Below are 51,777 nucleotides of genomic sequence, written 5' to 3' on the forward strand. Positions count from 1 at the left end.
ACGCCGACCTGGGTCGCCGGGTTTGGGATGTCGCGATAGGGGACGCCACTGATCGTCGCCGAACCCGACGTCGGAGGGGTGAGGCCAGCGATAATGCGCATGGTGGTCGACTTGCCTGCGCCGTTCGGTCCCAAGAAGCCGGTGACACGACCGGGCTTGCAGACAAACGAAACATCATCGACGGCAACGAAGTCGCCGTATCTCTTGCTCAGGTGTTCGACGGTGATCATGGAGCCATTGTTACCGCTAGAACAGATCGGTGCATGTTGAGGCGTGAGGCGTGTCGTTCAAGGCGAGTAGGGTTGGCGTTTATGAAGATCGGCGATACCGCACCGGATTTCGAGTTGTACGACCAAACCGGCAACACCCAGCGACTGTCGGAACTGCTGGCCAACGGGCCCGTCGCACTGTTCTTCTATCCGGCCGCGTTTACCCCCGGCTGCACCAAAGAGGCGTGCCATTTCCGCGACCTCGCCACCGAGTTCGATCAAGCCGGTGTGCAGCGCGTCGGCATCAGCGCCGACGACGTCGGCAAGCAGAAAGACTGGACTGACAAGCACGGTCTCGACTACCCGTTGCTCTCCGATGTTGATGGCTCGGTCGCCAAGGCTTACGGAGTGCGCCGGGGATCCGTTCTCGTCAAGGTCGGTATGCCGACCAAGCGCGTCACGTTTGCGATCGGCACCGACGGCATCGTGGCCGATGTGATCGCGTCCGAAACAAACATGAATGTCCACGCCGACCGGGTGCTGTCGGCCCTGAAGTAGCCGCGCTGCGAGATGGTTTGGCCGACAATGGGGGCATGACTTCTGTGCCTGCGTTGTCCGCAGCCGTCGTCGACGGCGTCGGCGTGCTTACCCTTGACGATTCCGCACGTCGAAACCCGTTGTCGCTGAGCACAATGCGAGCGGCGACTCGTGAGTTGCTGGCATTCGGGGCTGACTCGGATGTGCGAGTCATCGTGATCAAGGCGCACGGGCCAGCGTTCTCTGCTGGACATGACCTTTCCGAAATCGTCGATCGGACCGTCGACGATGAACGGGAAATTTTCGCCGCCTGCACCGAGCTCATGGCGACCGTTCACGCGGTTCGGCAACCGGTCATCGCCCAGGTTCAGGGCATGGCATTGGCTGCGGGATGCCAGCTTGTGGCCACTTGTGATCTCGCGATTGCCGCCGACAATGCTCGATTCTCGACCCCGGGTGTTCGGATCGGACTGTTCTGCTCCACGCCGATGGTGGCGCTGAGCCGTGCGATCGGCCGCAAGCGCGCCATGTCGATGCTGCTGACGGGCGACATGATCGACGCCGCGACCGCAGTCGATTGGGGTCTCATCAACAGTGCCGTGCCTGCAGAAGCGCTCGACGACACCGTCGCGGAACTTGCGGGCCGGATCGGGCAGTTCAGCGGCGACACGCTCGCGGTAGGCAAGCGCGCCTTCTACGACCAGATCGATCGCACCGAACCCGACGCCTACGCCGCCATGACCGAAGTTATGGCTACCAACGCCGTCACATGCGATGCGCAAGAAGGTATCTCGGCATTCCTGGAGAAGCGCACGCCACGCTGGCAGTCGTAGGACTGTCAGTGCCGAGTTGTTCGGGACTCCTTGGTCGAAGCGGCAACGAGACGACCTATTTTCCATATTCCGGACACTCGGTGTCATCACCGCGATCTGGCTCCTGACAGGTGCGGTCTGGTACCTCGGAACATCCAAAGTGATCCGCAACCGATGATCACATCAATGCGGTCGAACAGTTTGGCCGCGCTCACCGAGTTGCGGGAAATGATCATGCGGCCGTGTTTGCGGCTCGTGTTGGGGTGGCCGAGCCGTAGCTCATGCACTGGTCAGAAGCGGTCTATGTTTTTCGATCGAACACTTGTGCTAGTCGAATCATCAGAGTAACGTAGATCACATCAACTACTCGAGTTTGTTCGAGTGGATGGTGTTCTTTGAAAACTTAAAAGCGCGTCGCGGCACACGGCGACACCAACTGCTTCCACGGCACTGCTGAGGAAGTAAGGGTGGGTGGTGCGACGGCAAAAGGTGGTTACCGCTCGTTACTCGAAAGGGGAGGCGTCATGAGCGTTTCTGAAGTGGTCAAAGAGTTCGCTGATCGGCTGTCGGATGAGCTTTCCGGGGTGGAGAGCGAGGCCGGTGCTGGGTCGCTCGCGGGTCTGCTGGCTGGGGCTTCGTCTACGGGGGCCGACGATCGCGAGGTGCTTGCTGTGCTGGTGGAGGGGGTGCGTTTGCTGAATGTGGCGAACACGCTCTTGGCTCAGACGCTGCAGAGTGCGGCGCGGATCGGGGTTCCAGCGCGTAAGCGGTTGAAGACCGGGGTGGATCTGTTGTTGGGGTTGGGTGTTCCGCCAGCGGTGGCTTACCGGTTGTCGCGGGTGGGGAAGGCGTTTGAGTCGGTGCCAGCGTTGGCGGGGCTGGCTTCGCAGGCTCGGGTTGGTGCGGTCGCTATTGAGCATGCCGATGCTGTTGGTGAGGGCTTGGCCTTTGTTGGCAGGCGGGTTGAGCTTGATTCGGACGCCGAGGTCCAGGTGGCTCGGCGGTTGATGGTGCAGGAGCGTCCCTCCGATGTTCGGAATCGGGCTCGGGAGCTTGCGATCGAGTTGGAGCCCATCGTTGAGGAGGGCTTCGATGGGGTTCCGGTTGCGGAGAACGTTGAGTTCAACGAGATGAGTGTGGTGGTCGGGGCTGACGGTCGGACCAATGTCGCGATCGATGTGGATGCGGTACTGGGTGAGGAACTGTTGCAGGCCCTAGATCCGCTGTGTCGGCCGGTGTTGCAGCCCGATGGGAGTCGGGACCCGCGCAATGCTGGGCAGCGTCGGGCAGATGCGTTCGGTCAGATTGTGCGGACGTACTTGGCCCGGAATGATCGGCCGACCAACGGTGGGGTATTGCCGCACGTGAGTCTGTTGGTCCCCGTTGCGGTCGAATCTGGCTCGGGGAGTGCAGGTTCGGGTGCCGGCGGTGCGGGGCAGGTTGCTTCGCTTGGGTTTACCGGGCCGGTGTCGAGTCCGACCGTGGGTTTGGTTCTGTGTGATGCCGCGCTTCGTCGGATTGAGGTTGATGGTGACGGGTCGGCTCTCAATGTGGGGCGGGAGCATCGGGCGGTGACGGTCCAGATCCGTAAGGGCCTGGAGGCTCGGGATCGGGGTTGTGCGGCTCCGGGGTGTGGGCGTCCGGTCGGGTGGACCGATGCGCACCACATTGTTCCGTGGTCGGAGGGCGGGGAGACCAGTCTGGCGAACTCGGTGCTGTTGTGCCGGATGCACCACACGAAGGTTCACCACGGAGGCTGGGAAGTCTTCATGGGGACCGATCATCATCCGTGGTTCATTATTCCGGCCGACCCGGCTCGCCCGGGCAGTAAGCGTCGGCTGGTGCGGTCGCACGCGCGACGCACCCTTACGCTGGCCGAGGATGCGGCAGCGTAAGGGGCGGTCGAACGGCGATGGCGGCTGGAGTGATCCAGCCCGGGGTGGGGTTAGCTCGCTAGCTTCAGGCCGACAACGCCAGCGACGATCGCGATGATGCAGACGATCTTTGCGATGCTGGCTGCCTCGGCACCGGTCATCATGCTGTAGGCCACCGCGCCCGAGGCACCAATGCCGACCCACACCGCATACGCGGTGCCGGTCGGGAGCTCACGCATGGCGAAGGCGAGTCCGCCCATGCTGATGATGACAGTGACGGCAAAAATGATGCTCGGTCCGAGGCGTGAAAAGCCCTCAGATTTGCCGAGCGCCGTTGCCCAGACTGCCTCAAAAACGCCGGAAATGATGAGCACGAGCCAGTGCATGAGAATTCCTCAACCACCGTCTTGTCGCGGTCCGGGTACGGCGGGCTCGTCCGGGTACCTGAAATGCAGGTAACAGCGTTGACGGTACTAACTTGGTGGCGCGGCAGCCAGTTCATCAGGAGGATGGAGACCATGGCCACAACAGATGACTTCGGACCCGACGACCGGGGACCCGACGACTTCGATCGCTTCGCGCGCGAAGCCGGTGACGGACTACGCCGACTCCTCCGGCAGGCGCTCGAAAACCCGCGTGCTACCGCAGCCTGGGCAGACATTGCCGCCACCGCAGTGCGCCCACGCTCCGCGGCCGAAAGCGGCCACAGCTCCCAAGTCCGTCCGGAACCGAAAACGGAAACCCAACCGGTGAGCAGCGGTGCTGGCAACGGAGTGTGGGCAGTAGTGGTCTCCGATGGTTCGCCCAGCTCGGGAGCGCGGGTGGAACGAATCTTCGCAAACGAACTCGACGCCCTGCGCGCGAATCAAACCAACACCAATCCTGGGCGACGCGTCCGATTCATCGAATTCGATACGGCCATCGACTAGCCCCGGTCGGGCACCTCTGACGCCGGTAGCCGACGCTAAAAGTCGCCGTGGGAGTGCCGCAGGGTGCGGATGGCGTCGACCAGCTGACGAGACTGCTCGACCGGCATTCCCACATCGGCGAACACGCCGCCGTTCAGCACGATGGTGGCCTTCTCGACTAGGTCACGACCGTCAGTGGTGATAGAGACCAACGTGGTCCGACCATCCGTAGGGTGCGGGATCCGCTCCACCAAACCCGCATCGACAAGCCGAGCAATCGCATGCGTCGCCGACGAAACGTGAACTTGCAGACGATCGCTTGCCTTCGAAATGGGGAGCGAGCCCTGCCGAGTGAAGGCAAGGAGTCGCAACAATTCGTACCGGGCGAAGGTGAGGCCGAACGGCTTCAACTGCTGCTCGACGCGCGCCAGCATAATCTGATGCGCGCGCATCACTGAAGTGACCGCCTCCATGCCGTCGGCGATGTCGCCACCCCAACCGGCGTCCTCCCAGTTGCGACGGGCCAAGGCAATCGGGTCATGCAGACTGGACTCGCGATCAACCTCGGCCACGCCACTCCCTCCAACGACTATTGCTGGCGGCCCGTCTGTTGTCAGCTCAGCGCAGCGTCTCGATTATGGCACTGAAGTCCAAGTCGCTGTGCTCCGACGCGAATTCGTCGTACAGCTTCGCGGCATGTGACCCCAAGGGGGCAGTCGCACCGGTCTTCGACACCGCGTCCATTGCCAGGTGCAAGTCCTTGTTCATCAGGGACGTTGCAAAACCCGGACGGAACTCGTTTGTTGACGGTGCCGACTCCACCGGACCGGGAACCGGGCAGTTGGCTTGCAGCGCCCAGCAGTTGCCGGTCGCCCCGGTGACGACGTCGTACAGTGCCTGATCCGACAATCCGAGTTTCTCGGCGAGCGTGAATGCCTCACCGACGACGATCTGCTGCACCGCCAGGATCATGTTGTTGCACAGCTTGGCTGCCTGGCCGTTGCCCGAGCCACCGCATGCCACGACCTTTCCCGCCATGGGTGCCAAAATCGGCTGCGCCGCCGCCAGCGACGTCGCACTGCCGCCAACCATGAACGCCAGCGTTCCTGCCGTCGCACCCTTCACTCCGCCGGACACCGGCGCATCGAGCTGCATCAATCCGGCGGCCTCGGCCAGGTCGTGCACGGCGCGTGCATCCTCGACGGAGATTGTCGACGAATCAATGAACAGCTGACCCGGTGTCGCATGTGGGATCACCGCTTCGTACACCGCGCGTACCGCAGCGCCGCTCGGCAACATCGTGATGACGGCGTCAGCGCCCGAGACGGCCTCTTCGGCCGATGTCGCCGCCTTAACTCCGGTCGCGACAGCCGCTGACAGCAGTTCGGGGACGAGGTCGAAACCAACTACCTCGTGTCCGCCGGTAACGAGATTCGCGGCCATCGGTCCACCCATGTGACCGAGTCCGAGGAAAGCGATTCTGCTCATCGTGTGCCCTTCTGGCTTGCGGCGGCGCGCTGTGCTTCAGCACGGCCAATCACCATCCGCATGATTTCGTTGGTTCCTTCAAGAATGCGGTTCACCCGCAAATCCCGGACGATCTTTTCAATACCTGTCTCATGCAGGTACCCGTAGCCGCCATGCAACTGCAATGCCTGGTCAGCAACAGTGAAACAGCTCTCGGTGACGAATCGCTTCGCCATCGCGCACAATTCGACTTTGTCTGGGTCGTCCGCATCGAGCGCATCGGCCGCCCGCCACAGCATTAGTCGTGAGGCCTCGAGTGCGATCGCCATGTCGGCGAGCGTCGCTGCGATCGTCGGCTCTTGTATCAGCGGCTTGCCAAACGCTTCGCGCTCTGCGGTGTACGCCAACGTCTTGTCGTATGCGGACTGTGCTCCACCCAATGAGCACGCGGCAATATTCAGCCGCCCGCCGTTGAGTCCGTTCATGGCAATGGAGAAGCCGGTGCCTTCAGCGTCCGGGCCGCCGAGTAAGGCGTCGGCGGGCACCCGGACGTCGTCGAAGATCACCTGTGCGGTCGGCTGGTTGTTCCAACCCATCTTCGCCTCGGGTGGTCCAAACGAGAGACCCGGCGCATCCTTTGGCACCACAAATGTGGAGATCCCGCGTGCGCCGGCATCGCCGGTGCGCGCCATCACCACGTAGACGTCGGAGACGCCTCCGCCGGAGATGAACTGCTTGCTCCCGCGGAGGACAAAGCCGTCGCCGTCGCGCCGTGCAGATGTCGACAGCGCTGCGGCATCCGAACCGGCACCCGGTTCGGTGAGGCAGTAGCTGGCGATGAATTCCATCGACGCCATCTTCGGCACCCACCGCTCGCGTTGAGCGGGGGTGCCGTACGTGTCGACCATCCACGTGCACATGTTGTGGATCGACAGGAACGCTGCGGTGACCGGGTCGGCCTTCGCGAGTTCCTCAAAGATCCGCACCCCGTCGATCCGGCGTAGACCGGAACCGCCGACGTCCTCGCTCGTGTAGATGCCTGCCATTCCCAGAGAAGCGGCCTCCCGCATCTCGTCGACAGGGAAGTGCGATTGCGCATCCCATTCGAGGGAATACGGTGCCAACCGCTTGCGGGCGAAATCGCGCGCCGCTTCGACCACGATCCGGTCGTCATCAAGCAATTTCGGATAGGGCATGGGGATTCCTGCCGGTGCCTTTTCTCTCGTCGGTCGTCGGATCAGTGCATCTGCGGCATAGCGAAGTCGGCGCCTTCCTTGATGCCCGAAGGCCAGCGCGACGTGACCGTCTTGGTCTTCGTGTAGAACATAATCGACGCAGGTCCATGCTGGTTCAGGTCGCCGAAACCGGAACGCTTCCAGCCGCCGAACGTGTGGTAGGCCACGGGGACGGGGACCGGCACGTTGACGCCGACCATCCCGACCTCGACGCGGGAGGTGAAGTCGCGTGCCGTGTCGCCGTCGCGGGTGAAGATCGACACGCCGTTGCCATACTCGTGCTCGGTCGGGAGGGCGAGGGCTGCTTCGTAGTCGTGCGCGCGGACGATGCACACCACCGGGCCGAAGATCTCGTCCGTGTAGATCGACATGTCCTTGGTGACGTGGTCAAACAGGGTGGGGCCGACGTAGTAGCCGCCCGACAGGTCGGCGCCCTCAAACGTGGCGTCGGTGGAGCCCTTGCCGCGTCCGTCGATCACCAGATCGGCACCAGCGGCCTCGCCCTGATTGATGTAATCGATCACGCGGTCGCGGGCGGCCGCGGTGATCAGCGGGCCGTAGTCGGCCTTCGGGTCGTGGCTGTGGCCGACACGGAGTGCGGAGACTCGCTCAATCAGCTTGGCGCGCAGCGCATCAGCGGTCGCGTCGCCGATTGGGACGGCCACCGAGATCGCCATGCATCGCTCGCCAGCGGCACCGTATCCGGCACCGACGAGTGCATCAACAGCCTGGTCGAGGTCGGCGTCCGGGGCGATGATCATATGGTTCTTGGCGCCGCCGAAGCACTGACTGCGCTTGCCGTTGGCTGCAGCCGTCTCGTAGATGTACTGCGCGATGTCGGTCGACCCGACGAAGCCCACGGCCTTCACATCCGGGTGCACCAGCAGCGCGTCGACGGCGGTCTTGTCACCGTGCACCACCTGGAATACGCCATCGGGCAGTCCTGCCTCGCTGAAGATCTCGGCAAGACGGACCGGGACCGACGGGTCACGCTCAGATGGCTTGAGGATGAAGGCGTTGCCGCAAGCCAAGGCCGGGCCCGCCTTCCACAGGGGAATCATCGCCGGGAAGTTGAACGGCGTGATTCCGGCAACCACGCCTAGCGGCTGGCGCATCGAGTAGACGTCAATGCCGGTGCCAGCGTTCTCGGTGTACTCGCCCTTGAGGAGGTGCGGGATGCCGACGGCAAATTCCATGACGTCGAGGCCGCGAACCACGTCGCCGCGAGCATCTTCGAGAGTCTTACCGTGCTCGCTGGACAGCAGTTCGGCTAGCTCATCCATGTTCTCGTTGACGAGAGCAATGAACTTCATCAGGATGCGGGCGCGGCGCTGCGGATTGAACGCGGCCCACGTCTTCTGCGCTTCCTTTGCGATGGCGACGGCATTGTCGACCTCCGCTGTCGAGGCGAGGGGAACCGTCGCCTGAACCTGGCCGGTACTTGGGTCGTAGACGTCGGCGGTGGCGCCGGTTCCAGCGACGTGTGCGCCGTTCAAGTAGTGATCGATGGTTCGCAACGCAGTCATGCGAGTCCTTCCGTGGGCATCCGTTTTGGTGACGGCCACCACGATATACTTGGATGTCCAAGTAATTCAAGGGTTGCGCGGAAATTAGCGATCAGTGCAGGTCATCGACCCTTCCATTGCGGTTCCCGATTCTGGGCCAACGCGGCAATTCCCTCGTGATGGTCCTCGGAGACCAATACGGTGTCGAACGCGGTCATGCTGTCGAGGACCGCGTCGACCACGTCGGATTGGGTCTGCGTGCGCTCCATCGATTCCAAGGACGAACTGATCGCGACGGGCGAGGCAGCCAAGATGTCGGCCGCTACTGCTCGCGCAACTTCGAGCACCGATCCGTGCGGTGCGACGCGGGACAGCAATCCGTGTGCCAGCGCCTCGGCGGCGTCAATGCGCCGACCGGTCAAGACCATGTCGCGCGCCAGCATCGGTGAAATCGCTCGCGGCAGTCGGACAAGTCCGCCCGCACCCGACACCAGGCCCATTGTGACTTCGGGCAACCCGAACATTGCTTCGCTATCGGCCACCGCGATGTGGCAAGCCAGGACAATCTCCAGACCCGAGCCGAGGGCATCGCCGTTGACAGCGGCAATCACTGGCTTAGGCATCTCCCGCCGTGACGTGAGTCCGGCAATCCCGTTGGCGGGCATCGAGAATCCGGCAGCGGACGCTCCCGCAGCCAGATCATTGCCTGCCGAAAAGTCGCGGTCGCCTGCGCCGGTCAGAATCGCCACTCGCAAGTCGGGATCGGCAAAATAGGCGTCGAAGACTGCGTTGAGTTCGGCATTGGTGGTGGCATCCAAGGCATTGCGCGATTCGGGACGCCTGATCGTGATCTCAAGCACTTGGCGATCACAATGCACCTCCAGATGTTCGTAGCGCTGGGCGAACCCGACCGGCGGCAGCGGATGGCGGGTATCGAGTTCTTCGCGCGACAGCGCAACAAAATTGCGCTCCGGTGTCGACCGCACATACACGGTAGTTCCGATGGGATCGGCGTCGCCGGACAGGAGTTCGAGCAAGTCGGTGTCATCCGAGTCAGCCACGGACATGAAGCGGGAACCGTCCGCGAGTCGCCCGACGATGGTGGCCGCCGGTCGGCCCGAGTCCGGGGACATCACCACGAACGACTCGATTGTTGCTTCACCGTTCGGGAAACGGGCCAGGGACACCGACCCTTCGCGGTCCAGTTCCGCCTGAATGCCAGCGGAGGTCGACGGCCGCCACCGCGTCGGGATGGTGGAGTACAAGCCGACCGAGTACTTACTGAGCATCCCGCCGTTCGCGCCCACCAGCCCGAAGCTGCCGGGTGCCCGCCGTGCGCGCTGCACGATCTCGGCGATCGCGTGCATCGAATAGTTGTTTCCGGGGCCGCCAAAGTAGGGGAGCCCGCCGGTCACCGTGAGCCCGCGCGGGTCGTCGGGCTTGAGCCCCAATTCGTCGGCCACGTGCGAGACTGCGATCGGGAAGCAACTGTAGAAGTCCAAGTGGTGGACGTCATCCAAGGAGACCCCGGCCATGCGCAGCGCCTCACGGACGGCGGCGACGGATGTGGGAACGCGTGAGATATCGGGTCGCCCCAGCAGCGGCTGAGCGCTGGTGTCGGCGTGTCCGTGTAGAAACACCCAGCGGTCCGGCGCGATACCTGCCGCCTGCGCAGAAGCGACCGACATCAGGATCACGGCCGCTGACTGGTTGACCTGATCGCGGGCTATCAGCCGACGAGTGTACGGGACGCTGACCCTCCGGTTGCCCTCTGAGGGTGTCGACAGGTCGTCGGCCGAGTGCACGTCCGTCGATGCCGAGAACGGATTCTCGGCAGCGACCCGTGTCATCGGGGCAAACCATTCGCCCATCGATCGGGCGTATTCGGTTCCCGACATCCCTAGCCGGTGGCGTCGGGCATTCTCGATAATCGAATATTGGGCAGTCGGCATCACGATCCCGTGTTTCACCTCCTCAATGGAGATGAGGCCGCCGATTCCGTACCCGCGGTCTTCGAGTTGGCCGCCGATCGTTTCGGCGAAGTTGGGTTTACTGTCAGTGCTGCGCTGTGCGTGCCTCACCGTCGACATCACTTCGGCCCCGAACAGCGCCACCGCGCGGGCTCGACCGGCAGCAATTTCGGCTCCAAACTCGTTCACCAGGTGCTGTGGGCTCTGCCCACCGGTCACTTCGACAACCGCGCGTCGCGGCTCCATACCGACCCGAGCGGCGACCGCGCGCGGCATGTTGTCCGGTCGACCAAATGGTGACTGGGACGCCGGGCTGGAGTTCTCAAATGACCGAACGGCAACTGCGGTATCGACGGACGCCGCCAGGGCGACCTGGTTGACGCCGGCGTCAGCAAGAGCTGCAGTGACTGCCCGCGCAGCTAAGTCGGCCTCGCCGAGCGCCGCATAATCGGGGTCGTCCAGGCGTTCGGCCGCCTGCCCAACGCCTACGATGACCGGGGTGGTCGGATTGAGACCTAGCTCCTCGAAAGTTGAAGTTGCGGAGTGGGAACTGCTGGACACGTCGTTGCCTTTCTCGACGTCGCGCGTGCGACGCCTGCACTGCAACGAATTATGCCCACGGTGACAATGACGGATGGTGAGGAGGTCCGGTGCGAGCGCTCAGCCCACCCGACGCCGCGATGTATTGGCGGTCACTGAATTCGCCTACCGACCAATTCCTGCTATACGCCTTTGCCCTCAGTGCGGACGGTGCTGACGGCAACCACAGGGACGGCAACCACCGGGACGGCAACCACAGGGAAGGGGCGATCCTGGGCGAGTTGCGTGAGCGCGCGGACCGAATCGCGGACCTGCACCTTCGGATCGACCCGGTGCCCGGGAATCTTGATTTCCCGCGCTGGACGCGGACCCCGATACGCGATGACCAGTTTCGTCTGCACCCGGGCGACACCTGGGAGGACTGCCTCCTGACGATCGCCGACATGATGGACAGGGGGCCAGCAGCGGGCGGGCGAACCCCCGACGAACTGTGGCGCGTGCACGTCTTTGGGGACCTGACCCAGTTGCCAACTGCAGCCGGCGGACACGGTCGGGTGGTCATCCTGCAGATGTCGCATGCGCTCGGTGACGGTCGTACCGCATCTGCCATCGCGCGGTGCCTACTGTCAGCGGAAGGCCCGCCAGCGGGAAGCGCCTCATCGGGCCAGCGCAGCGGAGAAGAGTGGTCCCGGCGAGTGCCGATGTGGGGTTACGTCTCCGACGCGTGCGCTGCCGGTGTCGGTTTGATGACAACGCTCCCCAAGTTGGCCGCGGCCATGGCCTTGGGCATTGACGCCTGGAGGCGTGCGGGGCCGACCGAAGCCGCAGGAGAACACGACCTTCCGTCCACGACACCAGCGGCGATCGTTCCGACCCGGCTCAATGTCTCGGCTCCAGCGGTGGCCGCGCCCAAGATCACTCGTCTTCGTACCGTGACGGTTCCACGCGAGCGGGTCCGACTGTGTGGACCTTCGGTGACGACCGGCGTGCTCGCAGTCCTCGGCACGGTCCTGCCAGAGATAGGCGGATCTAGCGACGGTCGAGTTGTCGCTGAGGTGACCATTGCGCGCGAGCCGGTTGCGGGTCAACGCAACAACTTCTTTACCACCGGTATCGACCTGCGGAGCGATCTGCCGCTAGCCGACCGCGCCATGGTCATCGACCAACAACTCCGCGATGCTCGGGTTCGCGATGACGCCCCCGTCCGGCGTGCCGAACGACGAGCTGCCGCCCAGGCTCCCGCAGTCCTTGAGTCACTCGCGGTGGTGATGAATGCGGCGTCGGCTACCCCGGCGCGGGTGGCAGGTACGACCATCGTCTCGTCGGTCAATCGCGGACCCGACGACCTCGCCCTCGGAGGTGGACGCGTGTTGTTTACCGCTGGCTTTCCCGCACTATCGGCAGTCCACGGACTTAGTCACGGCGTCCACGGCATCGGTGACGTCGTGACAATCTCCATCGCCTCGCACTCGATGGTCGAAGCGCAACTCGACCGCTACGTGGCGGCATTGGAAGCCGTCTTCAACGCCTAATCCTTGGGCGCCTAACGCCCGGGGTAGCGGCTGGCGGCGTCGTCGGTCGGGTCACCGGCGAGTTGCGGGCGCGTCTGGGTCACGGCCCCGCCGGCCCCGCCAGTGCCGCCGGTTCCGCGGGTCAGGCGTTTGGGGAGGCGGTCGGCGAGTCCGCCAATCGGCGCAACCGACGCGTTCAGCAATTCGACCACTTCGTTGAGGTGATCGACTGTTTCCTGCATGGCGGCCAAGTTCGGCGGTAGGGAAGCGAGAGTTTCGGACAGTTCGGTGAACTTGTCGAGCGGTCCGCCGGGGGCGATCAGCTTTTCCAGCGCGCCGTCGGCGCCGAGAAGTTGGTCGAGGAGGCCTTCGTCGCTGGCCGCGCGGTCGAGGACGCCGCCCGGCTGAGACAGCTTCTCCAGCACTCCGTTCGGCGCCGTCAACTTGTCGACGATGCCGCCCTCGGACGTAATGCGCTCCAAGATGCCTTCGTTGTCGGTGAACTGGTCGACGACTCCGCCTTCGCGGGTTAGCCGGTCCAGTGGCCCGCCCTTCGATGCCACGCGCATCAAGATGCCGTTTTCGTCGGTCATCTGGTCGAGTAGCCCGCCGCGCTCGGTCAGTTTCTCAAGGAGCCCGTCGGGGGCGGTCAAACGGTCGATCACACCGCCCGGCTGAATTAGGCGATCGAGCGGCCCGCCGCTGGCGAGAATGCGACCGAAGGGTCGGTCGGGGCTTAGTAGGTCGGCAACCTGGGCCAGGATCGTCAGTGGTGCGCGGACGGTGGCGATCTCGCCGCCGCCGTTGATGCCGATCACAGAATTAACTTCGCTCTCCACGCTCTCGGCGGTGAGGCGGGCGACGTTGAGCACCGACTCGAGGGTCGACAGAGCGATGCCAGCAGTCGCGAAACCAATGCGTATCGGGATTTTTATCGCGGTACGAACATCGTTCGCGCTTTTATTCATGGTTGTAGATTGTAGCGGCAGACACATCCGGGCCCTACCGCTTAGTGCCGTCTACTGCTTGGCTGCGGCTTTCGCGGCCTTCTTGAAGTCGCGAACTCGCTGGAGCGAGTCGGGATCGGTGACATCGGCGACTGACCGGTAGCCCTTGCGTCCGTAGTCGCCGGTCACTTTGGTCCAGCCGCGTGGCTTCACATCCAACTGCTTGGCCAGCAGGGCGACGAAGATCTTGGCTTTCTGCTCGCCGAATCCGGGAAGTGCCCGGACGCGGCGGAAGAGTTCTTCTCCGGTTTTGGCGGTAGTCCAGATTGCGGCGGTGTCGCCGTCGTATTCGTCGACTACCACTCGTGCGAGCTGCTGGATCCGTTCGGCCATCGACCGGCCATAGCGGTGGACGGCGGGCGGCGTCGCGCACAAATCGGCGAACGTCTCGGGATCGGCGGCGGCAATTGCCACCGGATCGAGGGTGCCGAATCGGTCTAGAATTTTTGCCGGGCCAGCAAAGGCGCGCTCCATTGGAAACTGCTGGTCAAGCAGCATGCCGGTCGTCAAGGCAAAGGCATTTGTCGACAGGAGGTCGTCGGCGGCGCGCTCCTGGGCAATTTGGAGTCTTCCCATACAAGGATCGTAGATGCTGGCACACTCCCACACATGCGCAGCGGAAACTCACGTGCAAACGTCAACAGTCACAGTGGCCGAACCTCTAAGAGGTATGCCACCCGAGTCGGTGCCGTTGTCGCAGCGACCGCGTCGGTCGTTGCGGTTGGGGTAGTCAGTGCGCCGACCGCTTCGGCAATCCCGTGGGACGGCAAATTTGTCCGGACCATCTCGTGCAACAGTGCCAACCCGTGGCCAAGTGCGCCGATTAGGATCAAGGTCGACATCTATACCGGTGGAACCGCATCGGACGGACTGCCCGGCCCCTCAATTTCCTTGGCGGCCAACAACACCAACGGCGTGGGACCGTTTGTTGAAGTGACCACTCTGACAACCGTGAACTGGCGCAATGTCACCACTGGCCGCAAGGGGTCGGTCCGCGTCCCGACCCGAGCGCGGAACGCGGACTGGGAAGCAGTCCTGCACCCGGGGCGAGGCAAGGTCTCCTTCACCATCCATCAAAAGATCGGCGCCCTCGCGTTCAACCCGATGGTGAACCCGCAGTACTCGTCGTGCCGCAGTAGCGCCGTCGTCTAGGTCGCTGGTGCCGACTCGACGCTAGAAGAGGTCCTCGAGGTAGGCGTCGACGGCCGAGCGTTCCTGCTTGCGGGCCGCCGCGTCATCACCGGTCAGGTAGGTCTTCATCGTGACCTTGTTGCTCGCGAACTGGGCCTGTGTCACGTATTCCAGCGAGGTCGGGACTACGACCGTCGGATCCATGAGTCGCTGACTCATTAACACCGGGCGACTGAAGCCCCGTGACGGGATAGCCAGCGACTTACGCAGCGCCGCAGCAAGTTTCGCGTTCGACGACAGCGGCCGCGACACCAGGTCCGCGAGCTGCGTGCCGCCTATCTCCTTGGCGAGGGCGGCGCTACACAGGGTGCGAGCCTGCTCGACGAGCGCGGTGCCGCGTGTTGAAAGGATCGACTTCACATCGTCTGGCTCCTGGGCGGCAAGCGTGTAAAGCACATCGGCGACGACGCCCGTCGGGACCGGCTGCGACGATGGGCTCAGATTCGTGACGAGGTCGTCGTAGCCGGCGGGAATGCTGGTGGCGGTGGCGCCGCGGAAGTCGAGTCTGCCCGACTGCCACGATGCGCCGTTTCGGGCCAATTCAACGGCGGCAGAAGCGCCCTGTCCTTCACCGACCACGGCCCATTTCGGCGACAGATCGGACTCGCCGACGTCGCTCCCCGCGCGCACCGCGTCGACGATGTTGTGGGCGGTGGCGCTCACATCGGAATACTGGGGCGCGCCGGGCATGCCGACCGCGGCATAGTCGGGCGAGATCACCGCGTAGCCCTGCTTCAACAGGCGTGTCACTGCGGCGTCGTCAGCACCGTTGCGGGTCTTTGACGGCGCGCACGACTGATTCCAGCCATTCGAGGCGTGGGCCCACACCAATACCGGCCAACCGGCGCTCGGCGTCTTACCCTTCGGCTCCAGCAGCGTTGCGGTCGACAGGTGAAGCCGTTCGTCCGAACCCGGCGACCAGTAGGTGTACTCCTGGCCGCGGGCAGCGCCGGCGATGAGACTTGTGGGAGCGATGACGCGGTTGGCGTACACCGATCCTGCGGTCTGACCACCTTGCTCCGGCACCGCCTCGGCCGGGTCAGCGAAAGCTTGAGCGCCAGTCACACTACCGACGGCCACTGCTGCGGCAGCCGTGGTCACGACCAGGGTCTTCCCGACGCGGGTGCGGGTGAACCGGCTCTTCGCGGTGGTCATTATGGGGGTCCTTTGCGGGCAAGATGGAGGTAGATCGTTGGATGTAGATCAGGGGAGACGAGCAGTGCTGGCGTGCCGTGTCGTTAGCTTTCGACTGCACCGAGGGCGGGCAGGAAGAAGCAGGTCCGTCCCGCCTGGGTGGTGGTCCCGAAAACGGCAGACAGGATGGTGCCGTCACCGGTCTTGACCTTCGCTAGCCGAATGCCGTGGAAGTTCTCAGTGCTGGCGAGCAGTTCCTTCAGCGGTCCGGCTTCGGCAGACTCCGAGATCGGCTTCAAATCGGCCAAGCCGCCCTGGAGCGTGGAGGTGTTGAACCAGGCGACCTGGAAATTGTCCGACTCCGGCTTACTCGGCGGAACGATCGCGTAAGCGGTCTCGTCCGACTTGATCGCCGCCAACAGGTCGGGGTCGTTGTTCGGCAAGAGGTTGGCGAGCGCGCCCAGGATGCCCGGCTGGCTTGCCTTCAACGTCGGCCAGGGACCGGGGACGGCGAGTGCCGGTGCCGTTGCGAGGCCCAACGGATTGTCGGAGGTCGGATCGGCACACAGGGGTGAAATTGCCGGGGTTAACAGGTTGGCGCCCGTTACCTTCTGCAAGGTGGTCAGAATGTCGTCAGCCGCTGGCACCGCGCCGATGGTGGTGGAATCAGCGGCAGGCGACGGAGCGCCGGGAGCGACGGGTGCTTCCGGGGAAGCTGGCGCTGTAGCAGCCGGATCGGTGGGGGCAGTCGGATCTGTGGGTGCTGCTGGATCAGTCGGTGCTGCCGGGTCGGTGGGGGCGGTCGGGCTTCCGGAGCCCAGTCCGAGCTTGCCGAGGATGGATGAGTCCAGGCCGATGCTGTCGAGCAGGCCTGTACTGCCAAGGTACTTTGACGGGTCCAGCTGACCATCTGAGGAGAGGATCGCTGTCAACGCCTCCTTAGCCTTTTCCGTGCCGCCGGTGGCTTTCAGCGTGCTCACCAGGTCGGCCAGTTCCGCATCGCCGGGAATCTCGGGCAGCGTCGTCGCTCCGGACGGCGCCGGGGTGGCGTTGTCGGGCGCGGGGGCGCCGGGAGCAGCGGGGGGAACGGTCTCTGGTTCAGCATGCGCGACGGCGGGAAAGCTCAGGGCTGCGGTGGTGGCGACGGCGAGGCCAGCGATTCCTACCCGCATCGATCGGTTCATGCGCATGGTCACAGGGGTCCTCCCGAACGTAGATGCTTGAAAGCGAGCATCGGCCACCAGGCCATGTTGCGGCTGTGGCTGATGTGACTAATGTTTCTCAAGTTAATAATGAGTAAGTCGGAGTGGCTTTCTCAAGTCTCGAGTCCGAGTCGTGACCTCCCCGCGACCGGCGGGAAACTTGCATCGGCAATGCAAAATCGCGCTAGCAGAAAAGCACCGCGCCCCAGACTTCGAGTCTGGGGCGCGGTGCTGAGAAAAAGGCGGCTATCTAGATGATCGCAGTGCCGATGGTCGGGGCGATCCCGCACGAGATAACGCGACCCTTGGTCTTGGTGGTCACCGTTCCGTAGATCGTCGAGACGATGCGGCCGCGGCCGGTGTTGGCAATCGCGGTGAAGGTGCCGGGGCCCTTGGTTGCATTGATCTTCGGGTTGGGGCGCAAGTTCTGCTGGCCGGTTCGACCGTTGTCGATGTTCAACCAGGAGACGGTCAGTGCCGTGCGCATTGCCGGGCCGGTTCCCAAACTCGTGTAGACGTAGCCGGCCTGACCCTTCTTCGGGCCGGGTGCCGGAGCCTTCTGCGGGCCTGCGGTCACCAGGGCCATGCCAACCGAGTTGCCGCCACCGGGCATGCATCCGAATCCCAGGGTTGGGTACAGGAACTGCTGGATTCGCGGCTTGTTGGGGCCGGTCGGGATGTCGGGGGCATCGTCCTTCTTGGCGGCCGGGTTGGCTTCCAGTTCAAAGGTTTTGGCGGCTTCCCTGGCACCAGGCTCGCCGAGGAAGTCGATCAGCGAACGCCAAACCTCCTGTGCCTGCGCGGGCACGGCGGGGTTATTGGCGAGCGTCTTGACCTGCGCAAGAAGGTTCGTGTTGACGTTGCCGTCAGAGTCGCGCGTGGCGGCCGAACCGATAATCGCCGGGGTCAGCGCACCGAGCGACTCCAGCACCTGCGGATCAACGTCGGGTGCGTTCTCAGCATCCGGGATCGGCAATTCCTGCTGGGTGTTTGGTGCGGCGTCGGCCGGCGCTGCCGATGCGGACGCAGGGACGATCAGGGCGGGGGCGATGACGGCAGCCGCCGCGATGGCGGCGGCGGTGCGGCGGGGGTGCGCAAATCGCACAGCTGTGATCCTATTCGGTCGTCGAGCAATGGGATTTTCAGAGAGATCCACGAAAAACCTAACTCGGCGATTCTAACCACAACTCGATGGTGCATATGTGGCTGCTGGGGCAATTGTTACGGAAGTGTTTCATGGGATTACGTTCGTCTGGTCCGGCAAATTCCGATACCCGTTCCCAACTGGCTATATTCGCCTCCGGAGGAACCAGTGCGCCGCGAGTGAAGACTTTTCGGCGACTCACAACCGAGGAGATACGCAGACCGATGGCAATTTTCGGTAACCGCAGCGGCGGCATTCGGCGACCCGGTCGCACGATGATCGTCGCCTCGCTGGCAATATCCCTGGTAGCGACGCTATCGGCATGCGGATCTGGCGAAGGCAGCGCCAACGAGGTCACCCTCCTCACGCACGATTCGTTCCAGTTGCCGCAAGAAATCGTCGACCAGTTCCAGACCGAGACCGGAATGAAACTCAAAATCGTGCACTCCGGTGACGCGGGAGCGCTGTCGGCCACGATCTCCCTGACACCCGGATCCCCCAAGGGCGACGCGGTTTTCGGTATTGACAACACCTTTGCGGCTCGCCCCATCGAGGCCAAAGCACTCCTGCCCTATGTGTCACCCGCCGCGGCCAATGGCGCCGCCGAGTTCAACGTCGAAGGGTCGGCCGGCGAACTGACTGCCGTCGACCGCGGCGACGTCTGCATCAACATCGACGACGCCTGGTTCGACACCCGAGGTATCGAGGCGCCGACGCAGTTTGATCAACTCACCGAGCCCAAGTACCGCGATCTGACAGTTTTGATGGATCCATCGACGTCGTCGCCGGGCATGGGGTTCCTGCTGGCGACGCTTGGCCGGTTCCGGAATCACGCGCAGGACTACTGGCGCGGCATGGTCAGTAACGGCGCAAAGATCGTTTCCGGCTGGGAAGTCGCCTACAACCAGGAATTCAGCGCGGGGGCCGGCCACGGGAAGCGACCGATCGTCGTGTCTTACGCATCAAGCCCGGCCGCGACACCCGGCACCAGTGCGCTCCTGGACTCGTGCTTCGCACAGGTGGAGTACATCGGCGTTCTACGCGGTGCCGCCAATACCGAGGGCGCGAAGAAGCTCGTCGACTTCATGCTGAGCCCGACGGTTCAGGCCGCGCTGCCGACCTCCATGTACGTCTACCCGGTACAGAAGGGCACACCCCTGCCCGCTAGTTGGCGACAGCGAGCTCCCATCCCCGCGTGGACTGTCACCATGACCCCCGCCTACATCAGCGCCCACCGCGAAGAATGGCTGAACGAATGGCGTGCGGTCGTCAAGGGCTAGGCCGTTGACTGACACTGGCACTCCCCGGCGCGGTTCGTCGACCATGCGCGCGGTGGCCGCGGTACCTGCGCTATTTATTGCCCTCCTCTTCGGGTGGCCGCTCGTCGAACTCGTCCGACGAGCGGCCGACGACGGGACCGGCCTCCGGGTCAGTGAACTCCTGGCCCGGACTGGCGGCTGGGATCTGCTGTGGATCACCCTTGCTCAGGCCGCGGTATCGGCAGTGCTGGCCGTCCTCGTCGCCGCCCCAATCGTCTGGCTCCTGGCCACCGTCCAACTCCCGGGATCGGCGCTGCTGCGCATCATCGTCACCGTTCCGTTTGTGCTGCCGACCGTGGTCGTCGGCGTGGCCTTCCGTGCCTTGCTGACCGGGCCGCTCAGCTTTCTCGGCATCGATGGGGGCTGGGCGGCGATCATCCTCGCGCACATCTTCCTCAACGTCGCGGTAGTAGTGCGCGTGGTGACGGCCGCCTGGCAGCAGGTAGACCCGCGAACTGTCGAAGCTTCGCGAACGCTAGGGGCGACCGCGTCGCGGGCCTTTGTCGACGTGGTGATGCCGCGAATTGTGCCGGCGATCGCGGCCTCAGCCGCCCTGGTGTTCCTGTTCTGTTCCACCAGCTACGGCGTCGTCGTGATCTTGGGTAACGGAACTGCGCGCACGCTGGAAACCGAGATCTACCAGCAGGCAGTCGGCTATTTCCGGATCCCGGAAGCCGTCACGCTCTCGATGCTGCAGATCGCCGTCGTTGCCTGCGCCCTTCTGCTCGCGAGAATTGTCGGGGGACGCAGCACCGTGAGCGGTCCGATGGCGGTGGGGCGCGCGCATCACCGCCGCCCGCGCGGCTTCGCGTGGGTCGCGGTTGTGACCATTCTGGTCTGGATTGCGGTGTGGCAATTGTTGCCACTGGCGGCGCTTCTGGTGCGATCAGTGCGGCCCGACGGTCGTCGTTGGACAGTGGACGGCTACCGCGCTCTCACCGATGCCACCTATGGCGATTCTGCATTCGTCGCGATGAAGTATTCGCTGACCAGTGGCCTGGCAGCGATGGTGATCTCGGTGATAGTCGGGAGCCTCATCGCGCTGTCGGTAACCCGCGGCGGTGGCTGGCCAGCGCAGATCGCCGCGTTGATCGCGGTGCTCCCGCTGGGGGTCAGCGCCGTGACACTCGGTTTCGGCTATCTGCTGGTTGTCTCGAAACTGCCCGCCGAGCTGGCCCAGTCGCCACTGGTGATTCCGGCGGTCCAAGCACTCCTGGCGATCCCGGTTGTCGCAGGCATCATGATCCCGGCGTTAAACCAGGTACCGCCGCGCCTTCGCGATGCCGCCCGCACTCTCGGGGCTGGCCCGCTGCGCGTCATAGTCTCGGTCGACTTCCGGCTCACTATCCGATCCCTGTGTGCGGCAGCCGGATTTGCATTTGTCATGGCTATCGGAGAATTTGGTGCCACCCGATTCTTGGCCAGCGCAGACACCACAACGCTGCCCGTGCTCATCGGATCTCTGATGGGACGCCCCGGCCAGGACAACCTGGCGACGGCAATGGCGGCGTCGGTCTTGCTGGTGGCGGCGAGTGCGACGATTATCGCGCTCATTGAACTGCTCGGCGGCGGTGCCACTCAGACGCGGACGGCGTCCCCGCCGGCTGCCCCGAAACTCACTAGCGAAAAGGCCGAGGATTAATGCTGACCTTGAACGACGTGACCGTTCGCTACGGGCGCTTCGCTGCCGTCGATCGCGTCAATTGGTCGGTTGGTTCGGGTACCGAAGCGGTGACGGCGCTGCTGGGCCCGTCCGGGTGCGGCAAGTCGACGCTGCTACGTGCCGTGGCTGGACTCGAACCCGTCGCCGCTGGCGTGATCTCGTGGGACGGGACGGACCTGGCGAAAGTGCCGCCGCATCGCCGCGACTTTGGAGTGGTCTTCCAAGATGGGCAACTCTTTCCGGGGCGGACGGTGGCGCAGAATATCGGCTACGGCCTCGCTCGGCGCCGCATACGTGGCGCAGCAGCCTCGCGGCGGATCGAGGAAATGCTCGACCTCGTGCACCTGCAGGGGTACGGGTCCCGTCCGGTAGCGGCGCTGTCGGGTGGACAGGCACAGCGCGTCGCGCTGGCTCGTGCCCTAGCCCCAGAACCACGACTGCTCCTCCTCGACGAACCGCTCGCTGCCGTCGACTCGCAACTGCGCGAATCACTGGCCGAAGCGATTGGCGAAATCGTCCGTGCCGCGGGTACGCCGACAGTGCTCGTGACCCACGACCACCGCGAGGCCGCCCTCATGGCCGACGCGGTGTCGGTGATGCGGGCGGGCACCATCGTGCAGACCGATGCGGCGTCGCGGCTGTGGCATCGACCGGTCGACCACGACACGGCGTCTTTTCTCGGAGCGCGGGCGGTGGTTAGTGGAAGTGTGCGTCAACAAGTTTTGACGACGGCATTTGGAACCGCGTCGCTCGCCGACGATGTGAGTTTCGGCAGCGTCACCGACGGCCCGTGCGAGGTGGCCTTGCGGCCCGAGTCAGTCATCGCCAGCCCGGACCCGAACGGTGGCGCAGTGATTGAGCATGCGGCGGCGCTGGTCTCCTCGTGGCGGGTGCGCGTCACGACCGCTGACGGTTCCACCCTCGAGGGCATCAGTTCGCATCCGGTGAAAGCAGGCGATCGAGTGCAGATTCGCCTCGACGCTGGAGCGTTGGCGGTGATCGCCCGATGAAGATCGAACCGATGACGAGCGAAGCGAGCGAGAGCGAGGGGATGTCGAGCCAGCGTGGCACCGAACAGGTCAGCGATGTTCTGGTTGTTGCCGGAGCCATCATTGCCGGGTCGCGCATGCTGTTGGCGCAGCGGGACTATCCCGCCGACGTCGCCGGCCTGTGGGAACTCCCCGGCGGGAAGGTCGAACACGGGGAGACACCCGCGCAGGCACTCGCACGTGAATTATGTGAGGAACTCGACGTTGAGATTTTTGCGGGCGCGCAACTCGCCGATGTGGTGCGACCAAAACCGGGTTTGACGCTGGTCGCCTTGCGGGCCGAAATCGTGTCGGGAACGCCTCGCGCGCTGGAACATCGGGCCATCGAGTGGGCCGATCCCGACCGTCTCAGCGAGCTATTGGATGCGGGCGCAATAGTGCCGAATGACCTCGCTTGGGTTCGAGAAATGGTTGCTGAACTGCAGTTCAGGCAGCGCGGGCCTTCTTGAGAGCCTTGTTGGCCTGCTTCTTCGACATGTGATTGCAGTCGAGCTTTCCCATCCGGTGGATGACCACGGGGCAACGCAGGCAGCGGGTCGACTTCTTGCAGCACTTCTTCTTCGGCTTCAGCTGCGCGACCTTCGCCGGACTCGTCTTACCCATGGCCTGATATTAGCGCAGCCTAACCACATTCGCGCAAGAGCCCGTCGCGAAAAGGTTCCCGATTCCCGTACCCTTAACGGGTTGATCAGCTATCGGCATGATCAGTGTTGGCAAGGTGCGCATCAGCGCTGCCTGCCACCGCATGACACCTGATTCAGATACGAAAGAGACCTTAGTGAGCGCAGTCACCAACTTCCGCAACGTCGCGATCGTGGCGCACGTCGACCACGGCAAGACCACCTTGGTCGACGCGATGCTGCGTCAGTCCGGAGTGTTCGGTGAACGCGCCGAACTGGTTGACCGCGTCATGGACTCCGGCGACCTCGAGCGCGAGAAGGGCATCACCATTCTCGCGAAGAACACCGCCGTGCATCGCCGTCAGCCCGACGGCACCGAGTACGTCATCAACGTCATCGACACCCCCGGTCACGCCGACTTCGGCGGCGAGGTGGAACGCGCGTTGTCGATGGTTGACGGCGTGGTTCTGCTGGTGGACTCCTCCGAGGGGCCGCTGCCGCAGACTCGTTTTGTGCTCCGCAAGGCGCTGGCCGCGTCGCTGCCGGTGATCGTCGTCGTCAACAAGACCGACCGCCCCGACGCCCGCATCAGCGATATCGTCAGCGAATCACAGGACCTTCTGCTCGACCTCGCCTCCGAATTGGACGACGAAGCCGCAGAGGCCGCGGAACTGGCACTCGATCTGCCGGTCCTGTTCGCCTCGGGCCGTGCGGGTATCGCCAGCACCGAGCAGCCCGAAAATGGTCAGGTTCCCGACGGTGAGAACCTCGACCCGCTCTTCGACGTCCTCATCAACAGTGTTCCGGCACCGAAGGGCAACATCGACGCGCCGCTGCAGGCCCACGTCACCAACCTCGACGCTTCGCCCTTCCTGGGTCGCCTCGGTTTGGTCCGCATCCACAACGGCACCCTCCGCAAGGGTCAGCAGGTTGCATGGATCCGCGAGGTCGACGGCGAGCAGGTCGTCGAGCGCGCAAAGATCACCGAGCTCCTGGTGACCCTCGGCGTCGACCGTGCACCCGCAGAGGAAGCCGTCGCCGGTGACATCGTCGCCGTCGCCGGCATGTCGGAAATCATGATCGGCGATACCCTCGCCGACCCCGAAAACCCGATTGCTCTGCCGCGCATCAGCGTCGACGAGCCCGCGATCTCGGCGATCATCGGCACCAACAGCAGCCCCCTCGCGGGCCGCGTCAAGGGCCACAAGCTGACCGCGCGCATGGTCAAGGATCGTCTCGATTCTGAGCTGATCGGCAACGTGTCGCTGCGCGTGCAGGACGTGGGCCGACCCGACGCCTGGGAGGTTCAGGGTCGTGGCGAGCTGGCGCTGGCCATCCTCGTCGAGCAGATGCGTCGCGAAGGTTTCGAGCTGACCGTCGGTAAGCCGCAGGTGGTTACCCGCCAGGTCAATGGCAAGACGCACGAGCCGTTCGAGCACCTCACCATCGACGTCCCCGAGGAGTACCTCGGCGCGGTGACGCAGTTGCTGGCCGCACGCAAGGGCCGCATGGACCAGATGAACAACCACGGCAGCGGCTGGGTTCGCATGGAGTTCCACATCCCGTCGCGTGGCCTCATCGGCTTCCGTACCGACTTCATGACCGAAACTCGCGGCACCGGCATCGCCAACGCCGTCTTCGACGACTACGGCCCCTGGGCTGGCGAGATTCGTGCCCGCCACACCGGTTCGCTGGTCTCGGACCGCGCGGGCACCGTGACCCCGTTCGCGATGATCCAGCTGGCCGATCGCGGCACCTTCTTCGTCGACCCGGGTGACGACTCGTACGAAGGCCACGTCGTGGGTATCAACCCCCGACTGGAAGACCTTGACATCAACGTCACGCGCGAAAAGAAGCTGACGAATATGCGTCAGTCGTCTGCCGACGTCATGGAGACCCTGGCCAAGCCGATGCGCTTGGACTTGGAAGGCGCGATGGAATTCTGTGCCATCGACGAATGCGTCGAGGTGACGCCCGAGGTTGTCCGTGTGCGTAAGGTCAACCTGGACTCGAATACTCGGGCACGTGAGCGCTCGCGCGCAAAGTCGCGCGACGCCAACGTCTAAATTGATGTCGTCTGAGTCGATGTCTTAGTAGGTCGTTTGGCTGGTAGGGGTGAAGGAGTGCGGATGAGGACCGTGCGGGCGCGAATCTCCGCGATCGCTATTGCGGGATTGGTGGCTCTAACGGCCACCGCATGCATGGCAGATCCGCCTCCACCCGTTCGGGAAACCCTCCCGACGCACACCCCCAGCGAATATCCGGACGAACGGACCGTCACCATCGCCACCGACTCGATCGGTGCGGGGTTCAACCCGCACCTCGGTGCCGATCAGGGAACGGTCACGACGGCGATTGCCGCCATGACTTTGCCGAGTCCGTTCGTTCCGGTGAACACACCGGACGGTGTGCAGTGGCGCGTCAACGACGCCCTCCTGACCTCGGCCGAAGTGATCTCCGATGCGCCCTTCCAGGTCCAGTACAAGATCGAAGGCGACGCCCAGTGGTCGGACGGACTCCCCGTTACCGGAGACGACTTCCAGTACCTGTGGGAGCAGATGTCGCGGCAGCCCAACGTGATTCGTCCCGCGGGATATCGCGCAATCTCAAACGTGCAGACTTCCGGCGGCGGCAAAGTCGTCACCGTCACCTTCGACGAGACATACCCGAACTGGCGACAATTGTTCGACAACCTCCTGCCCAGCCACACGCTGCGGTCGGACCCGACGGGCTTTCAAGTTGGCATGGACAAGGGCAAGCCCATCACCGCTGGTCCCTTCCAGATCTATTCGATCGACCGGTCACGCGATGAAGTGCGGTTGATCCGCAACGACCGCTACTGGCGCAAGCCCCCGGAAATCGATCAAGTGGTGCTGCGCAAGGCGGGTACGCCGCAGCAGATGGCGCAAACGATCCGTAACGGTGACTCCACCCTCGCCGCACTGCCGACCGGAAACGCTTCGGCGCTGGAACTCGGTGCCATCCCCGGTGTCGCGAGCAACCGACTGCCCACCACGCGGGCTCTCGCGGTGAACGCGAACGCGCGGTCGAAGGTGATGGCCTCGCAAGATGTTCGCAAAGCCGTGTTCGGCATGCTGAACGGTGCGCTGATTACTGCTGCCGCCGCGGGCGACGACGTTGTGACGCCCTATGCCAACACCGTGTATGCCCCGTCGGACCCCGGTTACACCGCGCCCAACCGTGCACGGCCATCGGAAGCTCAGGTTCTCGAATGGTTAGCCGCAGCGGGTTACCGACCGGGTGTGGCAACGCAGCGCCCGGAACCGGTTGATCCGTCGGCGTCGAGTGAAGCACCCGCCCCCTCGACACCGGCGCTGGTGCCCGCGGATGTGCCGGGATTGCCGTTTGGCGTGGCTCCGATTCAGCTCGACGGCACCGATCTGGTGGTCCGGATCGGTGCGACCAACACCGATCAGAGTTCGCTGTCGGCCGCGGAAACCATGGTCGACCAACTGCGGTCGAAGGGTGTTCGCGCCAGCGTCGTCGGCATGTCGAACACCGAACTGTACGGGCAGGCGCTGACCGCAGGCCGCGTCGACCTGGTCGTCGGCTGGACCGGCGTCGGCGGGAGTCCCGCAACGGAATTCGCATCGCAGGTGGCCTGCCAGGCACCGCCGAAGGGCACGGAGGCCGGCGCCCACACGGTGGAGCGGGGCAGTGATCAGCCCGCGGACGCGAGCATTCTGCCCACAACGCCGCAGGCACCTGGCGTCACCACATCGACGGCGAAGCCGGACACAGACGTGGCCGCAGATGCCAGCTACACCGGCAATGTGTCCGGACTTTGTAACCCGCAATTGATGGCATTGGCTTCGACTGCGGTGCAGGCCGAGGATCCGACCTCCGTGTTGCAAGAGGCGGAGGGCCTGCTGGCCGACCAAGCCGTGTACCTGCCGATCTTCCAAGACACCATGTATGCGGCCGTCACCGATCGAATTGTTGGTGTCGAACTGAACGGTCCCGCACAGCTTGGCGTCTTTGGCGGCGCGGAACGGTGGTCATTGCGATGATCGCCCCGCTGCGGATGCTGCTGGTACATGCGCATCCTGACGACGAGACGATCATGACCGGTGGAATCATCGCCGAATATCTCTCGCGTGGCGTCGACGTGCGGGTGGTGACCTTTACTCTCGGCGAAGAGGGCGAAGTCATTGGTTCGCGGTGGTCGCAACTCGTCGCTGATGGGGGTGCCGATCAGCTCGGCGGTTTCCGGATCGCCGAGCTTGCGGCGGCGTTGGCCGAGCTCACTCCGCCCGGAGTGCGTGGGCCCCGGCCGCGGTTCCTCGGCGGTGCCGGTCACTGGCGTGATTCGGGTATGGCTGGCACACCGTCTGCGGAGAATCCTCGTGCGCTGGTCCAAGCTGACCTCGGCGATCTGGTCGAGGCGCTGACGCAGGAGTTGGCCGACTTTGCTCCGCAGGTCGTCGTCACCTACGACGCGGCGGGCACTTACGGGCATCCCGACCATATTCGCGTGCACGAGGTCACCCGCCGGGCGCTCGAACAATTCCAGGTCGACGGCCCGCCCATCAAGGTCTACGAATCGATTACCGAGGCATCGGAACTGCAGCGCGGACTGGCTGCCGTCACCGCCGTCCCCGATGGCTGGCGTATGCCTGCAGCAGGCGAGCTCCCGAGCTATCCGGACGCGGAAGTGACCGCGGCGATCGACGTCAGCGGAGTGCTCGACCGCAAGGCTCGGGCCCTCGCAGCCCACGCGACGCAGGTGGTCGTGGCGCCGTCGCGGACCGAGTTCACGCTGAGTAACAACATCCTGCAACCAATCATGACCACCGAACACTTCATTCGTGTCGACACCGGTCGCGAGCCCGGGATCCGCGAAACAGACCTGTTCGCCGGGGTGGTCAAGTGAGCGTGACCAGTCGTATCGAGTTGGGGATTCTGGTCGTCAGTGGCCTTCTCCTCGGCATCCTTACCTCCGCATTCCTTCTGGTACGAATTGGTTCCTGGCCATTCCCGATCACCGCGGTCATCGCCGGGATCGTCAACATCGTCATCTGGAAGATCGCCGCCTTGTACACCAGGTCGGCATGGCAGTTCGCGCCGTTGATCGCGTGGCTGGTCGTCACCGTCATGGCGATGCTCCCGATCTTCGGGAATGGATCATTGCTGACCGATTGGCGACTATTCCTCCTGTTGGGTTTGGGCTTGGCGGCGCCGGCTTTCTATATCTCCAACTCCCGCATGAGGGATCTGACCAAACTGTGATCGAATGCCACCGCGGTGCCCCGATCCATTCCACGTGGCTACCATCGGAGAAGTGACCATCTCTTCCAACGGCAATACTTCCCCCGGCAGCCCTTCGGCAGCCGACTCTCACGAACCGTTGCCGTCCGCGACTGCCATGCGTCGGGCGCTACGCCGGGTACGAGACGGCGCGGTCCTCAACGTCGACGAGGCGGCCGTGCTCTTGGCTGCCACCGGCGACGATCTTGTCGCCCTGTGTGATGCTGCGGCGCGCGTCCGCGACGCCGGGCTGGAAGCCGACGGTCGTGCCAAACAGATCAGCTATTCGCGCAAGGTCTTCATTCCGGTCACGCACCTGTGCCGCGACCGCTGCCACTACTGCACCTTCGTGACAGTGCCCGGCAAGCTCGCCCGCGAGGGCAAAGGCATGTACATGGAGATCGACGAGATCGTCGAAGTAGCTCGCCAGGGTGCCGAGCTCGGCTGCAAAGAAGCGCTGTTCACGCTTGGCGATCGGCCGGAAGACCGGTGGCCCGAAGCGGCCGCATGGCTCGACGAGCGCGGCTACGATTCGACTCTTGATTTTGTTCGCGCCGCAGCGATCCGCGTTCTGGAAGAGACCGGCCTGCTGCCGCACCTCAATCCAGGTGTCATGAGCTGGGAAGAGATCAATCGACTGAAGCCGGTCGCGCCGTCGATGGGCATGATGCTGGAGACCACGGCTCGCCGACTGTTTACCGACAAGGGCGAATGCCATTACGGGAGTCCCGACAAGGACCCCGAGGTGCGTTTGCGGGTGTTGACGGACGCTGGCCGTCTTGCTGTCCCGTTCACCACCGGAATCCTCGTGGGGATCGGGGAGAATCGCACCGAGCGGGCCGAGTCGATTTTCGCGATTCGGAAGTCGCACAAGGCGTTCGGCCACATTCAAGAAGTCATCGTGCAGAATTTCCGAGCCAAGGAGCACACCGCGATGAGCGGTGCCCCCGACGCGGAGATGTCGCAGTTCCTGGCGGCGATCGCTGTTTCGCGCCTCATCTTGGGCCCCGGCATGCGGATTCAGGCCCCGCCGAACCTGGTGTCACTCGATGAATGTCGGGCGCTCATCGGTGCCGGGGTCGACGACTGGGGTGGTGTTTCGCCGCTTACCCCCGATCACGTAAACCCGGAACGTCCGTGGCCGAACCTCGACACCCTCGCCGAGGTCACCGCATCCGCTGGCTACCAGTTGGTTGAGCGGATCGCCGCGCAGCCCAAGTACGTCAAGGCGGGCAATCCGTGGGTTGATCCGCGGATCATGCGGCATGTCACGGCGCTCGCCGACCCGGTGACCGGACTGGCCGCCGACGTGAAGCCCGTCGGCCTGCCGTGGCAGGAACCCGACGAGGAGTGGGATTCGTCGGGCCGCGTTGACCTCAACTCGGAGATCGACACCGACGGTCGCAATACCGAAACTCGCAGCGACATCGACAACGCGTTCGGCGACTGGGACACCATTCGCGAACAGGTCCTCGAACTCGGTACCGGTGCGCCCGCGCATCTGCCGTCGGAGGTGGCTGCGGCCTTGCGTCGTGCCGAAAGCAATCCGGCGGGCCTGTCGGACGACGACTATCTGGCGCTTGCCGAAGCCGACGGGCCGGGCTTGGATGCGCTCGCCGCTTTGGCCGACTCGATTCGCGCCGACGTGGTCGGCGACGACGTGACCTATGTGGTGAACCGGAACATCAACTTCACCAACATTTGCTACACCGGCTGCCGGTTTTGTGCATTCGCCCAGCGCAAGGGCGATGCTGACGCGTTCACGCTGTCGACAAGCGAGGTTGCCGACCGCGCGTGGGAAGCACACGTCGACGGTGCCACCGAAATCTGCATGCAGGGCGGCATCGATCCGGAACTCCCGGTGACCGGCTACGCCGACCTGGTGCGCGCCATCAAGGAACGTATTCCGTCGATGCATGTCCACGCATTCAGTCCGATGGAGATCGTCAACGGCGCATCGCGCGGCGGCGAGTCTATTCGCGACTGGCTGTCGGCGTTGAAGGAAGCTGGCCTCGGCTCCATTCCCGGCACTGCCGCGGAGATCCTTGACGACGAGGTCCGCTGGGTCCTGACCAAGGGCAAATTGCCGACTGCGTCGTGGATCGAAGTCATCACCACCGCGCACGAGCTGGGGATTCCGTCGAGTTCGACGATGATGTACGGGCATGTCGATGCCCCTCGCCATTGGGTGGGGCACCTTAATACTCTCCGCGACATTCAGGACCGTACCGGTGGTTTCACCGAGTTTGTTCCGTTGCCGTTCGTTCACCAGTCGTCGCCGCTGTATCTCGCGGGTGCGTCGCGCCCCGGTCCCACTCGCCGGGAGAACCGCGCCGTCCACGCCCTGGCGCGTCTGATGCTGCATGGTCGGATCGACCATGTGCAGACGAGTTGGGTGAAGCTTGGAACCGAGGGCACCCGCGTGATGCTGCGCGGCGGTGCCGACGACCTCGGCGGCACGCTGATGGAAGAAACGATCTCGCGCATGGCGGGCAGCCAGCACGGTAGCGCCAAGACCGTCGCCGAACTGCATGAGATCGTCGAAGGCATTGGTCGCCGACCACGCCAACGCACCACCGAATACGGGCAGGTGCACGCTCCGCTTCTCGGCGGCGTCGGCCTCGTCTAATTGTTCCCGCATGATGCGTTGATTCCCGCTCCACGTCAGACGTGGAGCGGGAATCAACGCATCATGCGGGAAGGGGGAAGGCGCGTCTACCGTGCGCCGAAAAGCTTCTGGAAAAAGCCGGGCTCGTCGGGATGACCCTGGCAGCGTTTGGACGCGGGGACGCCGCGCATTACCTCATCGACGTGGCGGCCGCAGCCGCGCCAGGTGGTCTTGCCGCACTTCTTGCACGTTGCTCGTTGGCACATGGGTGATGCTCCTCAGTTAGATAGTGACTCAGCTGTGTGGTGGTTCAGCCGAGTGCTGGCTCAGTGACGGACTGGCTCGTCAGGCGGGTTGGAGTTCGGCGAGACGTTCGGTGGCGCGCAGGGTAAGCAAGCCGCCGGACAGGTTGGCGGCGTCTAAGCCCGCTCCGCGAAGCACGCGGTACGCCAGGTACGACCGCACGCCGCTGGCGCACAGCACGCGGATCGGTTGTCCCGCGGCGGCCTCTCGGATGTCGTCGAGTCGGTCGCGGACTTCCGTGTGCGGGATGCACAGCGCGCCGGGAACGGGATCTTCGTCCTGCTCGTCGGGGCCGCGAACGTCCAGCAAGAGGAAGCCCGACTCGTCGATTTGGTCGGCGTACCAGAGCTTCAGCGACCCGTTGATGACGTTCTCGGCGATCATGCCCGCCATATTGACCGGGTCCTTTGCCGAACCAAACGGCGGCGCGTAGGCCAGGTCCAGGTCGATCAGGTCGGGTCCGGTCATGCCTGCGCGGATCGCGGTGGCGAGCACGTCGATGCGTTTGTCGACACCGTCGATACCGGTTGCCTGGGCACCGAGGATGAGGCCGTCTGACCGACGAATGTGCATCAGCAGATGGATCTGCTCGGCACCGGGGAAGTAGCCGGCATGACTGCCCGGATGTAGATGGACCGTGGCGTAGTCGATACCCGCCGCATCGAGCGCGCTGCGGTTTGCGCCGGTCATGGCGGCGGTCAGCGAGCCGACGCGAACGATCGCCGTCCCGACGGGATGCGGGATCGGTCGCGCGGTCGACGGGTTCACGATGTGGTCGGCAACGAGCCGTCCGGCGCGGTTGGCCGGGCCCGCGAGGGCCACCGGCCTGCGTAGGCCCGTCACCGAATCGGTACTGACCGTGGCATCGCCGACTGCCCAGACTCGGTCCAGGTTGGTGCGGCCATGCTCGTCGACGACGATGGCGCCGCGTTCGCACGCCACGCCCGCGGCCTCGAAGGCTGCCGTGTCGGGGCGGACGCCGACCGACAAGACGATGACGTCGGCGGTGATGCGGGTGCCGTCGGCGAGGATCACGGTGTCAGCGTCGCTGCCCGTCTCGATTTCGGTCGCGGCAACGCCCGCGTGGACGGTGATGCCCATGGTCGCCAGTTCGTCCTGGATCAGTGCGGCCATTTCGGCTTCCAGGGGTGGCAACACGTGCGGGGCAAGTTCGACGACGTCGACGCTCAGGCCTTGCATCCGTAGGCCTTCAGCGGCTTCCAAGCCGATGAAGCCTGCGCCGAGGACCACGGCGCGCGTGGCGCCGGAGTCGACCTCGTCGCGCAGCGTGACCGCATCGCCGACCGTGCGCAGCGTCTGCACCCGCGGCGAGTCGAGGCCGGGCAGCGGGGGACGCAGAGCGACCGCGCCGGGGGAGAGAATGAGGGCGTCGTACTCCCAGTCGGTGACTGGCGCGTCAGGTGCACCCCAATTGCGGACCTGAACGGTTTGAGCCGTCGGGTCGACGCCGATCACTTCGTGCTTGATGCGGACGTCGATGTTGAGGGCGGCCTTCAGTGATTCTGGAGTTTGCACCAGGAGCGACGCTTCGTCTTCGATCTCGCCGCTCACGTAGTACGGCAGACCGCAGTTGGCGAATGACGGATGCTCGCCGCGTTCAAAGACGATAATTTCGGCGTTCTCGTCGAGCCTGCGTGCGCGGGCCGCGGCGCTCATTCCGCCGGCGACGCCGCCAACCATCACGATTCTCACTGGAGGTCTCCTCGGTCGTATGAAAGCTGGGCGATTTATACCCCAGGGGGTATCACCAACATACCCTAGGGGGTATTTGGTTGGCAGAAGAATGCACTGTGGCCTTGCTCGCACTCGGAGACGGTGGCGTCGTTTTCGGTGGTCGGATAATTTTCATCAGGTTGCGCAAAACTCCGTGCAGGTCGCAGGGTGTCGGTGGGGTGAGGGTCGAGATCGAAGTGGGGCACCCGATACGCTTAGCCTCGACATGATTCCTTTGCGCCCATCAGCCCTGGCGCGCGGAGTGGCAATCGTGCAAGTGAAGGAGAACGCGTAGTGACCTACATCATCGCTGAGCCATGCGTTGACGTGCTCGACAGGGCGTGCGTTGAAGAATGCCCCGTCGACTGCATCTACGAGGGCGGGCGCATGCTCTACATCCAGCCCGACGAGTGCGTCGACTGTGGTGCGTGTGAGCCGGTGTGCCCCGTCGAGGCCATCTTCTACGAAGATGACGTGCCCGATGAGTGGGAACCGTACGTCAGCGCAAACGTTGATTTCTTCGACACCCTCGGTTCGCCGGGCGGTGCCAGCAAGGTCGGCAAGACCGAGTTCGATCCGCAGTTCATTAAGGATCTGCCCCCGATGGGCGAAGAGGGCTGATCGAGTAGTGACCAGCCGACTGCGTCGGGTGAGTTCGGGTCTACCGGACTTCCCGTGGGACACCATCGCCGATGCCAAGGCTGCGGCACTTGCGCACCCCGACGGCATTGTCGACCTGTCGGTCGGCACGCCGGTCGACCCAGTGGATCCGTTGATTCGCGAAGCGCTCGCCGCGTCGTCGGAGTTCCCCGGATATCCCGCGACGGTCGGAACTCTCGCATTGCGGGAGGCTGCGGTCGGTGCCCTCGCGCGACGGTTCGCCGTCACCGGACTCGACGAAGCCTCGATCCTGCCGGTGATCGGCACCAAAGAGGTCATTTCCGGGTTGCCGTCTCAATTGGGTGTTCCCGCAGGCGAATTGGTCGTCATCCCCGAGGTTGCCTACCCGACCTACGAGGTCGGTGCGCTGCTAGCCGGGGCGGAAGTTCTGCGCGCCGACACCGTCGAGGCAATGGGTGACCGCTTGCCTGCGCTGGTGTACTTGAACAGTCCATCTAATCCGACGGGCCGGGTCCAGAGCGCAGCCGAACTGAAGACCATCGTCGACTGGGCGCGGGAACGAGGTGCCGTTGTCGTCTCCGATGAGTGCTACCTCGGGCTCACCTGGGAGGGCTCGGCGGCGTCGGTGCTGCATCCCGACGTGTGCGGGGGCGACCACACCGGGCTGATTGCCGTGCATTCGTTGTCGAAGGTTTCGAACCTTGCGTCGTATCGCGCAGGCTTCCTTGCCGGTGATCGCGAGCTCATTGCCGAACTGCTTGCCGTTCGCAAGCATGCGGGGCTGATTGTCCCGTTCCCGATTCAGGGGGCGACGGTTGCGGCGTTGAACGACGACGTCCACGTCGACGCGCAGCGCGAGCGTTACCGAGTCCGCCGCGACAAGCTCCGCAGCGCCCTGGTGGGTGCGGGATTCACGATTGACCACTCCGAGGCCGGGCTGTACCTGTGGGCAACGCGCGGAGAGGATTCGCGGGTCACACAGCGGTGGCTCGCCGACCGTGGCATCCTTGTCGCTCCCGGCGACTTCTACGGGCCTGCCGGAGCGAAACACATTCGCATGGCACTGACCGGTACTGACGAACGGATTGCCGCCGCGGTCACGCGTATTTGAATCCCCGATCTGGCGAAAATCGCGCACAATCGGTAATTGTCACTCCAGTGGGATTCAAATACGAAAGCCGTGGGCGCCTTTGCGGTGAGCGCCGCGGCGAATGAGATCAGTCAATAGCGGTCCCACAATGTCCCACTGGTACACGACCTGCTGATATGTCAGCCGGAGTGGGAAGTAGCCGATTGCGCGTGCCCGCAGGTCACGAAGTCGATCGTTCTCGAATTGCTCGGGATCGGCGTGGTAGTCGTACCCGTCGACCTCGATGATCAACGATGTTCCAACCACGAGGTCGACGCGGCCAACGTATGGAACCTCGACCTGCGGGCGAAGTTCCAGGTTGGGGGCGCGAAGCCGCAGTCGGACCATGGTCTCGGTGCCGGACTCCGCGCGACCGTCGACCAACGACAATGCCTGCTGAACAGACTTAGGTGCCTCGCCCAGTTCGGCTTCTAGGTCCGAGGGTGTCAGGAGTCCCCGGTTGAGTATTGAATCGCAGACCACCACGAAGGCTTCGGTCGACAAGCATCGCGCCGCATGGCGAAGTGCGGTCGGCAAGTCGTCCACGGCAGTGGTGACTTTGGGCGGTCGGCCGTGTTGCTTGCACCAGGCAGGATGATTACGCACCGACGAGGTCGACCCGCGAACATGCAGTTTTGTGGTCGGCGGAACCCACACCCCATGGCGTTTGAGTGCTGAAGCGCAGGTCAAGACGCCGCCAATCTGGACGGCTCGCACCACCTCCGGGTCGGCGTCACCTGTGGCGACCCAGCCGTGCCGAAGCTGCCGCAGATTACCTCCGGCAAGCGACTTCTCGACCTGCGCGCGAGGCATCGCCTCTTGCAGTTTTGTTCGCCTGAACACCCCCGAGTCCATGCGGAATTTTCTAACAGCTAGAAAGCGACGCTCGTCGTAGAATCCGCAAAATGCCCCAAATCACGCGAAATTCGCCACATGTTGTGCCGTCGGGGCAATTCAGTTGTTGGCGTGCAAGGCCTCGTTGAGGGCGATGCCGTCGCCTTCCTTGGCGCGGACTTCCACAGCACCGGTGGTGCTGTTGCGGCGGAACAGGAGGTTCGACGCTCCGGCGAGGTCGCGGGCCTTAACAACGGAGCCGTCAGGGCCAACAACTTTGGTGCCTGCGGTCAGGTAGAGGCCAGCTTCGACGACACAATCGTCGCCGAGCGGGATGCCGCACCCGGCATTGGCGCCGAGGAGGCACCGCTGTCCGATGGTGATGATTTCCTTGCCGCCGCCGGACAGGGTGCCCATGGTGGACGCGCCGCCGCCGATGTCAGAGCCGTCGCCGACCACAACGCCCGCTGAGATTCGGCCCTCGACCATCGACGTGCCGAGGGTGCCCGCATTGAAGTTCACGAAACCTTCGTGCATCACGGTGGTCCCCGGTGCCAGGTGGGCGCCGAGGCGGACGCGGCTGGCATCGCCGATGCGGACGCCCTTGGGGGTCACGTAGTCGACCATGCGGGGGAACTTGTCGATCGACAGCACGGTGACTTGGCCACGTGCGCGCAGGCGCGCGCGAGTCGTTTCGAAATCTTCGACGGCACAGGGACCAAAGTTGGTCCAGACCACGTTGGCGAGCAAACCGAACTGTCCGTCAAGGTTGGCGCCGTGGGGTGCTATCAAACAGTGCGAGAGCAGGTGCAGGCGCAAGTACACGTCGTGGGCATCGATAGGGGCGATCGACAAGTCGGCGATCACCGTGCGGACAGCGATGGTGCGCACACCGCGGGCCTCATCGGTGCCGACGAGTGCACGTAGCTCTTCGGGAATGTCGTTGCCGGTCAACTCGGTGGACCCGCTGATGCCCGGTTCGTCGGTCAGTGTGGGGGAGGGGTACCAGGTGTCGAGGACGACTGTCGAATCATCGCCCGCCCACACGGTGGCGATTCCGTTGGCAATAGCACCTTGAGTATTCACTGGAACATTCTAGCGGCGTACTGCTCAACTTTCGTTAGCCGATCGGGCAGATGTGCCCGTGCTGACGATCACTCTTCTAGGGTGAGCGCATGGATGTAGTGGAGCGCTGGATTGTGTTGTCGAACCGGCGTCCCATGATCACGGCCGGAATTGTCGCGGTTGTTGTTGCCGCCTTCGGTGTGATCTCCCTGCGATTTGAACAGCGCGGCGCTCGGCCCGGCGATGACACGCTCGCGGCAGCGTTAATTGTGGTGGCGTCGTCGGCGAGTTTGGTGATCAAACGGGTTCGGCCCTGGTGGACCCTGGCGCTGACGTTGGCCGGAGCAGTTGGCTACACCTGCTATTCGGGTGTCTTTAATGCGGCGGCGACGCTGCCGCTGTTGGTCTGTCTCGGCACCATCGCGTCCATCTTCCCGGCGCGTGTCGCCATTGTCACCACCGCAGCGACGTGTAGCTTCCTCACGATCGTCGGGATCGTGGTTGGCCCAGATTGGTTGCTGGTGGAGCGGATCGGTTTAGTGGGCTGGCCACTGGTCGGTGCCATCATCGGTGGCCTGACCAAAGCTCGCAACAGGTACGTCACAGCAGTCCAGACGCGCGCACAACTGGCGACCGCGCTCTACGAGCAGGAAATGGCTCAGCGCGTGATGGCGGAACGACTGCGGATGAGCCGCGATATCCACGATGTGGTCGCACACCACTTGGCGACGCTCAACCTGCAGATCGGGACGGCGCGCCATCTCCTCGACAAACCGGACACCGCAGCCCAGGCTTTGGCGGGGATGCACGCCAATTCGGAAGCGGCGCTTCGCGAGATCAAAGGTCTCGTCCGACTGCTTCGGGAGGAGGACGCCGGGGCTGATGGTCCGCTGCCGGGACTCGACGACATCGGTCGCCTCGTCTCGTGGGCCCGCACCAATGGGGTCGACACGAACTCGCTGGTGCGCGGCACTCCCCGGCCGACAACCCCGGACGTGGAGCTTGCGGCCTACCGCGTGGTCCAGGAAGCCTTGACCAATGCGGTGAAACACGCCCACGGTTCGCAGGTGCGAATCACGCTTGTCTACCGACCAACCACACTCTTGATTGAAGTGGAGAATCCACTGCTGACCGCAACAGATTCCGCAACCGGCGGGTTGGGCTTGGCTGGCATGGCCGAACGGGTCCGTGCCGCGGGAGGTCAGTTGGACGTTGACAGCGCCGGTGGGACATTTCGCGTCGCTGTCGAATTGCCACTCGAAGTCCGCGAGCCGGTATGACGATTCGGGTGGTCATCGCTGACGATCAGCACGGTTTCCGCAGCACGCTCCGGCTGCTGCTGGACTCGGAGGACGACATTAGTGTGGTCGGTGAGGCACGCGACGGGGCGGAAGCGGTGGTGGCCGTGCGACGCAGCAACCCCGATGTTGCAATCCTCGATATTCGGATGCCTCGGGTCGATGGAATCGCAGCTACCCGAGCCATCATCGGCGAGCGGCGACTGGCCTCGACTCGAGTTCTCATATTGACCACGTTCGAGTTCGACGAAAATGTCAGCGTCGCACTGCGGGCGGGCGCGGCGGGGTTTCTCGGGAAGGACGCGCGGCCGGCCGACGTGCTCGCTGCGGTGCGTGCAGTCGCCGCGGGCACCGTACCCCTGTCGCCGGTGGCCACTCAGATGCTGGTGGATGATTTTCTCGCCCGACCGGTCGCCGCTGCGGGGATCGAAGGTGCGCTGGGCACGCTGACGGCGCGCGAACGGGAGGTGGTCGTTCTGGTGGCGACGGGAGCATCGAATGTCGAGATTGCCGATCGCCTGGGGATCACCGCGCTGACGGCAAAAACACACGTCAACCGGGCAATGGTGAAACTGAATGCGCGCGACCGGGCGCAATTGGTGGTGCGGTCTTACGAAGGTGGGTTGGTAGTCCCGGGGAGGCCACGCGGCCAGTGATCTACTGCGTTTGTCGTAGTTCAAGGCGATGGATCTGCCACCGGCCACCTGGCCCGATTTCGGCTCGGACCGGAGGAACTGCCGGTTTGGGAAGCGCGGGTGGCCCGCCAGGTTAGGTTGTGCTCGAAACTGCCCGCGTCCCCAGGAGGTCCTTTCGTGATCGAAGATTCTGCGTCCCGTGCCCACAGCAAGGCACCTTCTGATGGTGGCGGGATCGGAGCCTCGCGAAGGGAGTTTCTCGCTGGTGTCGGCGCGCTCGCAGCGGGTGCGGTCGCGGCGAGCGTTGCCGGACGAGCAACAGCGGCCCCCACCGCCAAGGCCGCGCGTGGTGCCGCGGTGCCCAAGCCCAACATCGTCCTGTTCATCACCGACCAGGAACGCAAGCCCATGCACTGGCCGGTCGGCTGGGCCGCAAACAACCTGCCGAACCGGCAACGACTGCTCAAGCACGGACTGAGCTTCGAGAACGCATTCTGTTCAGCCGCAATGTGCTCGCCCAGTCGCAGCACCTTCTTCAGCGGCAAGTTCCCCGCCGAACACGGGGTCACAAGCACGCTCGTCGACAGCGAGAGCGCCAAATCCCAAGCGCAACTGCCCCTTGACGAGCAGAACATGGCGAAGATGTTGAAAGCCGCCGGATACCGGGTTCATTACCGAGGCAAGTGGCACATGAGCAAGGGGGCGAACGGTGGCGGCCCCTTGCCCGGTGATCTGGCCAAGTACGGCTTCGACGGCTGGCGGGGCCCGGACTACGGCGGCGACATTAAACCGGAAGGTTTTGGTGGCGGTTGTGCCAATCACGACGGGGCAGTAATCGAGCAGGCCGTCGACTTCTTGCGGAACGAAGCGCCCGGTGGCAAACCATTCGCACTGATCGTTTCGCTGGCGAACCCGCACGACATTCTGTCGTACCCGGAAACCTGGAATCAGCGGGTGGGGTCGTGCGACAACTACGCCTCGTCGGTGCCGGGCGCGTTTAAACAGGGCATCGGCTTGCCATCGACCTATGGCGAAAACCTCCGTCGCAATCACAAGCCGACGGCGCATGCCCAGACAAAACTGCTGCTTGCCGGGGGCCTCGGCGCGATGCCGACCAAAGCTCAGGCTCGCAACTATGTGAACTTCTACGCATTCCTGCACACCATCGTCGATGCGCACCTCGGGCGGGTGCTGGACGCGATCGACGCCGACCCGCAGGTCCGCCGGGATACCGTCGTCTTCCGGATCTCCGACCACGGTGAGATGGGTATGTCGCACGGTGGGTTGAGGCAGAAGGCTTTCAACGCGTACGACGAAACCCTGCGTGTCCCGCTGATCGTCAGCAACCCGACAATGTTCCCTCGCGGCACCAAGACCAATGCCCTGGCATCCCTCGTCGATCTGATGCCGACGATCGCGAGTATGGCCAAGGTGCCTAACCGGTCGGCATATACCTTCCGCGGCGCCGACTTGACCCCGGTCATTTCCGATGCAATCGCGAACCCGGGAAACCCGACCGCCGCAGCGCAGGACAGTGTGCTTTTCACCTTCGACGAAGACGCCGGGGCGGCCGGGGGTGCGGCAGCCAAGATCATCCGGGAGCCGTACCACATTCGGGCCATCCGAGATCACCGCTGGAAGTTCGCCGTGTACTTCGATCCGGACGGTCGGGCGGCACCGCAGCGCGAACTTTACGACCTGCGGGCGGATCCGGACGAGATGCGGAACATTGCCGATCCGGCAGTTCGCGGATTTAATCCGGCCCAGTTGGCGACGATGGAATCACGACTGGCCGCGAAGATGGCCGAAACGAACACCGCACCGAAGGGCGTGGTCCTGATTTGACGGCAATTCTGGTCCCCGGCGGGGAGACTCTCGTCGGCTCCGACAACGGCTATCCCGAGGAGCGACCGCGGCATCGTCGCACCGTTGAGGCATTCGCAATTGCTGCGACACCGGTGACAGTCGCCCAGTTCGCCGAGTTCGTCAGCAGTACCGGGCATGTGACGACCGCAGAAATTCCACCGGATCCGGCGCACTACCCGGATGCCGATCCCGCGCTGTTGGTGGCTGGGTCGCTGGTCTTTTCGCCGCCACCCGGGCCGGTGCCGCTGGATGATTTTCGGCGCTGGTGGTCGTATCTGCCGGGGACGTCTTGGCGGTGCCCCGCGGGGCCGGGAAGTATGGCCGTCGACGACCATCCGGTGGTGCATGTTTCGCATGGTGATGCGACCGCCTACGCGACGTGGGCTGGTGCGGTGCTGCCAACCGAAACCCAGTGGGAGTACGCGGCACGTGCGGGGACCGAGTCGGAGTTTGCCTGGGGCGAGGAACTCACCCCCGGCGGTACTCGGCTCGCAAACACGTGGCACGGGGACTTCCCATGGGACGACACCGACCCCGATGGGCACCTGCGTACCAGCCCGGTCGGTTCGTATCCGGCCAACGCTTGGGGCCTCTACGACATGATCGGCAATGTCTGGGAGTGGACCGATACGGTCGCGACGCCATCGCATGCAGGCGGTGGAGAAGCGCCGCGGTCGTGCTGTGCGCCGGGCGGTCGCGGCCCGGTTTCCAAAGTTATTAAGGGTGGCTCTCACCTGTGCTCGCCTGACTATTGCCAGCGATATCGGCCGTCGGCGCGCCAGTTTGAGGAGTCCGACTCGTCGACATCGCACCTTGGCTTTCGCTGTGTCACGACTGTCGACGGTGGCCGCTAGCCGAGAAAGGTGCCGAGGCGGGCAAACCTGTGCGATGAATTCCTCCTACGATGGGTCATTGTGAGTATCCCGAGCCTGGATCTGACCGCCGATCCCATCGAACTGACCGCTGCCCTGGTCGATTTGCCCAGTGTGAGCCGCGACGAAGGGCTGATCGCCGATGTCGTCGAGCAGGCGCTGCGAGCGCAGACGGACGGTTTCGAGATTGTTCGGCATGGCAATTGCGTCCTGGCGCGGACCAATCGGGGTCGGCCGACGCGCGTGATCTTGGCCGGGCACCTCGACACCGTGCCCATCGTCGACAACGTGCCATCCCGACGCACCATGACCGATGAAGAAGGTGACGTGCTGCACGGGTGCGGCACCGTCGACATGAAATCCGGCGATGCGGTTTTCCTTCACTTGGCGGCCACGTTGGCCGATCCCGCGCACGATCTGACGCTGATCTTCTACGACTGCGAAGAGATTGCGGCCGAGTTCAACGGGTTGGGCACCATTGAGCGGGATCTGCCCGGTTGGCTTGAGGGAGATGTCGCGATCCTTGGGGAGCCGACCGCCGGCCAGATTGAAGCTGGCTGCCAGGGAACGCTGCGCGTCCGGTTCACGGCGACCGGCACACGGGCGCATTCGGCGCGAGCGTGGATGGGCGACAATGCGATTCACAAGCTGGGCCGTCTGCTGACCACCCTGAGCGAGTACCAACCGCGTCGCGTCGATATCGATGGCTGTGAGTACCGCGAGGGGCTCTCTGCGGTGGGTATTCACGGCGGCGTCGCGGGCAACGTGATTCCCGACGAGGTGTACGTGGACGTGAACTTTCGTTTCGCTCCCGACCGCTCGGAAGCGCAGGCGTTCGCGCACGTCGAAGAGGTTTTCGCGGCAGAGCTCGCCGGTGGGCAGGTGACCGCGCAGGTTACTGATTCGGCGGCGGGTGCGCTTCCGGGGTTGGCGAATCCGGCCGCGGCGAAACTGGTCGATGCGGCTGGCGGACGTTTCCGTGCCAAGTATGGCTGGACGGATGTTTCTCGCTTTGCTGCGCTCGGTATTCCGGCCGTCAACCTTGGACCCGGTGACCCGAGCTTGGCGCACCGCGTTGATGAGCGGGTGCCCGTCGAGCAGATCACTGAGGTCACGGAGATTTTGCGCGACTACCTCGCGGGGGCTTGAGCCTTACCCGAATATCAGCGCCGCACAGAGGTCTGCGACGCCCGCGAACACCGCTGCGGGATTATCGGTGACCGGGCCAAGTTGCTCAAATAGTTCACTTGAGATGGCGCCGATAAGCAGGTTCCACACGGTGATGACACGCGCAACGACGACCGGATCGGCCATGGCGGGTACTGCCGGATCGTCGAGCAACGCGTGCAGGGCATTGGCGGCGCTGGTCTGAACCGGTGACCGCGTGCCGCGGATTACCGGCACTGAATCGAGGTCGGCGACGATCGACGCCAGCGCCATGAGTGGACGTTCGCCCGCTGGGTTCGTCTGCTCGGCGGGGGCGCGATAGCCAGGTACCGGGGATCCATACACCAGCGCGTACTCGCTTCGATTGCGTAATGCCCAGTCGCGCAGTGCGATCGAGAACGCCACGAATCGAGTTCGAGCGGTTTGGTGTCGGGCAACGGCGCTTTCGATGGCGTCGGCGAGATCGTCGTAGGCGTCGACAATCAGGACGGTCAGTAGGTCGTCGCGGTTCGCGACATATCGGTAGAGCGCCGAGGGCGCGATGTTCATGTCGCGGGCGACGGCGCGCAACGACAGGGCTGCGGCACCGTGCTCGGCGAGGTGTTGGCGTCCGACCTCGCGGAGGCGGGCTTCGATCGCCGCTCGGTTGCGGGCGCGCAATCCGACGTTGTCGGGGGGATCAGGGGCTTCGGTTGTCACCGCTACCTCCGGGGTCATGTGCTCTTGGGGATTCTTTGGTCATCGTCGCATGCGGCACCGACAGAATCCCAAAATTCAAGAACAGTGTTCTTGATTAAAGGCGGCAACGCAATTAACCTTTAATCAAATGAGAACACTGTTCTCGAATACTGGGGACGACGTTCGCGATGCTCGCGCTGTTCCCGACCTACCGCTTACGGAGGATTCAAATGTCCCGAGCCACGAATCATGCACCCGCCCACACCGACAGTCGACTGCTGCGGATCTCGAACGCGATAGTCGGCGGTCTGGCCAGATTCGGCATCGGGCCGGCTGCCTGCCATGAATTGCTGGTTGCCGGGCGGACCTCGGGCCGAGTCACTGGTCGGCCGGTCAACGTTATGGAGGTCAATGGTTCCCGCTACTTGCTGTCGCCACGCGGCCAGACGCAATGGGTACGGAACGTTCGGGCCGGGCAGACCGCAGTCCTACGGAGGCGACATACGAGCGAGGCGGTCGAACTCATCGAGATCACCGGCGACCGCCGCATCGACCTCCTGCGCACCTACCTCGCGCGCTGGGGCTGGCAGGTGTCGGCCTTCGTCAATGGCCTATCGGCATCGTCGTCCAACGAGGACCTGGCGGCGGCGCTGGCACAATTCCCCATTTTCGAGTGCCGATCGGTCGGTCACCAGTGTCGTGGTCCTGCTCAGGAGCCCGCTGGTTGCTAGTCTCGCGGGATGACTGACCGTTCTGTATCCGACAATTCCCATCCGCTGCCCGACACCCCAATCTGGCGGTCGGACACCCCGGATCCCAACGACGGTTGCGTCCGAAATCTGGGCCCCGCTCAGGTTCGATTGGAGGCCGGTGCGGAAGTAGTCCCGTCGGACCGACGACTGCTGGAATGGATTGACCCGCGCGACCCGCGCCGTGCCGAGCAGCGCATGATTCGCGATTCGTGGCGCGTGCAACGCATTCAATCGGAGTTCGTGTCCGGTTTTGATGCCCTTGAAGGCATAGCCGAGGCCGTCACGGTCTTCGGCTCGGCACGGGTCCAAGAGCGGACACCCGAATACGAGTTGGCCCGGGAGGTGGGCCGACGACTCGGTCACGAGGGCTTCGCCGTCATTACCGGAGGCGGTCCCGGCGCGATGGAAGCAACCAACCGCGGTGCTTACGAAGCGGGGGCGGAATCGATCGGGCTCAACATTGAACTGCCGTTTGAACAGCACACCAACCCGTGGGTCACGCTGACCATGAACTTTCGCTACTTTTTCGTGCGGAAGACAATGTTCGTCAAATACGCCCAGGCCTTCATCTGTCTGCCCGGCGGATTTGGCACCCTCGATGAGTTGTTCGAGGCCGTCACCTTGGTGCAGACGGAAAAGGTCTTGCAGTTCCCGATCGTGTTGATCGGCAAGGAATTCTGGGGTCCGCTGGTGGATTGGCTGCGCAATACCCTCGAGGCCGAGGGCAAGGTCTCGCCCGGAGACGTCGACCTCCTGCACCTGGTTGATACACCCGCCGAGGCCGTCGAGATCGTCGTGAAGGCTGCTCGCGGATGAAGGCAATCTGTGTCTATTGCGCGTCCGGTCCGGTCGATCAAGAGTTCCTGGACCTGGCCGCCGAGACGGGTCGGGCGATCGCTGCTGGCGGACACACGCTGGTGTCGGGCGGCGGAAACATTTCGATGATGGGGGCGCTCGCACAGGCCACCCGCGCTGCGGGTGGTCGCACCATCGGCATCATCCCCGAACACTTGATGAACCAGGAAGTCGCCGACCTTGGGTCCGACGAGTTGATCGTCACCGACACCATGCGCGAGCGAAAGCGGTTAATGGACGAGATGTCCGACGGCTTCATTGCCTTGCCGGGCGGTATCGGCACGTTTGAGGAACTGTTCGAAACCTGGACGGGTGCCTATCTCCACGTGCACGACAAGCCGATCGTGTTGCTCAATTACGACGGCTTTTACGACCCGCTCATTGACTGGCTCGAGGTGCTGCGGTCGAAAGGGTTCGTCGCGGATCGGGCGCTCAGCAAGCTCAAAGTATGTGTAACCGTGGGTGACGCAATGACCTATCTAACCAACGGGTAAGGTGACGTCGTTCAATGGCAGAAATCAAAAGTGAGGCATCGATGAGTACCACCGCCCCCCAAAAAATCGGCGTCACCGACATGGTGCGCGGGGCCATCAAAATGGTGCCTGACCTGCCATCCATGGCTCGCCACGCGCCCGGGCTCGTGATTCGATCGGCTACGGCCAAGCGAACCATTGGGCAAATTTTTGCCAACCTCGCCGAGAAGCATCCCGACCGCCCGTTCATCCGCTGGAACGGCGAGTCAACCACCTATGGTGAAGCGAACCGCCAAGTTAACCGGTACGCGGCAGTCCTCGCCGATCGTGGCGTGGGGACCGGCGACGTGGTCGGGATTCTGTCGAAGAACAACCCCACCGATCTGATGCTGATCCTGGCGACGGTCAAACTTGGCGCGGTCGCGGGCATGCTGAACTACAACCAGCGCGGCGAAGTCATTGACCACAGCATGAAGTTGCTCGACGGTGCCGCTCTGATCTACGACCCCGAGGTTACCGACGCTTTCGAGTCAATTAGCCCCGAACGACTGCCGAGCAACGTGCTCGACTTCACGGCTCTCGACGAGGAGGCCGCAGGTAAATCCGACAGTAACCCGGCGGTCACCAAGGACCTGCCTGCTTCCACCACCGCTTTCTACATCTTCACCTCGGGGACCACGGGTCTCCCCAAGGCCAGCGTCATGAGCCACAATCGGTGGTTGGCAAACTACAGCGGTATCGGCGGCCTAGCCGTGCGCCTGCGTCCATCGGACACCATGTACGTCGCGCTGCCGCTCTATCACAACAATGCGCTCTCAGTTTCGCTCGGCGCGGTCCTCTCCGGCGGTGCCTGCATTGCGATCAGCAAACAGTTTTCGGCGTCCCGCTTCTGGGACGAAGTGATCCTGAACCGGGCGACATCGTTCTGCTACATCGGCGAACTTTGCCGCTACCTGCTGGCTCAGCCCGCGAAGCCGACCGACCGACAGCATTCGGTGCGCGTCATCGTTGGCAACGGCATGCGCCCGGAAATCTGGGATGAATTCACCGATCGCTTCGGCATCGACCGCGTCGTCGAATTCTACGGGGCGAGCGAACTCAACCTCGCGTTTGTGAACGCCTTCGATGTGAAGCGCACCGTGGGTTTTTGCCCGCTGCCGTACAAAGTCGTCGAATACGACATGGATGGCAACCCCAAGCGCGACGCCAAAGGGCGACTCAACCGGGTCAGCAAGGGCGAACCAGGCCTGTTGATCTCCGAGATCAGTGACCGCGTCCCCGTGGACGGCTACACCGATGAGTCCGACACCGAGAAGAAGATCATTCGCGACGCGTTCAAGGACGCCGACGCGTACTTCAACTCCGGTGACCTCGTCCGCGAGTTGGGTTTCCGGCACATTGCCTTTGTCGACCGACTCGGGGACACCTTCCGTTGGAAGGGGGAAAACGTGGCGACCACCGAAGTTGAAGCGGCTGTCGACGGTGCCGGCGGCGTTGAGCAGACCGTGGCGTACGGCGTTGAAGTCGCAGGCTGCGACGGTCGAGCCGGAATGGTCGCTGTCGAAATGCGAGACGGTGCCGTGCTGGATCCCAAGAAGCTGGCCGATCATCTTTACCGGACGCTTCCGGCGTACGCGATGCCGTTGTTTGTCCGGTTCGTTTCGGCGATCGAGGCGACGTCAACGTTCAAGAATCGCAAGGTGGAACTGCGCGAGGAGGCTTTCACCAGCGTCGGCGACGACGAACTGTGGGTTCTAGCGGGCCGTAATGACGGCTATGTGCCGTTCTATGACGGTTACGCCGCGGACGTGGCTGCGGCGAAGGCTCCTCGCTGAGATGTCCCGGCGTGATGGGACCGGCGACTAGCCGATCCCACACGACCCGTAGGCTGGGACCGTGAGCACTGCCCGTCCGGCCACGACCCTCTGCGGCCGGCCCGTAGCCGTTGACCGCGCCCTGGTGATGGCCATAGTCAACCGCACGCCCGACTCGTTTTACGACCGTGGCGCCACATTTTCCGACGATGCCGCCAAGGCGCGCATCGATGAAGTGGTGTCGCAGGGCGCGGACATGATCGACGTTGGCGGAGTCAAGGCTGGCCCCGGTGCCGAAGTTGATGCGGCGATGGAAGCCGAGCGCGTGGTCCCAATGATCGCTTGGATTCGGGCCACGCATCCAGACATCTTGATCAGTGTCGATACTTGGCGGGCCGAGGTCGCCGAAGCGGCATGCGCAGCCGGTGCCGATCTCATCAACGACACGTGGGCGGGCGTCGACCCCAAACTGGTGGCAGTTGCCGCCCGCAACGGCGCGGGCATCGTGTGCTCCCACACCGGTGGCGCGCGGGTCCGCACTCGCCCCCATCGTGTGGCCTACGACGATGTCGTCGCCGATGTGGTCACCGAGGTCACGACGGCCGCGCAGCGCGCCCTCGACGCCGGTGTCCGCGAAGACGGCATTCTGATTGATCCGACGCACGATTTCGGGAAGAACACGCACCACGGCTTGGCCCTGCTGCGCCACCTCGATCGTCTTGTCGACACCGGATGGCCGGTCCTGATGGCGTTGAGCAACAAGGACTTCATCGGCGAGACGTTGAACGCCGATCTCGAGGACCGGGTCGCTGGCACCCTTGCCGCGACGGCGCTCGCCGCGGCCGCAGGTGCCCGCATGTTCCGCGTCCACGAGGTCGCCGATACGCGCCGCGTTGTTGACATGGTCGCCTCGATTGCCGGGACCCGAGCGCCCGCCCGCACCATTCGGGGGCTGGCATGAACCCCGGCCACGAAGGGGCACCCTGGGTGGATCGGGGTGAAGGAGAAGCGCATTGGTCCCACCCGGAGTACCCGTCGCTCCGCTCGCCTCGCACCTGGGACCGCCCGGCGTGGGATGTTGCCGACCTGGTTGCCGCCAAGAACGGGCGCACCGTCTCCGTTGTGCTCCCCGCCCTCAACGAAGAAGCGACCGTCGGCGGGGTGATTGCGACGATCATGCCGCTCGTCGGGACTCTCGTCGACGAACTGATTGTCTTGGACTCGGGAAGTACCGACCGGACTGTGGAACACGCCCAGGCTGCGGGGGCGCGCGTCATTAGTCGCGAAGAAGCCATCCCCGGACTGGAACCGGTTCCGGGGAAGGGGGAAGTCCTGTGGCGGTCGATCGCCGCGACCACCGGTGACGTGATCGCCTTTGTCGACTCGGATCTGATCGACCCGGACCCGATGTTTGTCCCGAAGATGATCGGACCGCTACTCGCCGACCCCGATATTCACTTGGTGAAGGGCTACTACCGACGGCCGCTTCGGACCGGCACCACGCAGGAACCGGGTGGGGGAGGACGCGTCACGGAACTCCTTGCCCGACCGCTCCTCACCGCCCTCAAGCCGGAACTCGGGGATGTTTGTCAGCCGCTCGGTGGCGAGTATGCAGGCACCCGCGAACTACTGGCGTCGGTGCCGTTCGCGCCCGGCTACGGAGTGGAGATCGGTCTCCTGATCGACACATACGACCGTTACGGGCTCGACGGAATTGGGCAGGTCAACCTGGGCGTCCGTCGACACCGGAACCGGCCGCTGGCCGAACTTGCCGTCATGAGCAGGCAGATTGTTGCGACGCTGCTACAGCGGTGTGGCATTGAGGACTCGGGTGTCGGACTCACCCAGTTCGACGTCGAACCCGACGGCGGCTTCACCCCGCACACCACCGAACTGCAACAGGGCGAACGACCGGCCATTGCCGACCTCGATCTCGGCCATCCGGCGAACATCTCGCTACCGTAGAACCATGGTGACGATCGGGCTTTACGTTATGGGTGTGGCCTTGATGGTCGCGCTCATCTTCGCGGTGGTGTGGTTTGTATTCGGTCGCGGCGAAGATCTGCCGCCGGTTGACAAGGGGACGACGCTCACGCGCCTCCCCTATGCCGGAATTACCGGCGACGATGCGCGGGCAGTGCTCTTCCAGCAGGCGTTCCGCGGATACAAGGTTTCCGAAGTCGATTGGACCATCGAGAAACTAGCGCGCGAGATCGATGAACTGCGGGCGGTCGTACAAGACTTGCAGGCTCGCGATGAGGTTGATTCGGCAAGTGCTCAGACCGGGCCGATGCCCGTGTTTGATGCACAAACAGGGCAGCCGAAGGGATCTTGATCCCCGCGATTCCCCGTGCGACGGGCGCTTCCATCAGCGAAGTTACGTACGTGCCGTCAGCGAACTGAGGTTTGCTCCATGAGCGAACTTATGTGTGTCCCAGTCGGACTGCGCGCAATGCATACCTGTGCGCCACGTATCATTAGGGGGAATTTCGTGAAGTTCCATTGAAGGGAGCACGACAGATGGCGGCGATGAAGCCACGTATGGGGGACGGCCCGCTCGAAGCGGTCAAGGAAGGACGTGGGATCGTCGTTCGGATCCCGATCGACGGAGGCGGACGCCTGGTTGTCGAGCTGAACGATGAAGAGGCGTCGGCGCTCGGCGAGGCCCTGCGCGACGTTACCGCCTGATTCAGAGTGCCGGTTCGCATCAGCAACCCCCGCCCCCGCCGGGGCAGCGGTTCGCTGAGGCGGCCGGCTTTCTGGCCTGTCCGGTCTGTTCCGGCGGTCTGTCGCCATGCGGTGCCTCGCTGGAATGTACCGAAGGCCATGTTTTCGACGTCGCCCGCCAAGGCTACGTCTCGCTGCTGACCGGGAAGGGCACCGTTCACCGGTCCGATACGGCAGCGATGGTCGCCTCCCGCAATGCGATTTTTGACGCTGGCCTGTATGCCCCGATTGTGGCCGCTGTTGCACAGACGTGCGCGTCGTCGAAGGTGATTGTCGATGCTGGCGGCGGGCCCGGGCAGTACCTGGCGGCCGCGCTTGACGTGGCCGCAGAGCATAGCGGCAGCGAATCCGGGCCCATCGGGATCGGTCTAGACCTTTCCAAGTACTGCGCGCGTAGTGCCGCCAAACGACATCCGCGGGCCGTGTCGGTCGTTGCTGATCTTTGGGCCGGACTACCGTTGCAGGACGGCGTTGTCGACACCGTCTTGTCGGTGTTTGCGCCGCGCAATGCGGCCGAGACCGCGCGGGTGCTCCGCCCCGGCGGCCAATGGGTGATTGTGACGCCCCGGCCCGCCCATCTGGCCGAAATCCTGGCCCCCATGCGCATGCTGGCTGTCGGCGAGGCCAAGGCTGCCCGGATCGGCCACGAATTGGCTGCCGATTTCACCTCCCCGCAGACCACCGTCGTACGCGCGGAGGTTGAGTTTGACGAAACTGCGCTCCTGAATGTGGCGGCGATGGGGCCAGCGGCGTTCCACCGCACCCACGAGGAGTTGGCCGCTGCCGCAGCGGCGCTGGCGGCAGGGGGTTCGGTGCGTGCCAGATTGGATGTCAATGTCACTGTTGCCCAGCGCATTTAGGGTGCCGGCTGGTCGGTCCGGCGTCGGGCGGATATGTTTGAGGCGTGAGATCACAACCGCATGTTCTCGGAATCGTCCTCGCTGGCGGTGAAGGCAAGCGGCTCTATCCATTGACAATGGACCGGGCCAAGCCCGCAGTCCCGTTCGGCGGGTCTTATCGGCTGATCGACTTTGTGCTGTCGAACCTCGTCAATGGCGGGTACGAACGGATTTGCGTTCTGACGCAGTACAAGTCGCATTCGCTCGACAAGCACATCTCGCAAACCTGGTGGTCGTCCGGGTTCCAGGGCGAGTTCATTACCCCCGTGCCGGCACAGCAGCGGCTCGGCCCGCGCTGGTACACCGGCAGCGCCGATGCCATCTATCAGTCGATGAACCTCATCTACGACGAAGAGCCCGACTACATCGTCGTCTTTGGTGCCGATCACGTCTATCGGATGGATCCGTCGCAGATGGTTGACGCGCACATCGCGTCCGGCGCTGCGGTCACCGTCGCCGGTATTCGAGTCCCGCGTCGCGAGGCGGTGGCTTTTGGCTGTATCGACTCCGACGACGACGGCAAGATCACCGAGTTTGTGGAGAAGCCTGCCGATCCGCCGGGTACCCCCGATGATCCCGACGTCACGTTCGCGTCGATGGGCAATTATGTTTTCACCGCCGATGCGCTCGTGGAAGCGTTGAAAGCCGATGCCGCGGATGGCGATTCGGACCATGACATGGGTGGCGACATCATCCCGGCCTTCGTGGCTCGCGGTGAGGCCTACGTGTACGACTTCGACGACAACGTGGTGCCCGGTAGCCTGGACCGCGATCGCGGCTACTGGCGCGACGTGGGCACCATCGACGCCTTCTACGACGCCCACATGGACCTGGTGTCGGAGAATCCGGTATTCAACCTGTACAACAAGCGCTGGCCGATTCGCGGCGAGACAAGCCACCTACCGCCCGCCAAGTTTGTGCGAGGCGGCACCGCCAACGACTCGGTGGTCGGTGCGGGAACCATTGTCGCGGGAGCCACCGTGCACGGTTCGGTGTTGTTTAATAACGTCTTCGTCGACGAAGGCGCGGTTGTTCAAGGCAGCGTCCTGATGCCGGGTGTGCGCATCGGCCGCAACGCCGTGGTCCGCAACGCGATCCTCGACAAGAACGTTCGAATCGCCGACGGTGGCCAACTCGGCGTCGACCTGGAACACGACCGCAAGCAACACATCGTCTCGCCCGGCGGCATCGTCGCCGTCGGCAAGAACGTCGTCGTAGAGTAACCGCCCCGCCTGCCGTTCTCGCATGATGCGTCGATTCCCGCACTATGTCAGACATAGTG

49 protein-coding genes and 1 riboswitch (1 of these 50 cut by a window edge) are annotated in these 51,777 nt (G+C 64.0%); of the genes, 32 read left to right on the forward strand and 17 right to left on the reverse strand.

What is annotated here, in order from left to right; translation table 11 throughout:
- Positions 1-230, reverse strand: the 5' portion of a protein-coding gene (locus WBA38_RS13750) for an ABC transporter ATP-binding protein (protein WP_424293194.1). 679 nt of this gene lie to the left of the window's left edge; 230 of the gene's 909 nt are visible here — the first part of the coding sequence; its start codon is at positions 228-230; its stop codon lies beyond the left edge, outside the window.
- A gap of 81 nt (positions 231-311) precedes the next feature.
- Here WBA38_RS13750 and WBA38_RS13755 point away from each other — a divergent pair, with 81 nt between their 5' ends.
- The 3 genes from WBA38_RS13755 (at position 312) to WBA38_RS13765 (ending at position 3,453) form a co-directional block, all read left to right on the forward strand.
- On the forward strand, positions 312-767 hold the full coding sequence (locus WBA38_RS13755; RefSeq protein ID WP_424293193.1) for a peroxiredoxin: 456 nt from the start codon (positions 312-314) through the stop codon (positions 765-767).
- A gap of 35 nt (positions 768-802) precedes the next feature.
- A complete protein-coding gene (locus WBA38_RS13760; protein WP_424322931.1) occupies positions 803-1,579 on the forward strand; it encodes an enoyl-CoA hydratase in 777 nt (258 codons plus the stop codon).
- Between the two features lie 503 nt (positions 1,580-2,082).
- Positions 2,083-3,453, forward strand: coding sequence for a DUF222 domain-containing protein (locus tag WBA38_RS13765; protein ID WP_424322932.1), 1,371 nt, complete (start codon positions 2,083-2,085; stop codon positions 3,451-3,453).
- 50 nt (positions 3,454-3,503) lie between these two features.
- Here the strand turns inward: WBA38_RS13765 and WBA38_RS13770 are convergent, their stop codons facing one another.
- Entirely contained in the window at positions 3,504-3,818 is a 315-nt protein-coding gene (locus tag WBA38_RS13770; protein ID WP_424322933.1) for a DMT family transporter, read from the reverse strand.
- Positions 3,819-3,828: 10 nt separating this feature from the next.
- Positions 3,829-3,894, reverse strand: a riboswitch (guanidine-III (ykkC-III) riboswitch).
- A 56-nt stretch (positions 3,895-3,950) separates the two neighbouring features.
- Between WBA38_RS13770 and WBA38_RS13775 the strand changes: the two genes are divergently transcribed.
- Complete coding sequence (locus WBA38_RS13775; protein WP_424322934.1) at positions 3,951-4,361, forward strand: hypothetical protein; 411 nt, start codon at positions 3,951-3,953, stop codon at positions 4,359-4,361.
- A 35-nt stretch (positions 4,362-4,396) separates the two neighbouring features.
- Here WBA38_RS13775 and WBA38_RS13780 read toward each other — a convergent pair whose 3' ends face one another.
- The 5 genes from WBA38_RS13780 to WBA38_RS13800 all read right to left on the reverse strand — a co-directional run bounded on the left by WBA38_RS13780 (position 4,397) and on the right by WBA38_RS13800 (position 11,078).
- Positions 4,397-4,912 carry a MarR family winged helix-turn-helix transcriptional regulator gene (locus WBA38_RS13780; RefSeq protein ID WP_424293922.1) on the reverse strand — a complete coding sequence of 172 codons (516 nt, stop codon included), beginning with the start codon at positions 4,910-4,912 and terminating at the stop codon, positions 4,397-4,399.
- Positions 4,913-4,958: 46 nt separating this feature from the next.
- The gene (gene mmsB / locus WBA38_RS13785; RefSeq protein ID WP_424322935.1) at positions 4,959-5,828 is read right to left on the reverse strand and encodes a 3-hydroxyisobutyrate dehydrogenase; all 870 of its coding nucleotides are present in this window, start codon (positions 5,826-5,828) and stop codon (positions 4,959-4,961) included.
- Positions 5,825-7,003, reverse strand: coding sequence for an acyl-CoA dehydrogenase family protein (locus WBA38_RS13790; protein ID WP_424293924.1), 1,179 nt, complete (start codon positions 7,001-7,003; stop codon positions 5,825-5,827). Before WBA38_RS13790 ends, mmsB begins: the two co-directional genes overlap by 4 nt.
- Positions 7,004-7,044: 41 nt before the next feature.
- Positions 7,045-8,568, reverse strand: coding sequence for a CoA-acylating methylmalonate-semialdehyde dehydrogenase (locus tag WBA38_RS13795; protein WP_424322936.1), 1,524 nt, complete (start codon positions 8,566-8,568; stop codon positions 7,045-7,047).
- A 101-nt stretch (positions 8,569-8,669) separates the two neighbouring features.
- Positions 8,670-11,078, reverse strand: a complete 2,409-nt coding sequence (locus WBA38_RS13800; protein ID WP_424322937.1) for an acetyl-CoA acetyltransferase — start codon at positions 11,076-11,078, stop codon at positions 8,670-8,672.
- An 89-nt stretch (positions 11,079-11,167) separates the two neighbouring features.
- Between WBA38_RS13800 and WBA38_RS13805 the strand changes: the two genes are divergently transcribed.
- The gene (locus tag WBA38_RS13805) at positions 11,168-12,589 is read left to right on the forward strand and encodes a hypothetical protein (RefSeq protein ID WP_424322938.1); all 1,422 of its coding nucleotides are present in this window, start codon (positions 11,168-11,170) and stop codon (positions 12,587-12,589) included.
- Positions 12,590-12,600: 11 nt separating this feature from the next.
- Here the strand turns inward: WBA38_RS13805 and WBA38_RS13810 are convergent, their stop codons facing one another.
- Positions 12,601-13,536 (reverse strand): hypothetical protein, encoded by a 936-nt coding sequence (locus WBA38_RS13810; protein WP_424322939.1) that lies wholly within the window; start codon positions 13,534-13,536, stop codon positions 12,601-12,603.
- A 51-nt stretch (positions 13,537-13,587) separates the two neighbouring features.
- Positions 13,588-14,151 carry an HhH-GPD-type base excision DNA repair protein gene (locus WBA38_RS13815; protein WP_424294253.1) on the reverse strand — a complete coding sequence of 188 codons (564 nt, stop codon included), beginning with the start codon at positions 14,149-14,151 and terminating at the stop codon, positions 13,588-13,590.
- A 33-nt stretch (positions 14,152-14,184) separates the two neighbouring features.
- Between WBA38_RS13815 and WBA38_RS13820 the strand changes: the two genes are divergently transcribed.
- Positions 14,185-14,727, forward strand: a complete 543-nt coding sequence (locus WBA38_RS13820) for a hypothetical protein (RefSeq protein ID WP_424322940.1) — start codon at positions 14,185-14,187, stop codon at positions 14,725-14,727.
- Between the two features lie 21 nt (positions 14,728-14,748).
- Here WBA38_RS13820 and WBA38_RS13825 read toward each other — a convergent pair whose 3' ends face one another.
- The 3 genes from WBA38_RS13825 to WBA38_RS13835 all read right to left on the reverse strand — a co-directional run bounded on the left by WBA38_RS13825 (position 14,749) and on the right by WBA38_RS13835 (position 18,207).
- Positions 14,749-15,921, reverse strand: coding sequence for a lipase family protein (locus WBA38_RS13825; RefSeq protein ID WP_424322941.1), 1,173 nt, complete (start codon positions 15,919-15,921; stop codon positions 14,749-14,751).
- Positions 15,922-16,004: 83 nt separating this feature from the next.
- A complete protein-coding gene (locus WBA38_RS13830) occupies positions 16,005-17,090 on the reverse strand; it encodes a hypothetical protein (protein ID WP_424322942.1) in 1,086 nt (361 codons plus the stop codon).
- A 262-nt stretch (positions 17,091-17,352) separates the two neighbouring features.
- On the reverse strand, positions 17,353-18,207 hold the full coding sequence (locus tag WBA38_RS13835) for a hypothetical protein (RefSeq protein ID WP_424294057.1): 855 nt from the start codon (positions 18,205-18,207) through the stop codon (positions 17,353-17,355).
- Positions 18,208-18,470: 263 nt separating this feature from the next.
- On the opposite strand from WBA38_RS13835, the gene WBA38_RS13840 reads away from it, so the two are divergent.
- The 4 genes from WBA38_RS13840 to WBA38_RS13855 are packed head-to-tail and all read left to right on the forward strand — an operon-like array spanning position 18,471 to position 22,726.
- Positions 18,471-19,526, forward strand: a complete 1,056-nt coding sequence (locus WBA38_RS13840) for a thiamine ABC transporter substrate-binding protein (protein ID WP_424322943.1) — start codon at positions 18,471-18,473, stop codon at positions 19,524-19,526.
- Between the two features lie 43 nt (positions 19,527-19,569).
- Positions 19,570-21,207, forward strand: coding sequence for an ABC transporter permease (locus WBA38_RS13845; protein WP_424294059.1), 1,638 nt, complete (start codon positions 19,570-19,572; stop codon positions 21,205-21,207).
- On the forward strand, positions 21,207-22,238 hold the full coding sequence (locus WBA38_RS13850) for an ABC transporter ATP-binding protein (RefSeq protein ID WP_424294055.1): 1,032 nt from the start codon (positions 21,207-21,209) through the stop codon (positions 22,236-22,238). The genes WBA38_RS13845 and WBA38_RS13850 overlap by 1 nt, the downstream gene beginning before the upstream one ends.
- Before the next feature lie 41 nt (positions 22,239-22,279).
- Positions 22,280-22,726: a (deoxy)nucleoside triphosphate pyrophosphohydrolase gene (locus WBA38_RS13855; protein ID WP_424294058.1), complete on the forward strand. Its 447-nt coding sequence runs from the start codon at positions 22,280-22,282 to the stop codon at positions 22,724-22,726.
- Here the strand turns inward: WBA38_RS13855 and WBA38_RS13860 are convergent.
- A complete protein-coding gene (locus WBA38_RS13860; protein ID WP_424294054.1) occupies positions 22,704-22,880 on the reverse strand; it encodes a hypothetical protein in 177 nt (58 codons plus the stop codon). The genes WBA38_RS13855 and WBA38_RS13860 overlap by 23 nt on opposite strands.
- Positions 22,881-23,055: 175 nt before the next feature.
- On the opposite strand from WBA38_RS13860, the gene typA reads away from it, so the two are divergent.
- From typA to WBA38_RS13885, 5 genes are all read left to right on the forward strand, one after another.
- Entirely contained in the window at positions 23,056-24,963 is a 1,908-nt protein-coding gene (gene typA, locus WBA38_RS13865) for a translational GTPase TypA (RefSeq protein ID WP_424294053.1), read from the forward strand.
- A gap of 63 nt (positions 24,964-25,026) precedes the next feature.
- Entirely contained in the window at positions 25,027-26,928 is a 1,902-nt protein-coding gene (locus tag WBA38_RS13870) for an ABC transporter family substrate-binding protein (RefSeq protein ID WP_424322944.1), read from the forward strand.
- The gene (gene mshB / locus WBA38_RS13875; protein WP_424322945.1) at positions 26,925-27,791 is read left to right on the forward strand and encodes an N-acetyl-1-D-myo-inositol-2-amino-2-deoxy-alpha-D-glucopyranoside deacetylase; all 867 of its coding nucleotides are present in this window, start codon (positions 26,925-26,927) and stop codon (positions 27,789-27,791) included. Before WBA38_RS13870 ends, mshB begins: the two co-directional genes overlap by 4 nt.
- Positions 27,792-27,793: 2 nt before the next feature.
- Entirely contained in the window at positions 27,794-28,147 is a 354-nt protein-coding gene (locus tag WBA38_RS13880) for a hypothetical protein (protein ID WP_424294049.1), read from the forward strand.
- Positions 28,148-28,199: 52 nt separating this feature from the next.
- Complete coding sequence (locus WBA38_RS13885; RefSeq protein WP_424294048.1) at positions 28,200-30,794, forward strand: bifunctional FO biosynthesis protein CofGH; 2,595 nt, start codon at positions 28,200-28,202, stop codon at positions 30,792-30,794.
- A gap of 324 nt (positions 30,795-31,118) precedes the next feature.
- Here WBA38_RS13885 and WBA38_RS13890 read toward each other — a convergent pair whose 3' ends face one another.
- Positions 31,119-32,789 carry an FAD-dependent oxidoreductase gene (locus tag WBA38_RS13890; protein ID WP_424322946.1) on the reverse strand — a complete coding sequence of 557 codons (1,671 nt, stop codon included), beginning with the start codon at positions 32,787-32,789 and terminating at the stop codon, positions 31,119-31,121.
- 315 nt (positions 32,790-33,104) lie between these two features.
- On the opposite strand from WBA38_RS13890, the gene fdxA reads away from it, so the two are divergent.
- Both fdxA and dapC read left to right on the forward strand, forming a co-directional pair.
- Positions 33,105-33,431 (forward strand): ferredoxin, encoded by a 327-nt coding sequence (gene fdxA, locus WBA38_RS13895; protein WP_424293716.1) that lies wholly within the window; start codon positions 33,105-33,107, stop codon positions 33,429-33,431.
- Positions 33,432-33,438: 7 nt separating this feature from the next.
- Positions 33,439-34,542, forward strand: a complete 1,104-nt coding sequence (gene dapC, locus WBA38_RS13900) for a succinyldiaminopimelate transaminase (protein WP_424322947.1) — start codon at positions 33,439-33,441, stop codon at positions 34,540-34,542.
- A 54-nt stretch (positions 34,543-34,596) separates the two neighbouring features.
- On the opposite strand, the gene WBA38_RS13905 is transcribed toward dapC, so the two are convergent.
- Entirely contained in the window at positions 34,597-35,373 is a 777-nt protein-coding gene (locus WBA38_RS13905; protein WP_424322948.1) for an endonuclease domain-containing protein, read from the reverse strand.
- A gap of 141 nt (positions 35,374-35,514) precedes the next feature.
- The gene (dapD, locus tag WBA38_RS13910; protein WP_424293719.1) at positions 35,515-36,480 is read right to left on the reverse strand and encodes a 2,3,4,5-tetrahydropyridine-2,6-dicarboxylate N-succinyltransferase; all 966 of its coding nucleotides are present in this window, start codon (positions 36,478-36,480) and stop codon (positions 35,515-35,517) included.
- 89 nt (positions 36,481-36,569) lie between these two features.
- On the opposite strand from dapD, the gene WBA38_RS13915 reads away from it, so the two are divergent.
- From WBA38_RS13915 to dapE, 5 genes are all read left to right on the forward strand, one after another.
- The gene (locus WBA38_RS13915) at positions 36,570-37,739 is read left to right on the forward strand and encodes a sensor histidine kinase (RefSeq protein ID WP_424322949.1); all 1,170 of its coding nucleotides are present in this window, start codon (positions 36,570-36,572) and stop codon (positions 37,737-37,739) included.
- Complete coding sequence (locus WBA38_RS13920; protein ID WP_424293721.1) at positions 37,736-38,413, forward strand: response regulator; 678 nt, start codon at positions 37,736-37,738, stop codon at positions 38,411-38,413. The genes WBA38_RS13915 and WBA38_RS13920 overlap by 4 nt, the downstream gene beginning before the upstream one ends.
- 156 nt (positions 38,414-38,569) lie before the next feature.
- The gene (locus WBA38_RS13925; protein ID WP_424293722.1) at positions 38,570-40,237 is read left to right on the forward strand and encodes a sulfatase-like hydrolase/transferase; all 1,668 of its coding nucleotides are present in this window, start codon (positions 38,570-38,572) and stop codon (positions 40,235-40,237) included.
- The gene (locus WBA38_RS13930; RefSeq protein ID WP_424322950.1) at positions 40,234-41,112 is read left to right on the forward strand and encodes a formylglycine-generating enzyme family protein; all 879 of its coding nucleotides are present in this window, start codon (positions 40,234-40,236) and stop codon (positions 41,110-41,112) included. Before WBA38_RS13925 ends, WBA38_RS13930 begins: the two co-directional genes overlap by 4 nt.
- A 60-nt stretch (positions 41,113-41,172) precedes the next feature.
- On the forward strand, positions 41,173-42,279 hold the full coding sequence (gene dapE / locus WBA38_RS13935; protein WP_424293724.1) for a succinyl-diaminopimelate desuccinylase: 1,107 nt from the start codon (positions 41,173-41,175) through the stop codon (positions 42,277-42,279).
- A 3-nt stretch (positions 42,280-42,282) separates the two neighbouring features.
- On the opposite strand, the gene WBA38_RS13940 is transcribed toward dapE, so the two are convergent.
- Positions 42,283-42,996 (reverse strand): TetR/AcrR family transcriptional regulator, encoded by a 714-nt coding sequence (locus tag WBA38_RS13940; RefSeq protein WP_424293725.1) that lies wholly within the window; start codon positions 42,994-42,996, stop codon positions 42,283-42,285.
- A gap of 209 nt (positions 42,997-43,205) precedes the next feature.
- Between WBA38_RS13940 and WBA38_RS13945 the strand changes: the two genes are divergently transcribed.
- The 10 genes from WBA38_RS13945 (at position 43,206) to glgC (ending at position 51,718) form a co-directional block, all read left to right on the forward strand.
- Entirely contained in the window at positions 43,206-43,706 is a 501-nt protein-coding gene (locus WBA38_RS13945) for a nitroreductase (RefSeq protein ID WP_424322951.1), read from the forward strand.
- Between the two features lie 9 nt (positions 43,707-43,715).
- The gene (locus WBA38_RS13950; protein WP_424293902.1) at positions 43,716-44,543 is read left to right on the forward strand and encodes a TIGR00730 family Rossman fold protein; all 828 of its coding nucleotides are present in this window, start codon (positions 43,716-43,718) and stop codon (positions 44,541-44,543) included.
- Positions 44,540-45,076: a TIGR00730 family Rossman fold protein gene (locus tag WBA38_RS13955; RefSeq protein WP_424293901.1), complete on the forward strand. Its 537-nt coding sequence runs from the start codon at positions 44,540-44,542 to the stop codon at positions 45,074-45,076. The genes WBA38_RS13950 and WBA38_RS13955 overlap by 4 nt, the downstream gene beginning before the upstream one ends.
- A 41-nt stretch (positions 45,077-45,117) precedes the next feature.
- Positions 45,118-46,890, forward strand: coding sequence for a long-chain-acyl-CoA synthetase (locus tag WBA38_RS13960; protein ID WP_424322952.1), 1,773 nt, complete (start codon positions 45,118-45,120; stop codon positions 46,888-46,890).
- A 127-nt stretch (positions 46,891-47,017) separates the two neighbouring features.
- Positions 47,018-47,830: a dihydropteroate synthase gene (gene folP / locus WBA38_RS13965; protein ID WP_424322955.1), complete on the forward strand. Its 813-nt coding sequence runs from the start codon at positions 47,018-47,020 to the stop codon at positions 47,828-47,830.
- A complete protein-coding gene (locus tag WBA38_RS13970) occupies positions 47,827-48,834 on the forward strand; it encodes a glucosyl-3-phosphoglycerate synthase (RefSeq protein ID WP_424294070.1) in 1,008 nt (335 codons plus the stop codon). Before folP ends, WBA38_RS13970 begins: the two co-directional genes overlap by 4 nt.
- 4 nt (positions 48,835-48,838) lie before the next feature.
- Positions 48,839-49,204, forward strand: a complete 366-nt coding sequence (locus WBA38_RS13975; RefSeq protein WP_424294069.1) for a DivIVA domain-containing protein — start codon at positions 48,839-48,841, stop codon at positions 49,202-49,204.
- Between the two features lie 185 nt (positions 49,205-49,389).
- On the forward strand, positions 49,390-49,557 hold the full coding sequence (locus WBA38_RS13980; protein ID WP_424294068.1) for a DUF3117 domain-containing protein: 168 nt from the start codon (positions 49,390-49,392) through the stop codon (positions 49,555-49,557).
- A gap of 119 nt (positions 49,558-49,676) precedes the next feature.
- The gene (locus WBA38_RS13985) at positions 49,677-50,456 is read left to right on the forward strand and encodes a methyltransferase domain-containing protein (RefSeq protein WP_424322956.1); all 780 of its coding nucleotides are present in this window, start codon (positions 49,677-49,679) and stop codon (positions 50,454-50,456) included.
- Between the two features lie 44 nt (positions 50,457-50,500).
- Positions 50,501-51,718 (forward strand): glucose-1-phosphate adenylyltransferase, encoded by a 1,218-nt coding sequence (gene glgC, locus WBA38_RS13990; RefSeq protein WP_424322953.1) that lies wholly within the window; start codon positions 50,501-50,503, stop codon positions 51,716-51,718.
- The last annotated feature ends 59 nt before the right edge of the window (positions 51,719-51,777 follow it).

The sequence above is a fragment of the Gordonia sp. (in: high G+C Gram-positive bacteria) genome, from assembly GCF_049647785.1.
GTDB lineage: Bacteria > Actinomycetota > Actinomycetes > Mycobacteriales > Mycobacteriaceae > Gordonia.

Excerpts from the sequence above, each read along its gene's own strand:
- WBA38_RS13975 (WP_424294069.1), top strand. The coding sequence starts at position 48,839 with ATGGTGACGATCGGGCTTTACGTTATGGGTGTGGCCTTGATGGTCGCG.
- WBA38_RS13855 (WP_424294058.1), top strand. The coding sequence starts at position 22,280 with ATGTCGAGCCAGCGTGGCACCGAACAGGTCAGCGATGTTCTGGTTGTT.
- WBA38_RS13845 (WP_424294059.1), top strand. The coding sequence starts at position 19,570 with ATGCGCGCGGTGGCCGCGGTACCTGCGCTATTTATTGCCCTCCTCTTC.
- WBA38_RS13955 (WP_424293901.1), top strand. The coding sequence starts at position 44,540 with ATGAAGGCAATCTGTGTCTATTGCGCGTCCGGTCCGGTCGATCAAGAG.
- WBA38_RS13815 (WP_424294253.1), bottom strand. The coding sequence starts at position 14,151 with ATGGGAAGACTCCAAATTGCCCAGGAGCGCGCCGCCGACGACCTCCTG.
- mmsB (WP_424322935.1), bottom strand. The coding sequence starts at position 5,828 with ATGAGCAGAATCGCTTTCCTCGGACTCGGTCACATGGGTGGACCGATG.
- WBA38_RS13915 (WP_424322949.1), top strand. The coding sequence starts at position 36,570 with ATGGATGTAGTGGAGCGCTGGATTGTGTTGTCGAACCGGCGTCCCATG.
- WBA38_RS13810 (WP_424322939.1), bottom strand. The coding sequence starts at position 13,536 with ATGAATAAAAGCGCGAACGATGTTCGTACCGCGATAAAAATCCCGATA.
- WBA38_RS13970 (WP_424294070.1), top strand. The coding sequence starts at position 47,827 with ATGAACCCCGGCCACGAAGGGGCACCCTGGGTGGATCGGGGTGAAGGA.
- WBA38_RS13775 (WP_424322934.1), top strand. The coding sequence starts at position 3,951 with ATGGCCACAACAGATGACTTCGGACCCGACGACCGGGGACCCGACGAC.
- WBA38_RS13830 (WP_424322942.1), bottom strand. The coding sequence starts at position 17,090 with ATGCGCATGAACCGATCGATGCGGGTAGGAATCGCTGGCCTCGCCGTC.
- WBA38_RS13840 (WP_424322943.1), top strand. The coding sequence starts at position 18,471 with ATGGCAATTTTCGGTAACCGCAGCGGCGGCATTCGGCGACCCGGTCGC.
- WBA38_RS13905 (WP_424322948.1), bottom strand. The coding sequence starts at position 35,373 with ATGCCTCGCGCGCAGGTCGAGAAGTCGCTTGCCGGAGGTAATCTGCGG.
- WBA38_RS13860 (WP_424294054.1), bottom strand. The coding sequence starts at position 22,880 with ATGGGTAAGACGAGTCCGGCGAAGGTCGCGCAGCTGAAGCCGAAGAAG.
- WBA38_RS13760 (WP_424322931.1), top strand. The coding sequence starts at position 803 with ATGACTTCTGTGCCTGCGTTGTCCGCAGCCGTCGTCGACGGCGTCGGC.
- WBA38_RS13770 (WP_424322933.1), bottom strand. The coding sequence starts at position 3,818 with ATGCACTGGCTCGTGCTCATCATTTCCGGCGTTTTTGAGGCAGTCTGG.
- WBA38_RS13960 (WP_424322952.1), top strand. The coding sequence starts at position 45,118 with ATGAGTACCACCGCCCCCCAAAAAATCGGCGTCACCGACATGGTGCGC.
- WBA38_RS13820 (WP_424322940.1), top strand. The coding sequence starts at position 14,185 with ATGCGCAGCGGAAACTCACGTGCAAACGTCAACAGTCACAGTGGCCGA.
- WBA38_RS13920 (WP_424293721.1), top strand. The coding sequence starts at position 37,736 with ATGACGATTCGGGTGGTCATCGCTGACGATCAGCACGGTTTCCGCAGC.
- WBA38_RS13765 (WP_424322932.1), top strand. The coding sequence starts at position 2,083 with ATGAGCGTTTCTGAAGTGGTCAAAGAGTTCGCTGATCGGCTGTCGGAT.
- WBA38_RS13945 (WP_424322951.1), top strand. The coding sequence starts at position 43,206 with ATGTCCCGAGCCACGAATCATGCACCCGCCCACACCGACAGTCGACTG.
- folP (WP_424322955.1), top strand. The coding sequence starts at position 47,018 with ATGGCCATAGTCAACCGCACGCCCGACTCGTTTTACGACCGTGGCGCC.
- WBA38_RS13980 (WP_424294068.1), top strand. The coding sequence starts at position 49,390 with ATGGCGGCGATGAAGCCACGTATGGGGGACGGCCCGCTCGAAGCGGTC.
- WBA38_RS13795 (WP_424322936.1), bottom strand. The coding sequence starts at position 8,568 with ATGACTGCGTTGCGAACCATCGATCACTACTTGAACGGCGCACACGTC.
- WBA38_RS13950 (WP_424293902.1), top strand. The coding sequence starts at position 43,716 with ATGACTGACCGTTCTGTATCCGACAATTCCCATCCGCTGCCCGACACC.
- WBA38_RS13870 (WP_424322944.1), top strand. The coding sequence starts at position 25,027 with ATGAGGACCGTGCGGGCGCGAATCTCCGCGATCGCTATTGCGGGATTG.
- WBA38_RS13755 (WP_424293193.1), top strand. The coding sequence starts at position 312 with ATGAAGATCGGCGATACCGCACCGGATTTCGAGTTGTACGACCAAACC.
- WBA38_RS13790 (WP_424293924.1), bottom strand. The coding sequence starts at position 7,003 with ATGCCCTATCCGAAATTGCTTGATGACGACCGGATCGTGGTCGAAGCG.
- WBA38_RS13825 (WP_424322941.1), bottom strand. The coding sequence starts at position 15,921 with ATGACCACCGCGAAGAGCCGGTTCACCCGCACCCGCGTCGGGAAGACC.
- mshB (WP_424322945.1), top strand. The coding sequence starts at position 26,925 with ATGATCGCCCCGCTGCGGATGCTGCTGGTACATGCGCATCCTGACGAC.
- WBA38_RS13850 (WP_424294055.1), top strand. The coding sequence starts at position 21,207 with ATGCTGACCTTGAACGACGTGACCGTTCGCTACGGGCGCTTCGCTGCC.